The following is a 57,671-nucleotide window of genomic DNA, read 5'->3' as shown; positions in this document are numbered from 1 at the left end:
GCAGCATCGTGATCCGCAACAGCATCGTGCCGGCGATGACGTTCTCACCGGTCAGCCGAACGATGGCGTCGGCGAGGAGAAGGTGTACCGGACCGTACGGGGTAGTTGTCGTCGTCCACACGTTGGAGACGTTGTCGAGCAGGATTCCCGGATTGACGACGGGGCCGACGGCATACGGGTCGAAGCCGTTGCGTAACAAGGCGCCCTGTGCCAGGTAGGAGTAGGCGTCACGGCTGAACATGGGCACCGCGAACAGCAGCGGAAACGTCCAGACCGGGACGACGTAGCGCAGGCCGCGCAACGAGACGTCACCGCGCAGAGTCGAGCGGCCGAGTCGAACCCAGGCGGCGATCATGCACAGGACACCGATCCAGACGATGGCCGCCGACAGAATCGATCCGTGTCCGAAACGGAGCCAGGAGAGATGCATCGACTCGAGCAGCGGATCTTGGCGCCGGACGCTACCGGCACCGAATCCGCCGAACGTGATCATGACTGCGCCGAAGAAACCGAGCAGTGCACTGTGACCTTCGGGAGTCCGAAGGAAATTGGCGGCCCTTAGGTGCCACGGTCTTTCAGTGGCTGCGGCAGAGGACGTCATCGGTGCAGGTTCCTCCCCCGAGGAGATCGGTGTCGATCGGCGCATGCAGCGCCCGAGTCGGTGAATCGTGGATGAATGGTCGGTTACGAGGGGCTAGTTTAGTTGCTCGCACGAGTGCCCACCGCGCTGGCTCGCTCGCGTGTACCGGTAATACGTTCGGCGGCGAGCCGGCCGGACAGCAGAACGGTCGGTACTCCCACCCCCGGAACGGTTCCCGATCCGGCGAGAACGACGTTGTCGAAGCCGCGGGCGAGGTTCTTGCGTCGGAACGGCCCCGTCTGGGTGAAGGTGTGTGCCGCCGCGAACGGGCTACCCGCGGCCATGCCCTTCTCGAGCCAGGTCTGCGGGGTGTCGACGTGATCGATATCGAACCCCTCGACCAGTCCCGTATAGCCACGTTCTTGCAGCGTGAGGATGATTTCACGCACGTAGGCCGGGCCGAGAACTGCCCAGTCGAGCGGCGCACTGTCCAGATTCGGGCACGGCGCGAGGACTGACAGCGGTTCACGGATCCGGCCGTCTCGCGAGAAGGCCAGGCTCGGGTCGGTCTGCGCCGGTCGGGTGACGAGCAGTGACGGATCACTCATCAATTGCCCGCGGCCGCGGCGTGCCGTGATCTCGGCGAAGGTGCGCTTCCACGCCTCGCCGAAGTCGATCATGTGGTGTCGCTGCGCGGGCCATCCGTCGGCGACGGCTGAAGAAACAGTGCCGTGAATCACGACCGCGGACGGCGATGTACGCACCGGTCGCGGGCGCAATCGCGTATGCGGGCGCAAGAGGGAGTCCGTGACGGCCATGTCGGGGGTGAGGACTGCGACATCACAGTCGTAGCTCTCACCGTCGCGTGTGTGTACGGCACGCACGCGACGGTCGCTTACCTCGAGTCGTTCGACCGTGCGGCCGAGATGCAGAATTCCGCCGGCCTCGGTGAAAGCGTCGGCCATCGATTCGGCGATCGTGCGCATCCCGCCCTCGGGAAAGTAGACGCCCAGTGAGGTGTCCATGTGAGCGATCGCCCCGTACACCGCGAGGGCTCGAGACGGAGCAACTCCCGCATACAGCGCTTGGAAAGTGAAGATCCGCCGGAGGCGAGGGTCGCGGATCTTGCGATCCACCTGCCCGCCCAGTTTCCCGAATCCTCCCAGTGCGACGAGTCGGCTCAGATCCTTGACTGCTTCACGCGAATTGACCAGTCCGAGGGCAGAATCGAAGTCGGCGTCCATGAAGCGGTCGAATTCCGCGTCGAAGATGCGGTTCAGCCATCGCCGCAACGCACGGTATCGCTGCGCTTCTTCCGGCCCGCAGACACGGGAGACTTCGGCAGCCATGTCTTCGGGGTCGGCGTGAACATCGAGAGCGGTGCCGTCTGCGAATCGCGCGTGGTACGTCGGATCGAGCTTGTGCACAACGAATTTGGGGTTTGTCGAGTCGGGGTCGGCGCCGACGGCCGCAAGAGCGTCTTCGACGAGTTCGGGCATCGTGAGCACCGTTGCGCCGTTGTCGATGCTGTAGTCACTGCCCTGGTAGACACCGACTCGCCCGCCGACCGAGCCGTTGCTCTCGAGGATCGTGACGTCGCGGCCGGCGCCACGCAGATACAACCCCGCAGACAGTCCGGCAAGTCCCGCGCCGACGATCACGACTCGATCGGTCGGCAAGCTGACGGTTCGAGTGCGGTGCACGTCTGCCACGGTCAGTAGCTTCGCTTCGTGGCCGCGATCGCCATATCGGTCAGGCGAGCCTTGGACTCGGCCGTTGCCGTGCTCGAGTCGAGGGCGTTCGCAGCTGCCTCGACGAGGGTGTCGATCTGCGTTTCGACGTCGGTGACGGCGCCAAGATCGGTGATCACCTGACGCAGAGTGTCGACTTCGTTGTCGGTCAACTGGGTGCCGATTCCGTTGCGGAGCAGTTCTGCTGCCGCCGGATCTGCGGCGTCGGCGCGGGCAAGCGCCATCGCGAACAGGACAGTCCGCTTACCGGCGATGAGATCGTCGCCCGACGGTTTGCCCGTGACGGACGGATCTCCGAAGACACCGAGCAGGTCGTCGCGAAGTTGGAAGGCAATCCCGATGTCGGTGCCGAACGTCCGGTAGGCATCGATCAACTCGGCGTCTGCACCGAACAGTGCGGCGCCGAGGTGCAGGGGGCGTTCGATCGTGTACGCGGCGGTTTTGTAACGGTTGACCCGCATGGCTGCCTCGACGGTCTCGTCTCCGCGGGCTTCGTTGCTGATGTCGAGGAATTGGCCACCGAGCACCTCGGTGCGCATTGCCGACCAGACCGGGCTCACTCGTGCGGCCGCGTCGGGGCTGATCCCGGATTCTCGGATCATGTCGTCAGCCCAGGCCAAGGCCAGGTCGCCGAGGAGAATGGCGACAGCCTCGCCGAAGTGCGCGGAGTCGCCGCTCCACTCCTCGCCTCGGTGCTGGTCCTCGAATTCGACGTGAACGGTCGGGAAGCCGCGCCTGGTCGTTGATGCGTCGATGATGTCGTCGTGGACGAGCGCGCAGGCCTGCACCAGTTCGAGGGCCGCGCATGCGCGAATCACCGCCTCCGCGTCGCTCCCGTTCGGGTCGCCTCCGGCGCCGAGCCATCCCGTCCAGGCGAACGAGGGCCGGACGCGCTTTCCTCCGCGCAGGACGAAGGCTTCGAGGGTGCTGACGGCTTTCTCGTATCCACCGCCGATGTTCGAGACGAGTTCGCGGCGTGAATCGAAGAAGTCGCGGAGCGCTCCTTCGAACATGCCTGGCAGTTCGAGTGAGGTCGGATGCGGTGCGGTGTTGGTCGAACTCTGTCCAACGCGCGCGGTTCCTGCGGACAGGGTGGCCTCCAAGATCGGTATTGTTCTCGCGCCGGAGGGTTACACGGAAGCGAGCTTGGGGCCCAGCTTAGTGGGGGTTGGAATCAACGGCGGTTCGGGCCGTGAACTGCGTGATCCTGACATTCGGGATACGCAGTCCTGGGCGATGAGCTTGTTTGCAGCTGGAAAACATATGCTTGACCGGTGACATTCGATCCAGTCAGGGGCCGCTCCAGCGAGGGGTGGGCCACCCGAACACCGTCGATCGTCGATCGGATCGCTTCCTCGACAGGTAGCCGTATTCCGTTCTCGGTCGAGTTTTCGCCGCCGCGCGACGCTGACGCCGAAGCGCGCCTGTGGCGTGCGGTGCGTACCTTCGAGCGGCTCGGACCGGCGTTCGTCTCGATGACTTACGGCGCAGGTGGCTCGACGCGCGATCGTACGGTGCGCGTCACCGGCGAACTGGCCGAGGAGACGACCCTGCTGCCGGTTGCTCACCTGACTGCCGTCTCGCACAGCACCGAAGAACTTCGCGCCATGGTCGGTGCATACGCCGATCGTGGGATCAGCAACATCCTCGTGTTGCGCGGCGATCCGCCCGGTGATCCGCTCGGCGAGTGGAAGAAGCATCCCGAAGGCGTCGAGTACGCCGAGGAACTCGTGCGGATGGTCCGTGACCTGGGCGACTTCCATGTCGGCGTCGCGTCGTTCCCCGAGGGGCACTACCGCGCTCCGGACTTGGCGTACGACACGAAGTACCTGGTGTCGAAGTTGCGTGCCGGCGCCGAGTACTCGATCACGCAGATGTTTTTCGACGTGGAGGACTACCTGCGTCTCCGTGACCGCGTGAGTGCATACGACGCAGAACAGGGCGCCAAGCCGATCATCCCGGAGATCATGCCGGTGACGTCGCTGCGCTCGGTGAGGCGCATGCTCGAGCTCTCGGGCTCGTCGTTGCCTCCCGCCCTCGAACGCCGATTCGACGCCGCGGCCGGAAGCGGTCCGGAAGAGAACCGTGCAGCGGTCCGCGAACTCGGCATCGATCTGGCCACCGAGATGGGAGAGCGGTTGATCGCCGAAGGCGCTCCGTGCCTGCACTTCATCACGTTGAACTTCGCGCGCGCCACCAGTGAGGTCCTCGAGCGACTCGGTCTCACCCCCGACACCTCTGTCGGGACAGCACAAGCCGTCTGATCCCGGTTGCCCCGCTCGACACCAATCGAGGGGGCAATCGTCAGGCGCTACTTCGTGGTGTTTTTCGGATTCCTGTTGTCAGCTTGCTTGCTGCCAGGTGATTTCGTGACAGGCGTCTTCGTGGCCGGTGCTTTCGCGGCGGGCGCGCGCTTGATCGGTGCTCGATTGCGCGCCATCCAGGCCATTGCACCGACGATAATCGCGACACCGAGCGCCAGTCCGGCCATGATTCCTGCCCACCCGGCGAAGCTTCGGGTGCTGGGGTCCGCGTAGTTGACCTCGGCGCGCATTGTCGACACCTCGCCGGCGGGCAAAGTCCACGAAACCCGGGAATCGCCGTCTCGTGTTCCGTTGGTCGTGCCGACCCGTGCCGGGAAGGCGATGCTGACCTGGACGTCGGCGCCCTGAGTCGGAACCGTCTTCAGGTCTGCCTTGCCGTCGAGCGTGACGGTGTCCCCGGATCGCTTGAGGGTGATCTGGAACGACCCGGATCCCTCGGCATACATCGAGCCCAGTTGGGCGACGTCACCGAAGGACAAGTCGCTGAAGAACGCCTGGCTGCCGACGTATCCGTCCTTCTTGTATTCCTGAACCCGTATCTTGTCCTCCAGCGAGGAAGGCGGGGTCAGCTGCGGACCCTTGTCCGCCTCGTTCGCCGGAATAGCGGCAGCTACCACCTGTCCGGTCACACGATCGTTCGCGGACACTCCCATCGACACCTGCACGCGGATGCACCCGGCAAGCAAGGGAACAAGCATGAGGGCGAGCGCGGCAACCGTCAGGAAACGTTTCCGACTGGTCGGCTTGGCGGCGGGATCGGTGGACTGTTGCACAGTGGTCATCGTGCCAGCCGTGGCGTAGCCAGTCATCGAGGCGGGGGCGTGTCGGCGGGTGAAGTTCGGTGGGTGACCTTCACGACCTGCTCGAACGACGCATCCACTGACTCGCTTTACCCCGGCGGCTGTCGGACAGTGCGATTCGAGCGGCACTGCGACCACTGGCTCCGGACACACCACCACCGGGATGCGTCGAGGCTCCGGTCAGATACAACCCGTCTGCTCCCGGAACGCGATGGCCGGACAGTTCCGGAAGCGGTCGCCACAACATCATCTGATCGAGTGACATCTCGACGTGCATGACATTTCCGCCGATCATCCCCAATTCCGACTCGATGTCGCGGGGAGTCTGAATGAAGCGGTCGAGGACGGAATCGGCGAATCCGGGTGCAAAAGCCTCCATCTCGCCGACGATCCGGTCGGCCTCGGCCTCGGCGACCGACGCCCAATCGCGATGTCCGCTGAGACGATACGGCTGCCACTGCGACCACAGTGTCACCTGATGCCGCCCGGCCGGGGCGATCGTGGGATCGATTCCGCTGAAACTCATGCCGAGAACCGCAGGGCGAGGAGGCAGTTCCCCTGCCAGTGCTGCGCCGTGTGCAGTGCGCAAGTGGGCGCGATCGGAAACGAGTAATTGCAATCCCGAGGTACTTTCCCGTGTCGTGGCGTCGCCGCGGTAGGACGGGAGCGCAGATGTTGCCAGTCGCAATACAGCGCCGATGCCGGGGCCGACCCTGATCTTCCGCCGCCAGTGATCGAGCGTGGTTCGGTCGAATCCTCCGGTGCCCAGGAGATCGAGTGTCGTGAGGATGTGGCAACCCGCGATTACCTTGCGAGCGTGAACTTCTCGACCGCTCTCGGTTGTGACGGTCCAGTGGTTCGAGTTCCGGCGGATCGACGTCACGCCGTCACCGAGCGCGACGGTGGCGCCGTCGACAGCCATCCGGGAGGCCAACGCAGCACTCAGTGCGCCGCTCCCTCCGACTGCTCGCCCGGGCGGTAGGACGTGCATGAGGGCCGCGAAGCCGACCATCGGAGCGGTTCCCGGTTCCGACATCGGAGGCCCGGACTGGGCGCCGAACCACGCCAACGCTGCCTTGAGCGCCTCACTGTCGAAATACTCGTCCAGCAGTGCGTCGCCAGGCGCGAGGAACTGCCGCGACAGTTCGCTGTTGCCGCGCGCTGTGGCCAGTCCTCCGAACGCACCGATCAGGTTCGATCCGGTGGGCGGTGTGGAAAATGCCTTCATCACGTGTCGGCTGCGCTCCGACCAGACCGCGAAGAACTGCCGGTACGCGTCGGCGTCCTTTGTCCCGCAAGCTCGTTCGATGGACCGGCAGGTTGCATCGAGGTCGCGATGAAACACGATGCCCGGCCCGTCGGTGCCAGGGGCGGGCGGAGCGAACGCCCACGGGTCACAGTCGATGTAGCGAAGGCCGTGCGCGCCGAGTCCGAGTTCCTCGATGATGCCACTGTGTCGGATCATGAGGTGCGCAGACGACCCCCGGTCCACCTTGTATCCGGGAAATCGCTCGACGGTCGAGACGGCACCGCCGAGAACCGTGTCCTTCTCGAGAACCTCGACCGACCAACCCTCACGTGCGAGATACGCGGCCGAAACGAGCGCGTTGTGTCCGGAACCGACGACGACGGCGTCGAAAAATGCGCTCACAGCGGCAGTCCACGGCCGAGGACCGCAAATGGCCGGTTGTCGCCGGCAAAACGAAATCTGCGGAGCACGTCGCAAAAGCCGAGACGGCGGTACAGCCGCCAGGCTCGGTTGTCCTCGTCGAACACCTCAGGTGTCGACAACAGAACGCTGCGTTCGGTTCGATCGACGAGGAGGTGGCGCAAGAGCGATTCGCCCAATCGGTGACCTTGACCGTTCGGATGCACGTGGAGTTCGGTGAGTTCGAAGTAGTCGCTCAGAATCGCGTCGATCTCGCTCTGAGGGCGACCCGAGCGCCGAAGCCCGTGCAGTACCTGTTGATGCCACCACTGGTCCGGGCTCCCGCGATACCCGTAAGCGATCCCCACCAGCGGCAGATTTTCGTGTGACGGTTGCTGGGGAACCGCCAATGCGCCGACGGCTTTCCAGCCAGGCCGGTTCGCGTGCTCCTGCCACATCGGTGCGCGATGGAACTCGGTTCCTCGCGGATAGTCCATCGCAGTGACGTACACGGCCAGTGCCTCGTGGAGTCGACTCGCGAATTCTTCACGATCGAGGTCGACCGTATGTGGTGTCCAGGCGATCTGCGGGTCGACCGGTCTCACCTCTTCTCTTGACGGCGTGTCGGTGGGTGCAGTTATATTGAATAGGTCGAACAGATGTTCGATGTGGGTGATCCGGAGATGCCCGAAGGGAAGCGGGCATCTCCGGCCCACCTGGCCTTGGATCCTTACGGTGCAGGAGGTGCCCCGATGTCCGAGCATGTAAAGCCTGATCGTGTGAAGTGCCAACGAACTCTTCCGGCCGAGTTGTCGAGCCCGTCGGATGCCGCAATCTCGCGATTGCCGATATCGGCGAGGCGGTCCTTCGGTGCGACGGACGCCAGCCACCGCACTGCGCAAGTGGGAAAGTCCGGTGTGGCGTGGGGGCTCCTCCGGAAGGCGGATGCGCTTCTCGAGGAAGCGATTGGGGCGGGAGATCCTGCCGACCGGTTCCGGTGTGCCTATCTGGCAGCACTACGTGGTGCCGGGGCAGTGTTGGCCGCCGCTCCTGCCGGTGCCGGATCGAAGCGCAAGCGAAGCGGAAACGCGTGGGTTCTGATGGACGCCGCAGCGCCCGCGTTCGGAGCGTGGTCGAAGTTCTTCGCGGGGTGGTCCGCTGCGCGTGCGGCCGTGGAAACCGGTGTGTCGATCGTGATCACGGACTCCGATTCCGATGCATTCTTCGCCGAGGTCGGTCGTTTTCTCACGGCGGTCGAAGATTTCATCGGTCAGGACGCGTCCGAGCATTTGCGAGCGTCGTGAACAAATGGTCCGTGTTGGCAGTTGTTTCCGGGGAATTTCCTGGTCCGCACAGGCAAATGGAGCCGAATCGGGGCCCTTCGGCACGAATACGTACGCTTGTGGCGGAACTCGTACCCGGAGTTGGTGGTCCGAGACCTAAACTGCTCGTATTATGAAAACAGGTAATCGTCCAACTTGATTACCCGCCGCCCCACACCGTGGGGTGGTTGCCAAACTTCCAGTGCCGGGGGAGGTACCGTGCCACTCTCCGAGCACGAGCAGCGCATGCTCGATCAGATCGAGAGCGCTCTCTATGCCGAAGACCCCAAGTTCGCCTCCAATGTGAGGGGCGGCCGTATGCGGGCGCCGTCGAGTAGACGGCGGTTCCAAGCAGCGGCTCTATTCGTGCTGGGTCTGGTCCTGCTGATCGCGGGGGTTGCCCTCCCGCTCAAGCCGGGCGGTTTTCCGATCATCAGCCTGTTCGGTTTCTTGTTCATGTTCGGCGCAGGGGTCTTGTTCCTCTGGGGTGGTGGACGCAAGTCCGCAGCAGCAGCCGAACCCGCTTCCGAAGGTGGCAATCATCCCTCCGGTCCGCCGGGTAGGGGTAGTGCCGGTGGATCCGGGCGGGGACGCGGCCGCAAGTCCGGCGGCGGATTCTCGTCGCGGATGGAAGATCGATTCAAACGCAGGTTCGAGCAGGACTAGCTCTCCCGCCCTTCTTCGGGCGTACTTCGAGAGTGGTGCAGTTCGGACATGACGCCCTCTGTAGGGCACGGACGACCACACGTGTGGCGGTCGGCAACCAAGGTTGCCGACCGCCACACGTCGTTGGTGTGGGTGTTGTACATGTGTGCCGGCAATCCATCGAAGTGAATCAGTGACGCGCGAGCGAATCACTCGCCACCCACGGTCGCCCCTAGGCAAGCCCGCGGGCTTCCTCCACTTCGCTCCACTCGCCCCTCCACTTTCCTCCACCCTGGTCGAACTGCAACGCACGACCAGACCTCGTCCCGCTCACGTCTATTCGAAAACCGCGCTTGTACTGCGATTATGCTTGGGGGAGCGACAAATCGTGGCGTGAAGGGTCGATATGACGGCGGTGTGGGCCGGGACACGGTTGCAAATTTCCCCCACGTATCCCCACCTGCGCTGACCTGCTATTTATCAGCAAATGATGCTGAATAGGGACCATGTGCTCCTTGTTTGTGGGGGAAAGTGGGGTACTGTGGGTTCGGGCGGAGAGCTGAAGCACGATCCGCTCGATAGGGAGGGTTTCAGCGCAAGCTCGCAGGAGGTGTCGAGTGTTCCTCGGTACCTTCACGCCGAAGCTCGACGACAAAGGTCGGCTCACGTTGCCGGCAAAGTTCCGAGACGAACTGGCAGGAGGATTGATGATCACCAAGAGTCAAGATCACAGCCTCGCCATCTACCCCCGGGACGAGTTCGTCAAGCTTGCTCGAAAGGCAGCGGCAGCTCCACGCAATGATCCGGCAGCTCGGGCGTATGTACGTGCCCTGGCCGCCGGTACAGATGAACAGCACGCCGATGCCCAGGGGCGAATCACCCTCTCGGCTGATCATCGGCGTTACGCAAACCTGTCCAAGGAATGCGTAGTGACCGGCTCCGTCGATTACCTCGAGATCTGGGATCTAGCAGCCTGGGAGAGGTATCTCGGAGACAACGAAGAGGACTATTCGCAGGCAACAGGCGAATCTCTCAGCGAGATCGTCTAGGCGAAGAGCCCCCGGCGAATGCCGCGAGGCCTCTGCCCGGAAAGACCCTGACGCACTTCCCCAGCGCCAGGTTCTCCTTCGGGCAGGGACCTCGAAGCATTCGCCTTCTCGAACAGTCATCGCCTTCTCGGAGAGTCAGCACCTTTTCGAAAAGTCATCGGAAATCATGAAAGTAGGAGCCGGAGCAATCATGGTGGATCACGAGGTGAACGAACCCTCGGATGCCGATGGCTTCGCGCACGTCCCCGTACTTCTGCATCGTGCCGACGATCTTCTCGGCCCTGCCATCACCGCCGTCGGTGACGGTGGCGAAGGCGCATACATGATCGATGCGACGTTGGGGCTCGGAGGCCACTCCGAATTCTTCCTCGGCAAGTACCCGGGCCTTCACCTCATCGGTCTCGATCGCGACACCAACGCACTCCGCATCGCTTCCGAGCGTCTGGCGCCATTCGCGGACCGAACCACGTTCGTGCACACCACGTATGACGGGATCGAAGACGCGCTCGAACAGGCAGGTCTGCCGTCGACGGAGTCGGTTCACGCGATCCTCTTCGATCTGGGTGTGTCGTCGATGCAGTTGGACGAAGCCGACCGAGGTTTTGCGTACTCGATCGACGCCCCTCTCGACATGCGGATGGATCAGACGGTCGGGCTGACCGCGGCAGAGGTCCTGAACACCTACAGTCACGGCGACCTTGCTCGCATTCTGAGCACGTACGGCGAAGAGCGGTTCGCCGGAAAGATTGCGTCCGAGATCCTTCGGCAGCGTGAGCGTGAACCATTCACCACCAGTGCAGCTCTGGTCGAGTTGCTGTACCGAACAATCCCGGCGGCCACGCGGCGTACGGGTGGACACCCGGCCAAGCGCACCTTCCAAGCGCTGCGGATCGAAGTCAATGCCGAGTTGGATTCGCTTCGTGCGGCCGTTCCTGCCGGGCTCGATGCACTGGCAGTCGGTGGGCGAGTGGTGTTCATGTCCTACCAGTCGCTCGAGGATCGAGTTGTGAAGGCGGAGTTGGTTCCCCGCTCGAAGTCCACCAGTCCTGAAGGTCTACCGGTCGAGTTGCCGGGTATGGGGCCGGAGTTCCGCATTCTCACCCGTGGCGCAGAACGTGCGTCTGAGCAGGAAATCGAAGAGAACCCACGATCAGCTCCGGTGCGTTTGCGTGCCGCAGAACGCATTTCCAGGAGGCGGGCATGAGTCGTCAGGGCAAATCCGGTGCAGCGCAACGCGCATACGACAAGCGCACCGCACGGGCGGCAGGCCGGACCGGAACTGCCGCTGCTGTCGGCCCGTCGATCTCTCCTCGGGCGATGCTCAAGGGGCGGGTACCGTTCGTGGCCTCCGTTATCGGACTTCTGTCCATCGGTCTCGCGGTGACTCTGCTGCTGACCACTCGCGCTGCCGAGGATTCGTACCAACTCAGTGATGCACGTGCATACAACCAGTCTTTGGTCGAGCAGAAAGCAGCGCTCGAACGTGACTTCCAGTCGCGTAACTCGGCTCCGGAGTTGGCAAATCAGGCAAGCGCTCTCGGCATGGTCCCCGCCAAGGACCCTGCACGTCTGGTAGTTCATCCGGATGGTTCGGTCGAGGTCGTCGGAACGCCGACTCCCGCGACTGCCGGCGCGATGCCGCCGCTCGATGCGCCCACATCGGTGCCCGCACCGACCGCGACACCGCCGCGCACCACAACGCCGGTTGTTCCTGGAGCCACGCCGAGCGTTCCGAATAACACGCGAAACCTCGCGCAGAGTGAACAATTGGTTCCTGTGATCCCCACGACGACAGCACCCGCCACCACGACGGCGGTGCCTGCTCCGCCTGAGGAACGTCGGTGAGTCAGAACTCCCGTAACAACCCCGGTCGGCGTCCGCGCCGCTCGGCCACTGCCTCATTTCCGTTTCGTCAGCGAGTCGGTCGTATCACCATGTGTGGTGCGCTCGCCGTTGCGGCATTGCAGCTCTTGTGGATTCAGGGAATCGATGCGCCGAGCCTGGCTGCGGAATCTGCGAATCAACGAACCACGACGCAGGTCGATCCGGCCGTACGCGGCTCGATAACCGATCGCAACGGAAACCCCCTCGCGTTCACCATGGAAGCCAAGGCGCTGACTTTTCAGCCGGTGCGAGTACGCAAGGAACTCGAGGAAGCGCGCGCCAAGAGCATCGAGCAGGGCGCCGAGGGTGACAAGCAGGCGCCGGAAGTCAGCGATCGCCTCGCCGAGATCGCCGCCGGAATCCACGCCAAGCTCGGCGATACCGTTCCGGAAAAAGATCTGCTTCAGAAGATGAACAGCAACGAGACTTTCACGTACCTCGCCCGCAGCGTGGATCCGGCGGTTGCTGCCGAGATCTCGGACAAGTTCCGGGAGGTCGGCCTCGAGCGACAGGACATCCGCGAGTACCCCGGTGGCTCTCTGGCGGCGAATCTCGTCGGCGCGACCGGCTGGGACGGGCACGGTTTGCTCGGCCTCGAAGATTCGATGGACTCCACGCTCGCCGGAACCGATGGATCCGAAACGTACGACCGCGGTTCCGACGGCGCTGTGATCCCTGGTAGCTGGCGTGACAAGCAACCGGCCGTCAACGGTTCGGGCGTCGAGCTGACCATCGATTCGGACCTCCAGTTCTACGTTCAGCAGCAGGTCCAGATCGCCAAGGACAAGTCGGGCGCAAAGAACGCTTCGGTTGTGGTCATGGACTCCAAGACGGGACAGGTGTTGGCCATGTCCAACGACAGCACCTTCAACCCCGCGATCGGCATCGACAAGAACGCGCCGACAGCCGAAATGGGCAATCCGTCGGTCAGTACGCCGTTCGAGCCCGGATCGGTGAACAAGATCGTCACCGCAGCAGCGGCCATCGAGGACGGTAAGACAACTCCGGACGAAGTTCTGCAAGTCCCGGGCAGCATCACGATGTCCGGTGCCACAGTCAAGGATGCGTGGGATCACGGTGTGGCCCCGTATACCTCTACCGGTGTGTTCGGAAAGTCCTCGAACGTCGGCACCTTGATGCTCGCTCAGCGAGTGGGCGAGGATCGCTACGCAGACATGCTGAACAGGTTCGGCCTCGGACAACGCACCGACGTCGGACTTCCCGGCGAGAGCGCCGGCAGCGTCCCGAGTCGCGATCAGTGGTCCGGCGGAACCTTCGCGAACTTGCCGATCGGGCAGGGTCTTTCGATGACAACCTTGCAGATGACCGGGATGTACCAGGCCATTGCCAACGACGGTGTGCGAATTCCTCCGCGAATCGTGAAGTCGACTGTCGATTCTTCCGGCACTCGGACCGAGACGCCGCAGCCCGAGGGTGTCGAGGTGGTCAGCGCCCAGACAGCGTCGACGGTTCGGGACATGTTCCGATCGGTCACTCAGGAAGACACCGGCAACCAACGAGGAACCGGTGTTGCCGCGGGCGTCGAGGGATACCAGGTCAGCGGAAAGACCGGCACCGCGCAGCAGGTGGATCCCGCGTGCAAGTGCTACTCCAACTCCAACTACTGGATCACCTTCGCGGGGATCGCGCCCGCGGACAACCCCCGATTCGTGATCGGAATCATGCTCGACGCACCGGTTCGCGGTGTGGACGGCGGCGGCGGTCAATCGGCAGCACCGTTGTTCCACAACATCGCGTCGTGGATGCTGCAGCGTGACAGCGTTCCGATGTCGCCGGACCCCGGTCGCAAGTTGGTGTTGCAGGCGGACTGATTGCGGTGTGTCGGTTTCGACAGGGTCTTCGGGTGAATCCCGGACACGGTAATCTCAAACGTCGCAGTAACCTCATTCATCGCAGTACGCCGAACTTTGCTTGCGCTGCGACCGCCAAAGAACAACGACAATTGCCAGGAGTCGAGTGACAGTGCCGAATCGTTTGCAATCGTCGAACTCGGACGGCGCTCCCGGGACGCGTCCGACACAACCGGTTGCTACCGCGATCACGGCGCTCTCCGAACTGTCCGGAGCTCGCCTCGAATGGGTCGGGCAACCGGGATCACAGTCGTCGGAGGTCGTCGTCAAGGGCGTCGACCTGCGTGCGCAGGGAATCGTGGCCGATGACCTCTTCGCCGCTCTGCCCGGTGCCAGGACGCACGGCGCTCAGTTCGCCGTCGACGCTCTGGGGCGCGGTGCGACCGCGATCTTGACGGACGAGGCCGGCCTCGAATTGATCGAGGCCGCCGGCAAGGCGCCCGACCGGTCCGTCCCGGTTCTCGTTCATCCGAACCCGCGGGATGTGCTCGGTGAGATCTCGGCCGAGATCTACGGCCGGCCCTCGGAGAAGATGCAGGTCGTCGGCATTACCGGCACATCCGGCAAGACGACGACGTCGTACTTGCTCGAAGCAGCGATTGCCGGAGCCGGCCGCAAGCCCGGCCTGGTTGGCACCATCGAGACTCGGATCGACGGCCGACGGGTGCCCAGCGCTCTGACCACGCCGGAAGCTCCGCAACTCCATGCGCTGTTCGCCGTGATGGCAGAGCAGGGGATCGATACCGTCGTCATGGAGGTGTCCAGTCACGCGCTCGCTCTCGGACGCGTCGACGGCATCCGCTTCGACATCGGCGCGTTCACCAATCTTTCGCAGGACCACCTGGATTTCCATCGGGACTTCGAGGAGTACTTCCAGGCCAAGGCTCGGCTGTTCGATCCCGAGTCGACGGTGCGAGCCGAGCATGCCGTCGTCTGCGTCGACGACGTATGGGGTCGACGGATGGCTGAGCTGGCCGCGACCGACGAGAGCGATGCGGTGACCACGGTCTCGACCTCGACGGCCGAGGCCGAGTGGAAGGTCGGCGCCGTCCAGGTTGCCGAGGACGGCTCGCAGACCTTCGAGTTGGTCGGACCGGACGGACAATCGTGGCCCGTCTCGCTTCGCCTCCCCGGTCGATACAACGTGGCCAACGCAGCCTTGGCACTGACTGTCAGCTTCGCGGCCGGACTCGATCCGGACGCTGCTGTTCGAGCACTCGGAACGGTGGATGTCCCCGGACGGGTCCAGCGGATCGACCGTGGGCAGAGCTTCCTGGCAGTCGTCGACTACGCCCACAAACCGGCGGCACTCGAAGCCGTGATCGCCACCCTGCGCAATCAGGTTCCCGGCCGAGTGGCTGTGGTCGTCGGTGCGGGCGGGGACCGCGACGCCGGCAAACGCACCCTCATGGGCGAAGCTGGTGCGAGGGGCGCAGACCTGCTGATCGTCACCGACGACAACCCGCGCACCGAGGATCCCGCGAAAATTCGCGCTTCGGTTATGCAAGGCGCCATCGACGTTCCCGAATCCGAACGCGGCGAGATTCGCGAAGTGGGGGACAGGGCGCTCGCGATCGAGCAAGCAGTCCGGTGGGCGCAGCCAGGCGACGTAGTACTGGTGGCAGGCAAAGGCCACGAAGTGGGTCAAGAAATCGACGGGGTCAAACACCCATTCGACGACCGCGAGGTGTTGGGCGAAATGATCGGCCGATTCGCGATCAACACAGCACATGGAGGCAAGCAATGATCCCGATGACGCTCTCTCGGATCGCCGAGATCGTCGGAGGAACCCTGCATGACGTCGACGATCCGTCGACTCAGGTGACAGGAACCGTCGAATTCGATTCGCGCAAGGCTGGTCCAGGTGGACTGTTTCTCGCACTCCCCGGCGCACGCGTCGACGGTCACGACCATGCGGAAGCGGCGGTGGCCGCCGGTGCGGTGGCGGTGCTAGCAGCGCGGCCGGTCGGGGTTCCGGCGATAGTTGTCCCGTCGGTACCGAACGACGGTCCGAGCGCTGTGATGTTGCTCGAACATGACACAGACGGATCCGGGGCTGCCGTCTTGCATGCCCTCGGCCTCCTGGCCAGGGCCGTGGTCGACGAACTGGCAGCAGAGGGGTCGGCTTCGGGGGGCGGGCTGACGCTGGTCGGTGTCACTGGTTCGGCAGGCAAGACCTCGACCAAGGACCTGATTGCGGCGCTGCTTCGCGAGCGCGGTGAGGTGGTCGCCCCACCAGGCTCGTTCAACAACGAACTGGGGTTGCCGTGGACTGTGCTCCGCGCCGACGAGAAGACCCGCTTCCTGGTCCTCGAGATGTCGGCCCGCGGGGTCGGTCACGTCGGCGAACTGACCAAGATCGCGCCGCCGAAGATCGGCGTCGTTCTCAATGTCGGCACCGCCCATCTCGGTGAATTCGGTTCGCGTGAAGCGATCGCGGTCGCCAAAGGTGAACTGGTGGAAGCACTCCCGTCGGCAGCCGACGGTGGAGTTGCGGTCCTCAACGCCGACGACCGCATGGTCGCCGCAATGGCGAGTCGAACCAAGGCCCGGATCGTATTCGTCGGTCAGTCCGAAGACTGCGACGTTCGGGCGACCGACGTGGTTGTCGACGACCAGGCCCGGGCTTCCTTCACGCTGAACTGTTCACAGGGTTCTGCGCGTATTCGCCTGGCCGTTCACGGCGAACATCACGTGAGCAACGCTCTTGCCGCTGCGGCCGTCGCACTCGAGAACGGCCTCGCGGTTGCAGACATCGCTCGTGTCCTCGAGGGCACGAAGGCAGCGTCAGCGAGGCGGATGGAAGTCACCGAGCGCGCCGACGGCGTCACCGTCGTCAACGACAGTTACAACGCAAATCCCGATTCCATGCGCGCTGCGCTCAAAGCGTTGGTGTCCATGGCGCGATCGGATCGGCACTTCGGGCGCCGTAGCTGGGCTGTGCTCGGTGAGATGGGTGAACTCGGGCCGGAATCGGTCGTCGAGCATGACGCGATCGGTCGCCTGGCCGTCAGACTCGATGTCAGCAAGTTGATCGTCGTCGGAACGGGCCGCACCTCGCGTGCGATGCATCAAGGTGCGGTGATGGAGGGGTCGTGGGGTGACGAGTCCGTCGTCGTGCCAGACGCAGCTGCGGCAATCGCCATTCTCGAAGCGGAACTTGAACCGGGCGATCTCGTCCTGGTGAAGGCGTCCAAGTCTGTTGAACTGTGGACGGTCGCCGAAGCGATTCTGGCCGCAACGCCCAGCGACAACACCGGTGACGCGAACACCGATGGCGAGAACGGCGGGGATTCGCAGTGATCCAGATTCTTCTCGCCGCAGGCATCGCGCTGGCGGTCTCCATCATGCTCACGCCGATCCTGATCAAGGCGTTCTCGAAACAAGGTTTCGGGCAGGAGATCCGAACCGAAGGTCCAGCCAGTCACCAGGCCAAGCGCGGCACTCCCACGATGGGCGGCGTCGCGATCCTGACCGGAATCTGGGCCGGCTATCTCGGCTCACACCTCATCGGTCTCGGCATGGACAACGCGGAGGGACCGTCGGCGTCCGGCCTACTCGTTCTCGGTCTGACCACCGCGCTCGGTGGAGTCGGTTTCCTCGACGACTTCATCAAGATCCGCAAGCAGCGCAATCTGGGACTGAACAAGACAGCGAAGCTGGTCGGCCAGTTCGTCGCTGCCATTGCCTTCGGAATCTTGGCCCTGCAGTTCCGCGGTGACGACGGGCTGACTCCGGGCAGTGTTCATTTGTCGTACGTTCGCGACATCGCCACCGTCTCACTCGGTTCCGTGGTCTTCATCGCCTTCTGTTACCTACTGGTCAGCGCCTGGTCCAATGCCGTCAACCTGACCGACGGCCTCGACGGATTGGCCGCCGGAGCGATGAGTTTCGTTCTCGGCGCCTACGTCATCATCACGTTCTGGCAGTTCCGCTACTCGTGCGAGACGAATCCCGGTAAGGGTTGCTACGACGTCCGAGACCCGCTCGATCTCGCGGTGCTCTGCGCGGCAGGCGCCGGCGCGTGCATCGGTTTCCTCTGGTGGAATGCCGCACCCGCCAAGATCTTCATGGGCGACACCGGTTCTCTTGCCCTCGGCGGCATGCTCGCCGGATTGTCGATCACCACAAGCACGGAACTGTTGATGGTCGTCATCGGTGCACTGTTCGTCGCGGAGGCCGCGTCGGTGGTGATCCAGGTAGCGGTGTTCCGGTCCAGCCGACGGCGGGTCTTCCGAATGGCACCGTTCCATCACCACTTCGAACTTGCCGGGTGGGCTGAAACCACGGTCATCATCAGATTCTGGTTGCTGGCGGCTATTGCGTCGGCTATCGGATTGGCCCTCTTCTACAGCGAATACCTCGCAGCGCTCGGAGGCTGAAAACCATGACCAGCTCAGCGGATTCCGAGAACGACCTGTCCTGGCTCCGCGGTACGCGAGTGCTGGTCGCCGGTGGGCGGGTGTCCGGTCAAGCGACCATCGAACCTCTCGTCGCGCTCGGCGCTGTCGTGACGGTCGCCGATTCGACCCTCGACTTTGCGCAGCGCTGCGCCGAACTCGGCGCGGACATGGTGACCACCACCTCGATCGAGGATGCCCCGGATTCGATCACCGAGTACGGGCTCGTCGTCACCAGTCCGGGCTTTCGGCCGGACGCACCGATCCTTGCAGCGGCCGCCGGTCACGGGATTCCCATCTGGGGAGACGTCGAGTTCTCGTGGCGCGTCGACCACAGCGGGCACTTCGGCGGACCCCGTAAATGGCTCGTCGTGACGGGGACGAACGGAAAGACCACGACGACGTCGATGCTGGCCTCGATTCTCGACGCCGCCGGAGTTGTCGGCCGAGCCTGCGGGAACATCGGGCTTCCGATACTCGAGGCACTCGCCGAGACGTCGCCGCGCGTGGAGTACCTCGCTGTCGAACTGTCGTCTTTCCAATTGCACTGGGCACCTTCGGTGCGTCCGGATGCCGGCGTGGTCCTCAATGTCGCCGAGGATCACCTCGACTGGCACGGCGGAATGAGCGCGTACGCCGAGGCCAAGTCGCGGGCGCTGAGTGGAAAGGTCGCGGTGGTCGGCCTCGATGACGCAATCGCTTCCGAACTGGGAACTCGCGCAACTGCAGACATTGTCACCGGGTTCAGATTGGGTGAACCGGGCGAAGGAGAACTGGGTGTCGAAGCGGGACACCTCGTGGACAACGCTTTCGGCGATCACGTCCGCTTGGCCGAAGCAGCTTCCATAGATCCGGCCGGCCCGGCAGGCGTCATGGACGCGCTTGCCGCTGCCGCTTTGGCGCGGGCACTCGGATTCGAGGCCGACGTCGTCGAACGCGGTCTGGCCGCGCACAAGGTCGGCCCACACCGAGGGGCCCTGGTCGGTCGTGTCGGGTCCGTTGTGTACATCGACGATTCCAAGGCCACCAATCCGCACGCAGCCAGGCCGTCGATACTCGCGCACGACCGCGTCGTCTGGGTTGCAGGCGGTCTACTCAAGGGCGCAAGCGTCGAGCAGTTGGTGAGCGAAGTGGGACCGAGACTGTCCGGCGCTGTTCTTCTCGGCCGTGACGCCGGTGTGATCGAGGACGCGCTGGCGCGACACGCGCCCGATGTTCCCGTGGTGCACGTGCTGTCGGGGGACGATGAAGTGGTGAGCGAAAACAGCAGCAACTCGACTCTCACCATCCGGCTGCCGTCGGGTGCCGACGCGGATGCCGTCATGGCCGCAGTGGTCGTCGAAGCTGCCGAGTTGGCGTCCCCCGGTGATGCAGTTGTACTTGCCCCGGCCGCCGCGTCCTTGGACATGTTCGCCAGCTACGGACATCGTGGTGACAGTTTCGCCGCCGCCGTAGCCGCATTACCCGATCCGTTCACGGATTCGCCTGGCCAAGCCGGGAACTTGCTATGACCAAGGGTCCCAAGACCCGAATCGGTGCCTGGTTGGCGCGGCCGTTGGCGTCGTTCCACCTGGTGGTGACGATTGCCACGATGTTGACTGTCTTGGGGCTCGTGATGGTTCTGTCGGCGTCGAGCGTCGAGCAGTACGTGTCCGGTGGCTCGGCATATTCGTTGTTCACCCAGCAGTTGATCTTCGCGATCCTCGGGGCGGTGCTCTTCTACGTCGCGCTGCGGATCCCGGCGAGAGTGCTCCGGCAGTATTCGTTTCCGCTGTTCGTCGTCGTGCTGATCATGCTGGTACTCGTCCTGATTCCGGGAATCGGCACCGAAGCGCAGGGTGCGCGTCGCTGGTTCAACGTCGGTGGATTCTCGGTGCAACCATCGGAAATCATGAAGGTCGCCTTGGCGATCTGGGGCGCGCATCTGTTGGCCTCGAGGCGTCCGGACGACCGATCTGTGAAGTCGATCCTGATTCCGCTCGTGCCCGCTGCAATGCTGGTCTTCGCCTTGGTCGTCGCGCAGCCGAACCTCAGTACGACTATCGCACTGGGAATCATCGTCGGGGCCCTGCTGTGGTTCGGTGGGCTTCCACTGAAACTCTTCGGCTCGATAGCGCTGACAGGCGTTGTCGGCGCCGCTGTCCTGGCCATGACGGCCGGGTATCGATCCGACCGAGTCCAGGCCTTCTTCAACAAGAGCGATGACCTGCAGGGCAACAACTATCAGGCCAAGCAGGCCTTGTATTCGCTCGCAGACGGCGGCTTTTTCGGTCGCGGACTCGGGCAGAGCGTCGCCAAATGGAACTACCTGCCGAACGCGCACAACGACTTCATCTTCGCGATCATCGGCGAAGAGCTGGGATTTGTCGGCTGCGCTGTGGTGATCGGTTTGTTCGCTGTATTCGTGTACACGGGATTGCGGATCGCAGCCCGCAGCATCGATCCGTTCTGGCGGCTCCTGTCGGCCACCGCAACTACCTGGATCGTCGGCCAGGCGATGATCAACATCGGTTACGTCATCGGACTGCTGCCGGTGACCGGACTCCAGTTGCCCTTGGTCTCCGCCGGTGGTTCGTCCTTGGCGATCACGCTGTTCATGTTCGGTGTCATCGCCAATGCAGCGCGCCACGAGCCAGAAGCAGTTGCCGCTCTGAACTCCGGGCAGGACGGCAAGATCTCGAAGTTGCTCAGACTGCCCAAGCCGGTGCTGTACCACCCGCCGTCAGGGGGCCGGCCGATCCGTCGACCGAAGCCCGCACGACAGATCGAACCGGCACGCGGACGCGACGGCCGGCGCGCGATCGAGACGGGCGATCGACGCAAGCGGGCAGATCAAGGCGCTCGCCCTTCCGCGGATTCCAACCGAGGTGCGGCCGCTGGGTCACGGAAGCGCACCGCGGGAGGGCAGAATGGTCAGCGTCGGCAGGCGCCGACACGTAGGGCACAAGATCCACGAGAAGTTCGAGAGCGAGGAATTCGTAGGTGAGCGGCAACAAATCGGCTCTGTCGGTAGTGGTGGCAGGGGGAGGCACGGCTGGTCACATCGAACCCGCACTTGCGGTCGCGGACGCGGTCAAGGCCGCTCAGCCCGACACCAGGATCACCGCACTCGGGACAGCACGTGGTCTCGAAACCACCTTGGTGCCTGCCCGCGGTTACACGCTCGAGCTCATTCCGCCGGTACCGCTTCCGCGTAAGCCCACGATGGATCTGGTGAAATTGCCGACGCGCATCCTCGCGTCGGTGCGCAAGACCCGCGAGGTACTCGATTCCGTCGACGCCGACGTGATCGTCGGTTTCGGTGGTTACGTCGCGCTTCCGGCGTATCTTGCCGCACGTGGTGGTGTTCTTCGGCGCCGGCGCAAGATTCCGATCGTCATCCACGAGGCGAACGCCAGTGCCGGTATCGCGAACAAGATCGGTGCTCGTCTGGCGACGCGGGTGCTTGCCGCTGTTCCGGGTTCCGGAGTGAAGAACCGCGGCGATCAGGACGCCGAGATCGTCGGCATCCCGGTTCGCGCGTCGATCGCCAATTTCGATCGAGCGGGACTCCGCTCGCAAGCTCGCGAGTACTTCGGACTGCCTCAGGACGGTCCCGTTCTGCTCGTCTTCGGCGGATCGCAAGGCGCGAAGTCGCTCAACGACGCGGTGTCCGGAGCAGCGGAAGAACTGGCGAAGGCCGGGATCTCGGTCCTTCACGCACACGGACCCAAGAACTCCCTCGAGGTCACGCAGTACTCGGAGACGGCACCGTATGTGGCTGTTCCTTATCTTTCGCGGATGGATCTCGCGTATGCCGCAGCCGACGCGACGATCTGTCGTTCGGGCGCGATGACGGTCGCCGAGGTCTCGGCGGTCGGACTACCGGCCGTCTACGTTCCGTTGCCGCACGGCAACGGTGAACAGGAACTCAACGCGAAACCCGTTGTCGCAGCGGGCGGCGCGATCATCGTCTCCGACAACGAGCTCACGCCGACGTTCGTCGCCGGCACCGTCGTCCCGATGCTGAGCGACAGCGCGCGTCTCGACAAGATGAGCAGTGGCGCTGCCAATGTCGGGCACCGCACGGCGGCAACCGAGATCGCACGGATCGTGCTCGACATCGCGGCAAAGGAAAACGCCGTCCAGGAAAACGCAAGGGGAAACCGATGACCGCGCTGCCCGCCCACCTCGAGCGAGTACACATGGTCGGAATCGGCGGTGCCGGTATGTCCGGCATCGCTCGAATTCTGCTTTCCCGCGGGGGCCTTGTCTCGGGTTCGGACGCCAAGGAGAGCCGAGGAGTCCTGGCGCTTCGTGCACGCGGGGCACAGGTCCGGATCGGCCACGACGCCGATGCTCTCGACCTGCTGCCAGGTGGACCGACCGTCGTCGTCACGACGCACGCAGCTATCCCGAAGGACAACCCGGAACTCGTCGAGGCCGCTCGCCGCGGAATCCCGGTGATTCTTCGGCCGGCTGTCCTTGCATCACTCATGCAGGGCAATCGCACGTTCCTGGTTTCGGGAACACACGGCAAGACGTCGACGACCTCGATGCTCGTGGTCGCCCTGCAGCACTGCGGTTTCGACCCCTCGTTTGCCGTTGGCGGCGAACTCAACGAGGCGGGCACGAATGCCCATCACGGCAGCGGTGACGTTTTTGTCGCCGAGGCGGACGAGAGCGACGGGTCGCTGCTTCAGTACGACCCCAACGTGATCGTCGTGACCAACATCGAGGCCGATCACCTCGACTACTTCGGCAGCGTCGAAGCGTATGTGAAGGTGTTCGACGATTTTGTCGACAAGCTACGTCCGGGTGGACTCTTGATTGCTTGCCTCGACGATCCGGGATCTGCGGATCTCGCGAAGCGAATCGTGGCCTCGGGTCGTTCGGACATCCGTGTGCTCGGTTACGGATCAGCGGATGCGCAGGAAGTAGAAGCGGGCACTGCCTTCGAGCCTGTCGACGGCGTCGAGGTCGGAGTCCGACTACTGGGCTTCCATGCACACGACGTCGGGGGAGTCCTGCAGTTCCAACTGGCCGGTGAGAGCGCCGCGCGAACCGTGCGGATGGCAGTGCCGGGTCGGCACATGGCGCTCAACGCACTTGCCGCCCTGCTGGCCGCCCGTGATGCGGGCGCCGAGACCGAGGAGATCGTCGAGGGGCTCGCCGGATTCGGTGGCGTCCACCGCCGCTTCCAGTTCACCGGCCGCGAGCGTGGTGTCCGGGTGTTCGACGACTACGCCCACCATCCGACCGAAGTTCGCGCGGTTCTCGGCGCGGCCGCGGATCTGGTTCGACCGGAAGATGATTCGTCGTCGACCAATTCGGCAGCTGGACGTGTGATCGTGGTCTTCCAACCTCACCTCTATTCGCGCACAGCGGCATTTGCCGTGGAGTTCGCGCAGGCACTGGACTTGGCCGACGAGGTAGTGGTTCTCGATGTCTACGGTGCTCGCGAAGAGCCGATGCCGGGAGTCAGCGGTGCGCTTGTCGCTCAATCGGTCACCAAACCTGTTCACTATCAACCCGATCTGTCGCAGGCACCGAAGCAGGTGGCGGCGTTGGCTCACCCCGGCGACATCGTCATCACGATGGGCGCCGGTGACGTGACCATGCTCGGCAAACAGATCCTCGATGCTTTGCGTTCGGCGCCGCATCCCGCGCCGCGATGACACCCGACGCACGAAGTCGTCGCGGGCGTCGAGATCCTCAGGCCAGGCGAGCCACCAGTACGCGTCGGCGCAGTACTCGCACCGAATCGCGATATTCGACGCGGTCGACGGAGCCGGCTCCCGAACCCACGCCGACTCGTAAGTGGTTCAAGCGACCGCTGATCGTGGCACCGCTGGCAATCGTGCTGGTGGTGGGAATTGCGCTGACGGCCTGGTTGTCTCCCGTGCTCTCGGTCCGGGGCACCGAAGTTCTCGGTGCGACGACGGTCAGTGAGGAACAGATCCTTTCGCTCCTGGCAGTACCGACCGGTCAGCCGTTGATGCGGGTCGACACCGGCGCCGCCGCCGCACGTGTAGCGACGATTCCGAAGGTGGCCTCCGCCCGAGTGCAGCGGATGTATCCGTCGACCATTCGCGTCACCGTCACCGAACGGGTACCGGTTGTCTTCGTCGACTCACCCGAGGGGGCACACCTGCTGGACGAGAAGGGTGTCGACTTCGAGATGGGAGTCCCGCCGCCGGGGGTTCCGCGTCTGGTGACACCGACGCCTGGATGGAACGACGAGCCGACGCTTGCCGCGCTCGAGGTGTTGTCGGTGTTGCCGCCGGATCTGAGATTTCAGGTGGGAGAGGTTGCCGCTCGGTCGATTTCGAGTGTCACGCTGACTCTGCTCGACGGTCGCGTCGTAAACTGGGGCGGTGTCGAGCACTCGGATCGTAAGGCTGCCGTGACGCTTCCTCTGTTGACTCAACCGGGGCAGACGTACGACGTGTCCAGTCCTGATCTTCCGACGGTCCGATAGCGCACGGTGCACCCGTGCGCCGGTGCGTGGCAAATACTTCGGTGTGTCTCGGCGCGCCTAATGGCGGAACGCGACGACGGTGCATAGCGTTTCGTTTCAGATCGAATACTTGACATAACTCTAACCCTATGGTTGAGGTTTAGAGTTTATCTCGAACACCAGCAGTAACAAATACACCAGCAGTTACAAATACAGCAGCAGTAAAAAGACAGCAGCACTGACAAACAGCGTGAAACACGACACGGAAGGCGAGAGCCGATGACGCCCCCGCACAACTACCTCGCCGTAATCAAGGTCGTCGGCATCGGCGGCGGCGGCGTGAACGCAGTCAACCGCATGATCGAACAGGGACTCAAGGGAGTCGAGTTCATCGCGGTCAACACGGACGCGCAAGCCCTTCTGATGAGTGACGCCGACGTCAAGCTCGACGTCGGTCGTGAATTGACCCGTGGCCTCGGCGCCGGTGCTGACCCTGAAGTGGGTCGCAAGGCAGCCGAAGATCACAAGGACGAGATCGAAGAGGTCATCAAGGGCGCCGACATGGTGTTCGTGACCGCAGGCGAGGGTGGTGGCACCGGAACCGGTGGTGCCCCTGTCGTGGCAAGCATCGCCCGGAAGCTGGGCGCACTCACCGTCGGCGTCGTGACTCGGCCGTTCTCCTTCGAGGGCAAGCGTCGTGGGGGACAGGCGGATACCGGAATCCAGGCGCTCCGCGAGTCCTGCGACACGCTGATCGTCATTCCCAACGATCGCCTGCTCCAGCTGGGTGACGCGGCCGTCAGCCTCATGGACGCCTTCCGCAGCGCCGACGAGGTTCTCCTCAACGGTGTCCAGGGCATCACCGACCTCATCACCACCCCGGGTCTGATCAACGTCGACTTCGCGGACGTCAAGGGTGTCATGTCCGGTGCAGGCAGTGCGTTGATGGGCATCGGATCCTCACGTGGTGAGGGACGCGCGATCAAGGCGGCGGAATCTGCGATCAATTCGCCTCTCCTCGAAGCATCGATGGAAGGCGCCCGCGGCGTTCTCCTGTCGATTGCCGGCGGTAGCGATCTGGGCCTGTTCGAGATCAACGAGGCGGCTTCGCTGGTGCAGGAAGCCGCGCACATCGACGCCAACATCATCTTCGGAACGGTCATCGACGATTCACTCGGTGACGAGGTTCGTGTGACGGTCATCGCTGCGGGATTCGACGGAGGAGCTCCGGCTCGTCGTCCCGTGGAGTCGACCGCACAGGGACGTGGAGCTATCGGCGCCGGGCGCGCGGGTGAGGTCGGCCGGTCACCGGTGGCCGCCGAACCTGCTGGCGAGCAGCCGATTTCCGCAGCGCGCGAGACGACGGGCTCGGGTAGCTTGCCTCCGATCGGTGGCCCACGCCATGCGCCGGTCCAGGAAGACGAGGGCGACGACGACGTCGATGTGCCTGTCTTCATGCGTCGCTGACGCAGGGCTACAAACAGTTTCGAGAACAGGGTGCCCGGAATTTCTGGGTACCCTGTTCTTGACTGGATGTCCGGTCACGTCTGAGCCGGACGACAACTTTCGACGTTTGTGAGCACACATATCTTGAGTACCGAGAAGTCGACCACCCGCACCCGCATTCGCCGCGTCGTGACCAGCCGAGCCGGTGGTGTTTCCGCGTCGCCGTACGAGTCGTTCAATCTCGGCGATCACGTCGGAGACGATCCGGCAGCCGTCGAGGCGAATCGCCGTCGTCTGGCACGCGAAATAGGCGTCGAGCCTGACCATCTCGTGTGGATGGAACAGATCCACTCGCGCAACGTCACTGTCGTGACGGAACCGACCGACGAAGTGATTCCCGTGACGGACGCTCTGGTCACCACCGTTCCCGGCCTGGCGCTAGCCACCCTCAGCGCAGACTGTGTTCCCGTTCTGCTCTCCGACGAGGAGGCCGGTGTGATCGCGGCAGTTCATGCCGGACGGATCGGTGCCCGCATCGGTATCGTCCCGCGTGTCCTCGCGGAGATGGTGCGACAGGGCGCGGACGTCTCACGTATCGGTGCCTTCCTCGGCCCGGCAGCGAGCGGACGCCAGTACGAGGTTCCCGCCGCGATGCGTGCGGACGTGGAAAAACACTTGCCGGGCAGCGCAACTCGCACCGAGAAGGGCACGCCGGGACTCGATCTGCGTGCGGGACTGCGTAAGCAGTTGCTCGCCGCGGGTGTGTCCGGTGTTGCCGAGGACCCGCGGTGCACGATCGAGGATCGCGCGTTGTTCAGTCATCGCCGAGAATCTCTGACCGGGCGTCAAGCTGCAGTGATCTGGATGGAAGCGCCCGCAGCGCAGGAAACCGTCTAGGCAGAAATGCGCCAGACGGATATGCGGCTGACAGAAATATCGACGGCACTCGACTCGGTGCGTGCGCGGCTGGCGGCCGCCTGCCTTGCCGCCGGTCGTGAAGTTTCCGACGTAGCACTGCTGCCAGTTACCAAATTCTTTCCGGCGTCCGACGCCCGAATCCTGTACGAACTGGGTTGCCGTGAATTCGGTGAGTCTCGTGAGCAGGAAGCAGTGGAGAAGGTCGCGGACTTCGACGGCGCTGCTCAGAGCGGCGCGATCGACGATCCGGTTCGTTGGCACATGATCGGGCAGTTGCAGCGCAACAAAGCGCGTTCGGTAGCGAAGTGGGCCTACGCAATTCACTCGGTGGACAGTGCACGACTGGCCGATGCACTCGATCGGGCGGCGCTCGGAGCTTTGTCCGACGGGGAGCGTAAAGCGCCGCTGCGGGTGCTCATCCAGGTAAGTCTCGACGGAGACCCTGCGCGTGGCGGAGTTTCCACGGGAGAGCTAACTCCTCTCGCCGAGCGGATCGAATCAGCCGAAGGTCTCGAATTTGCGGGACTGATGGCCGTCCCGCCACTTGGATCAGATCCGGACGAGCAGTTCGAAATCCTCCGCAGGGCACATCTTTTGATTCTCGAATCGCATCCTCGGGCAACCGAACTCTCGGCTGGCATGACCGGTGATCTGGAGGCCGCAGTGCGCCACGGATCAACGTGCGTGCGTGTCGGAACCGCACTGCTCGGCTCACGACCAGTAATCTCGAGGTGATCGCTCAGGTGATCGCCCAACCCGTCCACACCGCTGCGACCGGTCGCAGTCGGATTGATTCCGCCGCGCCAAGGAAGGTCGATCAATGAGCAACCTGCATAAGTTCAAGGCTTACTTCGGCATGGTTCCCCTCGATGACTACGAGGACGAATACGTGGAGGAGCCCGATCAGGCTCGCCGCGCACCCCGTCGTAGTCACGACGGCTATGCCGAGCGCGACGACCGCGAGTTCGTCGAACCTGCCTTCTCGAAGGCGAGCTACGCGCCCAGTCGTCGTGACGAAGAGGACGCGGAGTTCGATCGCTACGATTCCCGGCCCCGCGTCGACACCGTTCCCAGCCGCAGTAGCCGCCCGGCGATGGCGCCGCGTCCGGCAAGCCGTGGAAACCTCGCGGTCGACGCCCGTGCAGAGCGCCCCGAAGCGCGACGTGCGCCTGTTGTCGATGACGGCGGCCCGCTCGCCAAGATCACGACATTGCGTCCGCAGAGCTACGCAGAGGCCCGCACCATCGGTGAGCGGTTCCGCGACGGCACTCCCGTCATCATGGATCTGGTCGACATGAGCAACGCCGACGCGAAGCGTCTGGTCGATTTCGCGGCCGGCCTGGCGTTCGCATTGCGTGGTTCTTTCGACAAGGTAGCCACCAAAGTGTTTCTTCTCTCACCGGCTGACATCGACGTTTCCGCTGAGGAACGCCGTCGTATCGCGGAGACGGGTTTCTACAGCCAGAAATGATGGTCTCGACCGCAGTCCGGCCCCTGAGCAGGGGTGACGTGAGCACATTCGAACGGCGGCCCGTCTCGGCGGACGCCGCATTCGGACCCATCGCCGGCCGTTACAAGACGGACTCGATGCGGGCCGGTTCCGGAATTGCTGCGGTGTGTCTGTTTTGGACACACCGCAGAAGTCAGGCAGAGTGAGGGTGTGGACGCGCTTCTCTCTGTGATCTATCTGGTGCTGGTTGTCTTCTGGCTGTTGCTGATCGGCAGAGTGATCGTCGAGTTCGTTCGTTCGTTTGCCAGAGATTGGCGACCGACCGGATTGGTCGCAGTCATTCTCGAAACCATTTTTACGATCACCGATCCTCCGGTGAAACTGCTCCGCAGGTTGATCCCCCCGATCAACCTCGGTGGAGTTCGCTTGGATCTATCCATCATGGTCTTGCTTTTCATCGTCATCATCCTGATGTCGGTTGTTCGCTGAGCGCAGTCCGAGTGAGTGGTATGCCAGAATGGAAGCCATAACTCATCCGGTGGTTCGCCACTACGTAGACTGTGTTGCAACTGAATGCTTGCTAGACCGCCAAATGACGCGTGAAGGGATCCTTCCATGCCGCAACTGACTCCAGCTGACGTGCACAACGTTGCGTTCAGCAAGCCGCCTATCGGCAAGCGTGGCTACAACGAGGACGAGGTCGACGCATTCCTCGACCTCGTCGAGCAGGCGCTGTCGCAGCTCATCGAAGAGAATGCGGACCTGCGCCAGCGCGTAGGTGAGCTGGATCAGGAGCTCGCGGCTGCCAAGAAGTCGCCGGCACCTGCTCAGCAGGCAGCACCCGTCGTAGCGCAGCCCAAGCCGGAGCCCGCTCGGGTTGTCGAACCGCCCAAGCCTGCACCCGTTGCAGCTCCGGTTCCCGCCGCCGCTGCCGTTGCAGCGCCGCAGAGTGGCGACACCCACATGCAGGCCGCGAAGGTCCTCGGACTGGCTCAGGAGATGGCGGATCGCCTCACCAACGATGCCAAGACCGAATCCGAGCAGCTGCTCGGCAGTGCTCGCACCAACTCCGAGCAGCTCATGAGCGAGGCTCGCAGCAAGGCCGACGGCATGATCGCGGATGCGCGCAACAAGTCGGAGGCAATGCTGACCGACGCTCAGACTCGCTCCGAGACCCAGCTTCGCCAGGCTCAGGAGAAGGCAGACGCTCTCAAGGCAGACGCCGAGAAGAAGCACACCGAAATCATGGCGACCATCAACCAGCAGCGTTCGGTCCTCGAGGGCCGTATCGAGCAGCTCAAGACGTTCGAACGTGAGTACCGGGTGCGCCTGAAGTCCTACCTGGAATCGCAGCTCGAAGAGCTCGAACAGCGTGGCTCGGCCGTTCCGGTCGACGGTGGACAGGATTCCTACAGCCCGTCCTTCGCCAAGGGAAACAGCTGACCGAGAGCGCCTCGTCGGCTCAGCTATCGGACCGGACAAAGGTTGATACGTGCTGGTCGTGACGTTGGTTCTCGCGGGAGTTGGCTTCGCTCTCCTGATCGTTGCCCTGACCACAGGGTCGCTGATCTGGGCGTGGGCATGTATCGCGATTTGTGTAGCAGGTGCCGTCCTCCTGCTGGTCAGTGCGCTGACCAGCAGGAAGGCGGTTCCTTCGTTGGATGACCCGATATCGGGCAGCGGCGTGTCGTCGCCTTACGGTCGAGTCGAGAGTTCCTCGGATTCCTCGACCGATGATGCAGCTACTGCCAACGACGACAATCAGGGAAACCACGGCGGGTCGCCGGGTGCCCCCGACAAGACCTAGGGCGAGTTCCGACAAGGTCCAGGACGAGTATTAGACTGTCCAACACGAATACCAGGCTGTGATCCGGCAATCACCGGGGAGCTTTCGGAAGAACGGTTGTCGACGCTTTCGTACGTGTCGAGGACCCAGTAGAACCGAACGGGTGAGCCCGTCACAGCTCGATCGAGTGGCAGCTCGAGATCCGGTGTGAAAGCACGGATCTGCGGGGTGCAAACGGGGTGGTACCGCGGTGTCGGCGCACAAGCGTCACGTCGTCCCCGTGCCGAGTCCGACTGGCACGAGGAGATCGCTATGGCGAGTAACGGGTATCCCAAAGTCGACTACGGTGTCCCCGCCGACACCGGAGTCAAGTTCCCCGAACTGGAACAGAAAGTCCTGAAACAGTGGGACGACGACGACACCTTCCGTGCGTCGGTTTCCAATCGGGACGGTAACGAAGAGTTCGTTTTCTACGACGGACCGCCATTCGCAAACGGTTTGCCGCACTACGGCCACCTGCTGACGGGGTACGTCAAGGACCTGGTGCCGCGCTTCCAGACAATGCGTGGACGCAAGGTCGAACGACGCTTCGGCTGGGATTGCCACGGCCTTCCGGCAGAGCTCGAAGCGGAGAAGCAGCTCGGCATCAAGGACAAGGCCGAGATCGAAGTCATGGGTCTGGCCAAGTTCAACGAGTACTGCAAGGCCTCGGTGCTCAAGTACACTGACGAGTGGCGTGACTACGTCACCCGCCAGGCGCGCTGGGTCGATTTCGACAACGACTACAAGACCCTGGACGTCGACTTCATGGAGTCCGTCATGTGGGCCTTCAAGGAGCTGCACGACAAGGGCCTGATCTATCAGGGCTTCCGTGTGCTGCCCTACAGCTGGTACGAGCAGACTCCGCTGTCCAATCAGGAGACTCGTCTCGACGACGCGTACAAGATGCGTCAGGATCCTGCAGTCACGGTCGACATGCCGCTGGTCGCTCCGGGTTCACCCCTCGACGGCGCGAACGCGATCATCTGGACCACGACTCCGTGGACACTGCCGTCCAACTTGGCCACTGCGGTTCATCCCGAGGTCGACTACGTCCAGGTGCTCGGCGAGGACGGAAAGCGGTACGTGCTCGCAGAAGCACGGGTAGCTCATTACGCACGTGAGCTGGGGGAGGACCCCGAGGTCGTTTCCCGTCACAAGGGCGCCGAACTGGTCGGAATGTCGTACACACCGCCGTTCGACTTCTTCCTCGGACATCCGAATGCGCACGTCGTGCTCTCGGCGGACTACGTGACAACCGACTCCGGAACCGGAATCGTCCACCTCGCACCGGCTTTCGGTGAAGAGGATATGGACGTGGCCACGGCCAACGGTATCGAGGTCGTACAGCCGCTCGATCCGGGTGGAAAGTTCACCTCGATGGTTCCGCCGTACGAGGGCCTGATGGTGTTCGACGCCAACCCGGTCATCATCAAGGACCTCAAGGCTGCCGGAAAGCTGCTGCGGCACGAGACGATCGAGCACTCGTACCCACACAGTTGGCGCAGTGGGCAGCCGCTCATCTACATGGCGGTTCCCTCGTGGTTCGTCGCGGTCACCAAGTTCCGAGATCGCATGGTCGAGCTGAACAAGGACATCACGTGGGTGCCCGAGCACATCCGTGACGGCCAGTTCGGCAAGTGGCTCGAAGGTGCACGAGACTGGAACATCAGCCGAAACCGTTACTGGGGCAGCCCGATCCCGGTGTGGGTGTCGGACGATCCGCAGTACCCGCGTACGGACGTGTACGGATCGCTCGATCAGTTGGAGGCAGACTTCGGCGTGCGTCCGACCGATCTGCATCGCCCGATGATCGACGACCTGGTCCGCCCGAACCCCGACGACCCGACCGGGAAGTCGATGATGCGCCGCGTTCCCGAGGTGCTCGACTGCTGGTTCGAATCCGGTTCGATGCCGTACGCGCAGGTGCACTACCCATTCGAGAACCGTGAATGGTTCGAGGGCCATTTCCCGGGCGATTTCATCGTCGAGTACAACGGGCAGACTCGCGGCTGGTTCTACACGCTGCACGTGCTGGCAACCGCACTCTTCGATCGTCCGGCGTTCAAAACCGTTGCTGCGCACGGCATCGTGCTGGGCGACGACGGACTGAAGATGAGCAAGTCCAAGGGCAACTACCCGGACGTGAAGGAGGTGTTCAACCGCGACGGCAGCGATGCCATGCGATGGTTCCTGATGTCCTCGCCGATCTTGCGCGGCGGAAACCTCATCGTGACCGAGCAGGGCATCCGCGAAGGCGTACGTCAGGCGTTGCTCCCGCTGTGGAACGCCTGGAGCTTTTTGCAGTTGTACGCGCCGGAATCCGGTGTGTGGCGTACCGATTCGGAGAACATCCTCGATCAGTACATCCTGGCCAAGCTCGCTACCACCCGCGACGTGATCACCGAGGCCCTCGAGGTCAACGACATCGCCGGCGCGTGCGACGAGCTTCGGTTGTTCTGTGATGCGCTCACCAACTGGTATGTGCGACGGTCTCGTTCGCGGTTCTGGGATGAGGATCGCGACGCGATCGACACCCTGCACACCGTGCTCGAGGTCGTGACGCGTCTCGCTGCGCCGCTGTTGCCGCTGGTATCCGAGGTGATCTGGCGCGGGTTGACCGGGGAGCGCTCGGTTCACCTGGCTGATTGGCCGGAGGCGTCGGAGCTCCCCGCGAACCCCGAGCTGGTAGCGGCGATGGACGACGTCCGGACCGTGTGCTCCACGGTGCTGAGCCTGCGCAAGGCGCAGAATCTGCGAGTTCGTCTTCCGCTGCCCGAGGTCACGGTTGCGGCGCCGGATGCCGAGCGTCTGCGTCCGTTCCTCGGACTGATTGCCGACGAGGTCAACGTCAAGAAGGTCGATCTGACCGATGACGTCGACGTGCACGGGCGCTTCGAGATCGCGGTCAACGCGCGTGCTGCAGGACCGCGTCTGGGCAAGTCCGTTCAGACTGTCATCAAGGCGGTCAAGGCGGGCGACTGGACCGAGAACGCGGACGGCGTCGTAGTTGCGGCGGGCATCGAACTGCTGCCCGAGGAGTACACGCAGAAACTGGTTGCAGCCGAGCCTGATTCGACGGCTGCATTGCCCGACGGTGCGGGACTCGTCGTACTCGATTCCGTCGTGACGGAGGAACTCGAAGCCGAGGGCTGGGCGAAGGACCGTATCCGTCAGTTGCAGGATGCGCGTCGTGCCGCCGGTTTGGACGTCTCGGACCGGATCAACGTCGTACTCGAGGTTCCGCAGGACTGCAAGGAGTGGGCGGAGCGTCATCGCGAATTGATCGCCGGTGAGGTTCTGGCCACCTCGTTCTCGGTGGGTGAAGCGGGAGACGACGCCGTCGATCTCGGTGACGGTATCCGCGCCGCGATCACGAAGGTCTAAATACCGCCATAACTACTCCGGCTCCCCGATGAATGTCTGTATGTCGGGGTGCCGGAGTAGTTTGCTCTCATGAGTACGAGCAAGGAAACCGTGGCGCGCATTCTCGAGCAGTTGGAACCGCTCGACGTGCGGGCAAGGGCGATGTTCGGCGAGTACGGATTGTATTGCGACGAGAAGATCGTGGGCTTGATCTGCGGAGACGTTCTGTTCGTCAAACCCACCGAGGTCAGTACGGAGTTCGGATCAGAGGCCGATCTGGCTCCGCCGTACCCGGGAGCGAAGGATTACTACCGGGTTCCGGAGGAACGGCTGCAGGACCTCGATCACCTGCACGCCTTCATTCAACGGACTGCCGACGTACTACCCCTGCCGAAGAAGAAGTCGCCCAAGAAGAAGGCGCGGACGTAGATTCTGCACCTACTTTTGAGAGAACCGTAACGCCCGATGAATCAAGGTGATCCCACACGAAGTCGCAGGTGGGTGCTGCATCTCGACATGGATGCATTTTTCGCTTCCGCCGAGCAGTTGACGCGTCCCACGCTGCGAGGTCGCCCGGTGCTGGTCGGCGGCTTGGGCGGGCGCGGAGTGGTGGCCGGGGCAAGTTACGAAGCGAGAGTTTTCGGTGCGCGTTCTGCGATGCCGATGCACCAAGCACGCCGGATGGTCGGTGGCGGAGCGGTGGTATTGCCACCGCGGATGTCGTTGTATTCGGTTCTGAGTAAACGCACCTTCGACGCGTTGCGCCTTCGTATGCCGATCCTCGAGCAATTGTCGGTGGACGAGGCCTTCGGCGAACCAGTGGAATTGGCCGGAGTCGGCGCCGACGAGGTCCGCGCGTTTTGTGAGGACCTGCGGGCGTTGATCAAAGCCGAGACCGGGTTGGTTGCCTCGATCGGTGCCGGCGCAGGTAAGCAGGTCGCCAAGATCGCGTCGGGACTGGCAAAGCCCGACGGCGTCGCAGTGATTCCTCCCGGGATGCAGCACGAGTTGCTCGATCCACTTCCGGTGCGAAAGCTGTGGGGGATCGGCCCTGTTGCCGAGGAAAAGCTCAAGCGTCTCGGCATCGAAACCATCGGAGGGTTTGCCCGCACTCCCATAGCGGAGGTGGCGTCGATACTCGGAACCACTGTCGGACCGGGGTTGCACCGCCTCGCGCAGGGGATCGACGATCGGCCGGTCGCCGAGCGTGCCGAATCCAAGCAGATCAGCGCGGAATCCACGTTCGCCGCAGACATCGTCACGATGGCGCAACTGCGCGCAGCCGTCGAAAGTAGTGGTCGTGCAGCATTTTCCAGGCTGGAGAAGGACGGAAGAGCTGCTCGCACCGTCGTACTGAAGCTCAAGAAGTCCGACATGAGTATCTTGACTCGATCCGTGACGCTGCCGTTTGCCACCATCGACCGCCAAATCCTTGTCGCGACCGCGCAGAAACAGGTCATCGATCCACAGGAATTGGGGCCGATTCGCCTGGTCGGTGTGGGATTCGCCGGTTTGTCCACCGTTCGGCAAGGATCACTTTTTCCCGAGTTGGATCAGGATGTTCCCGGCTATCCGGTCGAGACTCTCACGGGCGCCCTCGATGAGGCCGAACTCGACGTTCCGGTGGCCGCACGCGTCCCGCAGCGCTACTGGCACCCTGGTTTGGACGTGAAGCATCCAGAATACGGACACGGTTGGGTGCAGGGCGCCGGGCACGGAGTGGTGACAGTTCGCTTCGAAACCCGTTCCAGCGGAACGGGAATAGCCAAAACCTTCGCCGAATCGGATGAGGTGCTCGAGGTAGCAGATGCGGTCGACAGCCTTCTCTGAGGATGTCCTTAGACTTTTTCCGCTTACCGTTGGGTAATGTTGTCGACGATCCTCGAGCAAGCACGATGTTCGACTGACGCTCGAATGTGAACACCCGAATGGATAGGACTGAGAAGTTGAAGCTTCAGAAGATGACCGTTGCAGCCGTGGCGATCGCAGCAGCCCTGACGATGACCGCTTGTGGTTCGGACGGAGGAGACTCCGACAAGACGACTTCGGCGAAGCCCACGACCACCACCGCTGCGGCACCCACGTCCGAGGTTGTCCTGCCGACGTCCGCTGAGCTCAACGCCAAGGTCGCTCAGGCACTCGACGAGACCGTTCCGGCCGCAGACAAGGTCAACCTCGTCCAGGGTGCCGAGCAGGATCCCGAGCTGATCAACCAGGTCGCCGCTGCCGCCAAGGCTGCCGGCGCGCAGGTCGAGATCCTCGACCCGGTCACCGACACGGGTAGCGAGACGGCCGCAGCTTCGCTGAACATCGTCGTCAACGGCCAGCCGCTGCAGCAGGGTCTGCAGGCTTCGTTCGTCTACGAGGACGGCGTCTGGAAGCTCTCGAAGACCACCGCTTGCCAGATCGTCGGCGTTGCAGGTCTGACCTCGCCTGCTTGCGCTGCTTGATCTCTGCGCAACACCTGAAACACCAGAGCGGCCGTCGACTCCCGAAAGGGAGTCGGCGGCCGCTCTTCATGCAGTGAGCGTCGTCAGTGATGGAATCCCTCGGTGACGCGTGGCCGCGGCATCGGGCTGTCGAGTTCGTCGAGGAACGCGGTTTCCTCTTCGATGATGCGCAGCAGATTGGCTGCCAGGTCCATGCTCAGTCCGTTACGAACCACGATGCGCTGCACTGTCAGATCCGAGAGATCGTCCGGCATGGGATAGGCCGGCACCAACCAGCCCTTGCCCCGCAGTCGGTCCGACAGGTCGTACAGCGTCCAGTTGGACGTGTGGCCCTCGGCGAGGCGCCACGCGAAGACCGGGATGTCGGAACCGTCGTTCCACAGTTCGAAGGCGTCGAGCTTCCCGATTCCTTCGGCGAGGAATTTCGCCACGTCCTGTGAGGACTGCTGGATCGCGCGATAGCCGTCGTGGCCGAGACGCAGGAACAAGTAGAACTGCAGGATCACCTGAGCGCCGGGCCGCGAGAAGTTCAGCGCGAAGGTCGGCATACTGCCGCCGAGGTAGCTCACCTTGAAGACGAGGTCGTCGGGAAGTAGATCCTGCGATCGCCAGACCACCCAGCCGAGGCCGGGGTAGACGAGTCCGTACTTGTGCGCCGAGGTGTTGATTGAGTGCACGCGTGGGAGCCGGAAATCCCATTCGAGTTCGGGCTGTAGGAACGGGGCGATCATTGCGCCGGAAGCGCCGTCGACGTGGATGGGAACGTCGAGTCCCGTCTTTTCCTGGATCGCGTCGAGTGCCTTCGAGATTTCCAGGACCGGCTCGTACATCCCGGTGTACGTGACACCCATGATCGCGATTACGCCGATCGTGTTCTCGTCGACGTACTTGTCCAGATCGTGACCGTCCAGGGTCCGGTGTTCCTCGCTGATCGGCACGTAGCGCGCCTCGACGTCCCAGTAGTTGCAGAATTTCTCCCAGCACACCTGGACGGCGGAACTCATGATGAGATTTGGTTTTTCGGTGGACTTCCCCGCGGCTTTTCGTGCGTGCTGCCAGCGTCGTTTCATCGCCAGGCCGCCGAGCATGCACGCCTCGGACGAACCGATCGTCGAGGTACCGATTGCGTCCTTGGGGGAGGGCGAGTGCCAGAGGTCGGCAAGGATGCGCCAGCAATAGGTTTCGATCGCGGCGGTCTGTGGATACTCGTCCTTGTCGATCATGTTCTTGTCGAACGACTCGGCATACAGTTTGGTGGCGTGATCGTCCATCCACGTGCTGACGAACGTCGCGAGATTGAGCCGCGCATTGCCGTCGAGCATCGTTTCGTCGTGGACGATCTGATAGGCGGTCTCGGGAAGCATGCCGTCGGGTTCGAGTGTGTACTTCGATGCAACCGAATCCTCGCCAGGCCTCGAGAAGATCGGATTGACGGCTACGTAATCGGTGTGATCTGACCTTCTGGGTTCCGGCATGAACTCTGGCTCCTCACATCAGTGTGTCGCGTTGGTCTGTTTCGTACCTACTCTCACCGTTCAGTGTGGACGGGCAGTTGTCAAAGGGTCTGTGGTCCCGAATCATTCGCGTAAGGCCGAGACGGGACTAATCCGCTCGTTGTCAGGGCGTTAGTGCGCGCAGGCGATCGGCGGCGGCCGATGCCATCGAGTGCAGAACATCGGGGGCGATCGGACTCGGCGCAGTTGCGGACACCTGGGTCAACGTGGTCCCGACTGCGGCCACGATCGCATCGGCGACCAAGGTGAAACCGCCACTCTCCGTGATGATTCGGAAAGCGAAAGACGCGTCGCCGACGTTCGGGTCCGACGCTCCGCCGACGCGATAGGTGATTGTCGTTCCGTCGGCATCGGTTCCTGAATATTCCGCGCACCCGGCCAGCGTGGTCTGAAGTTTCTCGAAAGCTGCTGCTGCCGCTGCGCCGTCGGCGTACGAAGCAGAGTCCTGATCGATGCTCGTGAAATCGGGGCCGGTGAACATGTCGGAGAGGTCGGCGACGGATCCGGCGGCCTGGGTGGCTATCGGTGCCAGAACCTGAGCGCAGACGGCAGGGTCGGTGCTCGACTTGTCCGCCTCCGAACTCTCCGGCGCCGGTGCGAGGCCGAGGTCGTCGACCGGGTCGGGAACTATGTCGAAGTCCGCAGGTAGTTCGGAGAGGGTGAGCGCGGCTCGTTGCAGCGCATCACGGTCGAGAGGTGCCCCGCTCAGCGGTGCGGCCGGAGCAGCTGTGAACGGCGCCAAGCCGACCTGTGGGGCGGAAACCTGCGTAGTTGTGTCAGCACTAGGAGAGTCGTCCGAGCCGCAACCGGTGACGACGAACAGTGCCGCCGTTGCTGTCAGGCCCAGTGCGAGCGATCGGCGTGTCACGATTCCCACCGAATGCTGTTGGAGATGGTCTGCCGGATCACCGAGGAACTGTCCGGATCGCCGTACGCCTGGTCGCCGCCGACGGTCATCTGTCCGTCGATCGGCAAGGGGAGCGAGAGGTCGACGGTGAGGTTTCCGGAGCCGGCCATGACGTACTGATCGATGTTCAGCGTTCCGGCGTCACCGGCCAGGTTCCAGACCGGGCTCTGCGGGGTCTGCGATACGTCCACCGCGAGCGAAAGCCGATTGCCCTCCCGCGCGGTGAGCGTGACGGTGGTTGTCTGATCGAGCAGGATTTCGCTGCTGACTTGTTGTCGAACCACCCAACGTGCGCCGACACCGACCGGAGCGTCGGGGAGTGCAACGGTCCGGTAGACCGCTTGGCCGAGCGCCTGTTCGATTGCAGCGCGGGCAGCATTGGCCGAGTTGGCGGACGGCTTCAACCGTAGGGCGGTGATGGCGCCCGAATCCGTGACCGACAATCCGGCCGCAGATCCGTCGGCCCCGCTCAGCGCTGCCTGCAGCGTTGCATCCGGCGAGGTCATCGACGACAGCGTCAGGTCCACGACAGCGGTGGGATCGTCAGCGGTCACGTTTGCCGAGAGCGGGATCGTGATCTCCGGCGAAGAGAAATCTTGTGCCGGCTGTTGATCGATCTGCTGACTCACGACCGCCTGGGTGACGAGCGTCGCCGTCTGCGTGGTGCCGACAGGCAAGTTCATGCGCAACACCTCGCGCGGTTCGCTTCCCGCATCGAGTACCTCGACGGTGGCGGCGGTCACCGGAACAGTGACTTCGCTCGGCGACGAGGTAGGTGTGGTGGGAGGTTGATCCGAGTCGCCGCAAGCGGTGAGAACGGTGGTGAGAGCGAGGGCAGCGAGGGCGAACGGAACTCGTCGGCCGGTCGTGGACAGCAGTGGCACGCGCTCCAGGCTAGCCGCAGTTGCAGAGTGCGTGACCCGGTGCGGTGAACATGAGGGATGATGGTTGCGTGAGTACAGACCACCCAGACCGAGATGTCAACGCGGAGGATCAGCCGATTACCGAAATCTCGAAGGCCGACGAGCCCGAAACCGTGAAACCGGAAGCCGTGAAATCGGAAGACGGTGACCTGGCGGTTGCGCCGGTCGCAAAGCCCCGCCGGCTGACCATGCTCATTGCCATCGCCGCTGTCATCCTGCTCTCGGACATTCTCACGAAGGTGTGGGCAGTCGCCGCGGTCAAGCCGGGGCAGCCGATCGAAATCATCGGTGACGTGGTCACATTCACGATGGTGCGCAATCCCGGTGCAGCGTTCTCGATGGCGACGTCGATGACGTGGATCCTCACCCTCGTCGCCATCGGTGTCGTCATCGGTGTGATCAAGATCGGTCGCACGCTCCGATCACCGTGGTGGGCGCTCGGTCTCGGCCTCGTTCTCGGCGGCGCGCTGGGTAACCTCGTCGACCGATTCTTCCGCTCTCCCGGAATCATGCGCGGACATGTGGTGGACTTCGTCTCCGTCGGTTGGTGGCCCGTGTTCAACATCGCGGATTCCGCGATCGTCTGTGGCGCGATCCTGCTTGTCGTACTGACTCTTTTCGGCTTCGAACCCAACGGCGAACGCCTGCGTGATCACAAGGCGGACGACAAGAAGCTCACCGAATCGAAGGCCGCAGCCGAGGGAGAAACCAAGTGAGGGAATCCCGTTCGATGCCCGTGCCCGACGGCCTCGACGCCATGCGGGTCGATGCCGGCCTCGCGCGCCTGCTCGGACTCTCGCGCACCGTGGTCGCGACACTCGCGGAAGAAGGCTCGGTACTCGTCGACGGTGTGGCCGTCGGCAAGTCCGATCGTCTGACCGCAGGATCGTGGCTCGAGGTAGTCCTGCCCGAACCGCCGCGGCCTCTGACCATCGAGGCGACACCGGTCGAGGGAATGGAGATCCTCTACGCCGACGACGACGTCGTGGCAGTCGACAAGCCCGTCGGAGTTGCCGCGCACGCCAGCGTCGGGTGGACGGGACCGACGGTCATCGGCGGACTTGCCGCGGCCGGTTTCCGTATCTCGACGTCCGGTGCCCACGAGCGTCAGGGCATCGTTCACCGTCTGGACGTCGGAACGTCGGGTGTCATGGTGGTTGCCACCTCCGAGCGCGCATACACGTTGCTCAAGCGCGCTTTCAAGCAGCGGACCATCGACAAGCGCTACCACGCTCTCGTGCAGGGACACCCCGACCCGAGCAGCGGAACCATCGACGCCCCCATCGGACGCCACCACGGGAACGACTGGCGGTTCACGGTCACGGCCGATGGCAAGCCCAGCGTCACGCACTACGACACCATCGAGGCGTTCCAGGCAGCGAGTCTGCTGGACGTGCACCTCGAAACCGGTCGCACACACCAGATCCGTGTCCACTTCTCGGCGTTGCGCCATCCGTGCTGCGGCGACCTGACCTACGGCGCGGACCCCCGACTTGCCGAGAGGCTCGGTCTCGAACGCCAGTGGCTGCACGCAGTCTCGCTCGGCTTCGCCCACCCGGCGGACGGTCGCTGGGTCGAGATCAAGAGCAAGTACCCGAAGGATCTCGAACACGCACTCGAAGTTCTCCGGTCCTCATGACACCGCGCGGGCTTACCCCCGCGCTGGCCGTCGTCGCGGTGGTGGTCGGTGTGGCGGCGGTGGTGGGCGTGGGGTTCGCGAATCCCGTGCCGACCCCGCCGATCACGACGGACACTCTCGGTCCGGACAGTGGGGAAGCTGTGCCGGACTACCTCGACCGAGCGCGAGATTCTGTCGCGTCGGTCGACGGGCCGGTGTGGGCGTTGGTCTCGTTCACGAAGACACTCACCGTCGACGAGGTCATCACGTCGACCAGCAGTGTGCAGGTGCCGGGCGCTGAGGTCTCGGGCGTTCGCGTGTCCAGGGTCATGTTCCGAGTTCCGATCGAGCGCGTCCAGACGCCGCTCATGTCCGTGCCCGTTCCCGACAACGACGAAGCAGTGCGCAGATCGCCCGGTGTTGCAGCCACGCGACTGGTCGCGCTCGGCGGCGACACCGATCGTCAGCAACAGGTGGCGCTCGCGTCGGCGAAGCAATTGTCCGCCGGGTGCGCCTGCGCGGTGGGCGTGCTGGTGCGAGCTACTCCCGAAGGACTCGAAGCGATCGAACATGACTCGAACGTTCGTGCAGTGGAAGCGTTGCCGTCCGACGCCGCGCCATGGTTGGCGGCCGTTCGTCTCTTGCTTCCGGAGTACGCGGACGTCGTTGCTCCCGGCCCCGACGACGGCCCGGTCCCGTGAACTCCGGTTCCGTGAACTCCGGTTCTGTGAACAAGGACGGACGCGCTAGGTCCGGTTCGTCCTCGGGGATCTTCTACGGTGTGGCGGCGTTCCTGTTGTGGGGAACATTCCCGGCATTCTTCGGACTACTCGACTTCGCCGATCCGGTCGAGATCCTTGCGCACCGAGTGGTGTGGACCCTTCTGTTGATGCTGATCGTGTTGGCCTTTGCCGGTCGCCTCGGATCGCTTCGCGGCATCAGCGCACGCACCTGGCTGCTGGTGACCGCGGCATCAGCGGCGATCGCGGTGAACTGGGGGACGTACATCTATGCCGTGGTGTCAGGCCGCGTCGTGGAGGCGGCCCTCGGGTACTTCATCAACCCACTGGTCACCGTGCTGCTCGGCGTCGTGATCTTCCGCGAACGATTGCGCCGCGCTCAGATCGCCGCCCTCGTCCTCGCCGCAACGGCAGTTGTCGTGATCACGGTCGACTTCGGTAAACCGCCGATCGTCGCATTGGTGCTCGCCGGTTCGTTTGCCACCTACGGGCTGGTCAAGAAGGTGGTTCCGCTCGATCCCCGAACCAGTTTGACTGCCGAGGGAGTCGTCGCCGCACCCTTCGCGGTCGGCTACCTCGTGTTTCTCGGCCTGACCGGGGCCGGTGCATTCATCAGCAGCGGCGCCGGACACAGCTTGTTGCTGCTTGCCGCCGGCCCGGTCACCGCACTGCCACTGCTCCTGTTCGGCGTCGCCGCTCAGCGAGTTCCGTTGGCGACGATGGGCATGCTGCAGTACCTCACCCCGGCGCTGCAGATGGCGTGGGGTGTGGCCGTCATGCACGAGGACATGCCGGCCTCACGCTGGATCGGCTTCGTTCTGATCTGGGCTGCGCTGGTGATCTTCACGACAGATACCTTCGTCGCCAGTCGACGTTCGCGGCGTTCGATGAGGTCGAGCGCCGAACCTGAGGTTCCGGTCACGTGATCGGAGGCGGCACACTGCGACTCCACGATGGCGGTCGCCGAACGTGTCGGCAACGCGGCATACACTCGATCTCGCTCCCAGACCTTCAGAGAGGCGCACGTGGCTGACTCGTTCGTACATCTTCACAATCACACCGAGTACTCGATGCTCGACGGTGCGGCCAAGGTCGGCGCCATGTTCGAGGAGGCCGCTCGTCTCGAAATGACCGCTGTCGGCATGACCGACCACGGAAACATGTACGGCGCCAGCCAGTTCTACAACGAGGCCAAGAGTGCCGGCATCAAGCCGATCATCGGCATCGAGGCGTACATCGCACCCGAATCCCGCTTCAACACCAAACGAGTTCTCTGGGGTGATCGCAGCCAGAAGTCCGACGACGTCTCCGGTAGCGGTGCGTACACGCACATGACGATGGTGGCCGAGAACGCCACGGGGCTCCGAAACCTCTTCAAGCTGTCTTCTCTCGCGTCAATCGAGGGACAGCTCGGCAAGTGGCCTCGCATGGACGAGGAACTCATCGCGGCGCACGCCGAGGGCATTATCGCCACCACCGGTTGCCCTTCGGGTGAGATTCAGACGCGTCTTCGTCTCGGTCACGATCGCGAGGCTCTCGAAGCTGCCGCGAAGTGGCAGGAGATCTGGGGACCGGACAACTTCTTCCTCGAACTGATGGATCACGGTCTCTCGATCGAGCGCCGGGTGCGCGAGGGTCTGCTCGACATCGGCAAGCAACTCGGTATCCCGCCGCTTGCCACCAACGACTGCCACTACGTCACCAAGGACGCCGCCGAGAACCACGAGGCGCTGCTCTGCATCCAGACCGGCAAGACGCTGTCCGACCCCACGCGCTTCAAGTTCGACGGCGACGGCTACTACCTCAAGTCCGCTGCCGAGATGCGCGCCATCTGGGACAACGAAGTACCGGGGGCGTGCGACAACACCGTGGCCATCGGCGAGCGTGTGCAGTCGTACGAGGACGTGTGGGCGTTCCACGACCGCATGCCGATCTTCCCGGTCCCGGAGGGTCACACGCAGCAGACCTTCCTGCGCGCCGAGGTGATGCGCGGACTCGATCGCCGCTTCCCGAGCGGACCTCCGCAGGAGTACCTCGCCCGCGCCGACTACGAGATCGGCGTCATCAACGAAATGGGCTTCCCGGCCTACTTCCTGGTGGTCGGCGACCTGATCAACCACGCCAAGGACGTCGGAATTCGCGTCGGGCCCGGCCGTGGATCGGCTGCCGGTTCGTTGGTGGCCTACGCGATGGGTATCACCAACATCGACCCCATCCCGTACGGGTTGCTGTTCGAGCGATTCCTCAACCCCGAGCGTGTGTCCATGCCCGATATCGATATCGACTTCGATGATCGCCGTCGCGGCGAGATGGTTCGCTACGCGACGGACAAGTGGGGCAACGACAAGGTCGCGCAGGTCATCACCTTCGGCACCATCAAGACCAAGGCTGCCATCAAGGACTCGGCTCGCGTCCAGTTCGGCAAGCCGGGCTTTGCCATCGCCGATCAGATCACCAAGGCGCTCCCGCCGCCCATCATGGCCAAGGACATCTCGGTTTCCGGTATCACCGATCCGAAGCACGAGCGGTACAAGGAGGCAGTCGAGGTTCGAGCGCTCATCGACTCCAGCCCGGACGTCGCGAAGATCTACAAGACCGCGGTGGGTCTGGAAGGGCTGATCCGTAACGCCGGTGTGCACGCTTGCGCGGTCATCATGTCGTCCGAACCGCTCACCGACGCTATCCCGGTGTGGAAGCGCGCCCAGGACGGCGCCATCATCACCGGTTGGGACTACCCATCGTGTGAAGCTATCGGCCTGCTCAAGATGGACTTCCTCGGTCTGCGAAACCTCACGGTTATCGGCGACACGCTCGAGAACATCAAAGCCAACCGCGGCATCGACCTCGACCTCGACACTTTGCCGATGGACGATGCGGCAACATACGAACTGCTCGCCCGCGGCGACACTCTCGGTGTGTTCCAGCTCGACGGCGGCGGTATGCGCGAGTTGCTGAAACTGATGCAGCCCACCGGATTCGGCGACATCGTCGCCGCATTGGCGCTGTATCGACCGGGGCCGATGGGTGTGGACGCCCACATCTCGTACGCCAAGCGCAAGAACGCCTTGGAAGACGTCAAGCCGATTCACCCCGAGTTGGAGGAGCCGCTCGCGGAGATCCTCTCGGAGACGTACGGCCTGATCATCTACCAGGAGCAGATCATGCAACTGGCGCAGAAGGTGGCCGGTTACACCCTGGGTCAGGCCGACTTGCTACGTCGCGCCATGGGTAAGAAGAAGCTGTCCGAGCTGGAAAAGGCCTACGCCGGCTTCCGGCAGGGCATGTTGGACAACAACTTCAGCGAAGCCGCCATCAAGGCGCTGTGGGACACGGTCCTTCCCTTCGCCGGGTACGCGTTCAACAAGTCGCACTCCGCCGGCTACGGACTCGTGTCGTACTGGACTGCGTACCTCAAGGCGAACTACCCGGCCGAGTACATGGCAGGTCTGCTGACCTCCGTCGGTGACGACAAGGACAAGTCCGCGATCTACCTCGCAGACTGCCGCAAGTTGGGCATCACAGTTCTCCCACCGGACGTCAACGAGTCACGCGTCGACTTCGCGACGGTCGGCGACGACATCCGTTTCGGTATGGGGTCGGTGCGCAACGTCGGCGCCAACGTCGTTGCCTCGATCATCAAGGCGCGCACGGAGAAATCGAAGTTCACCGATTTCTCCGACTATCTCGGCAAGATCGACGCGATGGCTTGCAACAAGAAGGTCACCGAATCTCTCATCAAGGCCGGTGCTTTCGACTCGTTGGGTCACCCGCGCAAGGGCCTGATGTTGGTTCATGCCGACGCCATCGATTCCGTGATGAGCACCAAGAAGGCAGAGGCGATCGGACAGTTCGACCTCTTCGGCGGTGCCGAGGCGGACGAGTCGATCACCTCGGTGTTCGACGTCAAGATTCCTGACGAAGAGTGGGACTCCAAGCATCGCCTGGCGCTCGAACGAGAGATGCTGGGGCTGTACGTTTCCGGTCACCCGCTCAACGGCGTCGAGCACATTCTTCGCCAGCAGTCCGACACGTCCATCGCTGCGATACTCGAAGGCGGCGTTCAGGACGGTGCCCAGGTAACTCTCGGCGGAATCATTGCCTCGGTGGACCGCCGGGTCAACAAGAACGGTCTGACCTGGTGCATCGTGCAGCTCGAAGATCTCGTGGGTGGAATCGAGGTGCTGTTCTTCCCGCAGGCGTACGCCGTTTACGGGATGGACATCGCCGAGGATGCCATCGTGTTGGTCAAGGCTCGCGTTTCGATCCGAGACGATCGGATGTCGCTGATCGGCAACGACCTTGCGGTGCCTGATATTTCGGCGATCGGGGTCGCGCGCCCCCTGTCGGTCTCGCTGCCGCTTCGGCAATGCACCAAGGACAAGCTCAGTGCTCTCAAGCAGGTGCTGACGAGGCACCCCGGAACATCCGACGTTCACGTTCGGCTGATCGGTGGAACCGAGATCAGCTTGTGGAAGGTCGACGACGTCCTTCGGGTCGAACCATCCTCGGCTTTGATGGGCGACCTGAAGGCATTACTCGGGCCGAGCTGTCTGACGGTCTGACCGCCGATCGAGCGGATCTGAACCGAACGAAGGGACCTTGCTGCATCAGCAGCAAGGTCCCTTCGTGGTTCGCGGGAGATCGGGGAGTGGGGTGATCAGGTGGTGCGTGAGTAGTACACGCGACGCGCCCACCAGGTGACCACGGCTGCTGTTGCGGCAGTCAGTACGGCTACCTGCATCGACTGGGTGACAGCTCCGGCGACCACGAACAGCACAAAACCGACCGCGAGAGCTTCGATCTTGTACAGCGGCCACCGAGTCCCGGCCAGATCGACGAAATGGTCGGACGAGGGGCGTGATTCGCGAGTGGAGATATCTGCGGTAGTCATCTCGTCCCTTTCTCGGTGCTGTCTGTTCTCGCTGCGACCTGGTTAGCGATACGGCTGTTCGAAGCTGTGGTTTCAGAGTAACCAGAGATGAGAGTTCGGGCAAGCGAACTTTATTGATCGGCAGCTCACTTAATCGATCAACCAGGGGAGTGTGCCGACGACGGACCTGGTCGGTGTGGTTCGGTGGCCAAGGTGCTCGAGTGGGTGTTCACTGGTACACATGCCAATCACAGGTGAGTACGAACCCAGTCCAGCGTCGTGGGCCGCCGATCAGGTCGCACGCATCGAGAACTCCGGTGGCACCGAGGGAAACGACATGAACGGCATGCCCGTCGTCGTTCTCACGACCGTCGGGGCAAAGTCCGGCAAGGTCAGGAAGACGCCGCTGATGCGCGTCGAGCACGACGGCTCGTATGCCGTTGTGGCTTCGCTTGGTGGCGCTCCGAAGAATCCGGTTTGGTACTACAACGTCAAAGCCGATCCGCACGTCACGCTGCGTGACGCGACACAGGTCTTCGACCTGGTTGCTCGTGAAGTCACCGGAGACGAGAAGGCGATCTGGTGGGAGCGCGCTGTCGCTGCGTACCCCGACTACGCCGATTATCAGACGAAGACCGATCGTGAGATCCCGGTGTTCGTGCTCGAACCCAAGTAACGCACTGCAGTCCTCACGAAACGGCAGTCCACAAGAAGCACTGCATAAACCACAAGCAAATCGTCACTCGCGGGGGTCGGCGATCCCGACTCCCGTGAGTGTGTCATGGAGGTCTGATGAGTCCGAAAACCGTTGCAGATCAATTGGTTCAGCAGCTCGTTGACGCGGGTGTCAGTCGGATCTACGGAATTGTCGGTGACAGTCTCAATCCCATCGTCGATGCGGTACGTCGCACCGGTGGTTCCGAAAAGGGCGGAATCGACTGGATACACGTCCGTCATGAGGAAGCAGCTGCGTTTGCGGCCGCAGCGGATGCCCAGATCACCGGAAAACTCGCGGTGTGTGCCGGATCCTGCGGTCCCGGAAACCTTCACCTGATCAACGGCCTGTACGACGCTCATCGTTCGGGCGCCCCGGTCCTCGCGATCGCCTCACACATCCCCAGTGCCCAGATCGGAATGGGCTACTTTCAGGAAACGCATCCCGAGCGGATCTTCATCGGATGTTCGAGTTACACCGAACTCGTCAGCACGGCAGTCCAATCACCTCGCGTGGTGCAGTCGGCGATTCAGCATTCGGTGGCTCGAAACGGCGTCTCGGTGATCGTGCTTCCCGGGGACATCGCCGATTGTCCGGCAGAAGGCACCCCGCCGACGCTCGTCGAAACCCGAAGGCCGACAGTCGTTCCGGATGCCGGTGACGTCAAGGCGTTGGCAGATGTGATCAACGGCTCGCGTAAGGTTGCGATCTTCGCCGGCGCAGGCGTGCGAGACGCACGCGCCGAGGTGTTGGCGCTGGCCGAAACCGTTGGGGCTCCCATCGGGCATTCGCTGCGCGGCAAGGAATGGATCCAGTACGACAACCCGTACGACGTCGGGATGACGGGATTGCTCGGTTACGGTGCGGCGCACGACGGTATCCACGGCGCCGATCTTCTGCTCCTGATCGGAACGGACTTTCCTTACGACCAGTTCTTGCCCGATGACGTTCGTACCGCTCAGATCGACATCGCGGCCGAGCGGTTGGGGCGTCGAACCAGCCTGGACCTGGCGGTGCACGGTGACGTCGCGAGCACCTTGAGCGCACTGATTCCGCAACTCGATCGAAAGACCGACCGCGGGTTCCTGGAGGATACGCTCGCAAAGCACAACACTCTGATGACCAAAGTGGTTGGTGCGTACACGGATCCAGTCAAGCAGCGCACACCCATTCATCCCGAGTATGCGGCCTCGATCCTCGACGATCTGGCGGCCGACGACGCAATCTTCACCGCCGACACCGGGATGTGCAACGTGTGGACGGCGCGCTATCTCAATCCGAACGGATCGAGACGCTTCATCTCCTCGGCGCTGCACGGATCCATGTCCAATGCGCTCCCACATGCGATGGGTGCAGCATGGTCGAGTCCGGGGCGTCAGGTCATCTCGGTGTCGGGCGACGGTGGATTGTCGATGCTGCTCGGTGAGTTGGTCACCGTCGCGATGTACAAGTTGCCGGTCAAGATCGTGGTGTTCAACAACTCGACGCTCGGAATGGTCAAGCTCGAGATGCTGGTCGACGGCCTTCCGGATTTCGGGGTCGACGTGCCCGCGGTCGACTACGCGGCGATTGCTGCTGCGCTCGGTATCTTCTCTCGCCGAATCGAGAATCCCGCGGACATCGAAGCGGGCCTACGCGCCGCGCTCGATCACGCCGGTCCGGCCTTGGTGGATCTGGTGACCGATCCGCTGGCATTGTCGTTGCCGCCCACCATCACCGGTGGCCAGATGAAGGGCTTCGCTTTGGCGATGTCGAAGATGGTGATGAACGGCGGCGTCGGCGAGGCGGTGCAGATGGCCAAGTCGAATCTGCGGAACGTGCCACGTCCCTCACAGTTGGATCCGCGCGGCTGACCTACCCGCCACCCTGCCTCGCAGGCCATGCGGGGCGGGGTGGTGGGAAGGTTGATCTCCGACGTGCGAAAATGGCGTGGTGTCTAACTCGCCCGATGTCGTAGTAACGAAGTCCACCGTCCCCGCGCTCGACGCGCAGGAGATCGACGCGGCCATCGAGCGAATTCAGCACGTCATTGCGGCGACACCCCTGCAGTACAGCGATCGTCTTTCGGCGTTGACCGGGGCACACGTGTACCTCAAGCGCGAGGACCTCCAGGGCGTCCGTTCGTACAAGATTCGTGGCGCGTACAACCTGATCGCTCAGCTCAACGAGGCCGAGCGCGCGGCCGGCGTGGTGACCGCCAGTGCCGGTAACCATGCGCAGGGTGTTGCCTTCGCGTGCCGAACGATGCAGATCAAGGGTCGGATCTACGTTCCGGCAAATACCCCCAAGCAGAAGCGTGATCGCATCCGCGCCCACGGTGGAGCGTTTGTCGAACTGTTCATGATCGGTGAGACCTATGACGCCGCCGCTGCTGCGGCCGCCGAGGACGTAGCCGAAACCGGCGCAACCATGGTTCCCCCGTTCGACGACGTGCGCACCGCTGCGGGGCAAGGAACCATCGCAGCGGAGATTCTCACGCAACTGGACGCACCTCTCGACACGATCGTCGTGCCGGTCGGCGGCGGCGGTTGCATCGCGGGCATAGCCACCTACCTGCACGAGCGATCGCCCAAGACGTCGATCGTCGGGATCGAGCCGTCCGGCGCGGCGTCCATGACGGCCGCTCTCGTTGCCGGGGGCCCGGTGACTCTTCCCGACGTCGATCCATTTGTCGACGGGGCAGCGGTCAAGAGGATCGGCGACGTTCCCTACGAGGTCGTCTCACGTCTGGGTGCCGCAGTCGTGTCGCACGCGTCGTTGCCGCTCGTGGCTCGTCAACTTCAGACACGGTCCGGTTCGGGATCGTTTGTCGTCAATCAGATCGACGAGGGCGCTATCTGCACGGCGATGCTCGAGCTGTATCAGAGCGAGGGCATCATCGCCGAACCTGCGGGAGCGCTTTCCGTTGCGGCACTTCAGAATTTGACGTTCGAGCCGGGTTCGACCGTCGTGTGCCTGATTTCCGGTGGCAACAACGACGTCTCCCGTTACGGCGAAATCCTCGAGCGTTCGCTCGTTCACCTCGGGCTCAAGCACTACTTCCTGGTGGACTTTCCGCAGGAACCGGGAGCGCTCCGTCGCTTCCTCTCGGACGTGCTCGGGCCGGACGACGACATCGCGCTGTTCGAGTACGTCAAGCGAAACAATCGCGAGACGGGTGCCGCGTTGGTGGGTATCGAACTCGGTTCCGCCGACGGGTTGGCGGCGTTGCTCGAGCGGATGGAGCGCGCGCCGATGCAGTCCGAGAGGCTCGAGCCGGGAAGCCCGGCGTACCGCTATCTGACGTAAGGGACGCCCCCGGTCAGGGCCGCAGTCGCTCGACCACCTGTCGATGCAATTCGGGATCTGGCTGGGGGAGCCCGAGCATGGCCGCCAAGTACAGACCGTCGCCGACGAGTCGGATGATCTCGGCTTGTATGGGATCGGCGATCTCGGTCTGAAGGCCCTTGTCCCAGCTGCGCATCACGTGGGTGACGGCTTTCTGGATCTCGTCGTGTTGTCCGTCGACTGTTCTCAGTGCCGCGATGATCGACCGGAAGAGTGAGAGTTCTTCGCTTTCGTTCGCATCGGGGATCTGCAGATAGAACTCGGTGACCGTCGTACCGCCTGCTACGGCGTCTTCGAGTTGTTGATCCGAGCGTTCTCCGAGTCTGCGGACCATCGCCGCGAGGAGTGCTTCCTTGCTGGGGAAGTGATAGAGAAGTCCGCCCTTGGAAACCCCGGCTTCGGCAGCAACGCCTTCGAGCGTGACTTGGGCAACGCCGCTGACCAGCAGCAGCTTCTCCAGTGCGTCGAGAATTCGATCGCGAGTGTCGGCAGCCATGTGATGTGACCCTACCCGGAAATAACTTTACCGCTTGGACGGTTCACTGTTACCGTAGACCTACTGTACCGGCTGGACGGTTCAGTGAAATCTTTTCGAAAGAACTCAGAGAAAGTCGCAGGGGAGCAATGTCAGTGTCGGCAGATCAGACGTCTGCAATCAATCCCGACGAGGTTCGGGCGACAAAGCGTGACTGGGCGGGCTTGATAGTCCTTGCCTTTGCTGTGTTGCTCATCGCAGTCGACGGCACGGTGCTCGATCTTGCGCTTCCGTTCATCAGCGCCGATCTCGAGCCGAGCAGCACGCAGTTGCTGTGGATCATCGACGTCTATTCGTTCGTGCTCGCCGGTCTGCTCATTACCATGGGTACGCTCGGTGACCGGATAGGTAGGCGAAAACTGCTCCTGATCGGCGCAGTCGGCTTCGGTCTCGCCTCGATCATCGCCGCTCTCGCTGTCAGTCCCGAGATGCTCATTGCCGCCCGCGTGCTGCAGGGTATTTCCGGTGCAACGCTGATGCCGGCCACCCTCGGTCTGATCCGCACGATCTTCGTCAACCCGCGTCAGCGCACCGAGGCAATCGGTGTCTGGGGCGCGATGGCCGGTGGCGGTACAGCGGCAGGCCCTTTGGTCGGTGGTTGGTTGCTCGAGCACTTCTGGTGGGGTTCGGTCTTCTTGATCAACATTCCGGTCATGATCGCGCTGGTTGTACTCGGCCCGATCCTGATCCCGGAGTCGAAAGACCCCAACCCGGGTCGATTCGACCTCATCAGCGCTGGTCTGTCGATGGCGACCATGTTGCCGTTGGTGTATGCGGTCAAGGAATCTGTGGTGCACGGCGTCAGCATCACGTTGCTGGTGATCGGCCTTGTGGGTCTCGCCGCCGGCTACGTGTTCGTGCGTCGTCAGCGGATGCTGAAGGATCCGATGTTGGATCTGAAACTGTTTGCCAACGCGTCGTTTTCCACCGCCGTCATCACCAACCTGCTCTCGATCTTCGCACTCGCCGGTGTCCTGTTCTTCGGGTCGCAGTACCTGCAGTTGGTGCTGGGTAACTCGGCGCTCGACGCCGGCCTGCTGATGCTCCCGGGTATGTTGCTCAGCGCATTCACCGCGGTTGCGGCGGCCTGGTTGATTCGCCGGTGGTCGGTGTCTCACGTGCTCAGCGCAGGCCTCGCGGTTGCCGGTATCGGTGCTGCGATGCTGCTCGCCCTCGGGGTGGACAGCGGCCCGTTGATGTTCGTGATCGGCTTCGGTCTGGCCGGTGCAGGTGTCGGTGTCGCACTGACCCTGACGTCGGATCTTGTGGTCAGTTCGGTGGAACCCGAGCGTGCCGGCGCTGCGTCCGCGGTGTCGGAGACTGCGTACGAACTCGGTATCGCGCTCGGTGTGGCGATCCTGGGCAGTGTGGTGATGGCGATCTTCCGCAAGGGAATCGACACGTCCATGCTCGAAGCAGATCAGGCGCACGCTGCGCAGGGCACCCTCGGCGGTGCGCTGCAGGAGGCGACGTACCTACCTGGTGAACTCGGTTCGGTGCTTGCCGATTCCGCGAAGGCGGCGTTTGTCGACGGTATGCACGTTGCCGCCGGCGCAACCGCTTTGGTTCTGTTCGTCAGTGCCGCATTGGTATTGCGGATGCTGCGGAGTACACCAGAGAACGCGAAGCGTTGATGCGTGGAACGGTAGAACGCGAAGCGTTGACCCCTGCAGAATCCGGGTAGTCAGCTTTCGAGTACGACGAACGAGTGCCCAGGCACGACTGTTGCGGACGCGGTTTCGTCCTGTGTCGGCGGATCCCACCAGAGGATGGGGGTTCCGCCGGCTGGGACCGAGGCCGCGTCCGTTCCCAGATTGCACACGATCTGTAATGCGCCGCGGCGCAGGGTGATCCACTGGTCGTCCTCGTCGTAGTCGACGTGCAGGTGCCCCAGCCAGGGGTCGGTGATCTCGATTCGCTTCTTGCGCAGGGCAAGGAGATCGCGATAGCACGCCAGGACGCGAGCATGTGTCTGATCGGTTCGCTCGTCCCAGTCCAGTTTCGATCGCAGAAATGTCTGTGGATCTTGCGGATCCGGAATGTCGTCGCTGTTCCAGCCGTGTGCCGCGAACTCCGCCTTACGGCCCTTGGCGGTGGCCTCGCCGAGTTCCCGTTCCGGATGCGAGGTGAAGAACTGGAACGGAGTGGTGGCTCCCCATTCTTCGCCCATGAACAGCATCGGCGTGTACGGCGAGAGCAGGACCAGTGCTGCCTTGATTGCCAATTGTCCTGGCGTCAGATAGGCGCTCGGGCGGTCGCCGATCGCTCGGTTGCCGATCTGATCGTGGGTGCACGTGTATGCGAGCAGAGCACTGGCGGGCTGATGCGTGATGTCGATCGGCCGGCCGTGAACCCGCCCACGGAATGAGGAATACGTTCCGGCGTGGAAGAACCCGCGCCGCAATGTACTTGCAAGGGATTCCAAGGATCCGAAGTCGGCGTAATAACCCTGACGTTCGCCGGAGACGGCTGTGTGAATGGTGTGGTGGATGTCGTCGTCCCACTGCGCGTCCAAGCCGAACCCGCCGGCCGCTCGTGGCGTGATCAGAGTGGCGTCGTTGAGATCACTTTCGGCAATCAACGTGAGCGGTCGGCCCAGATGGGCCGACAGTGTTTCCGTTCGGACGGCGAGTTCCTCGAGGATGTGCGTTCCGGTGTGATCGACCAACGCGTGGACGGCGTCGAGGCGTAGGCCGTCGATGTGGAAATCACGCATCCATCGCAGGGCATTCCCGATGATGTATTCGCGAACCTCGCCCGACTGCGGGCCTCCGATGTTGATCGTTCGGCCCCAGGTGTTCGCGCCATCGGCAATGTAGGGGCCGAACTTTTCGAGGTAGTTGCCCGACGGGCCCAGGTGGTTGTAGACCACGTCCAGGATCACGCCGAGTCCACGTTCGTGGGCTGCATTCACCAAGCGCTGTAACCCGTCCGGGCCACCGTAGATCTCGTGGACCGTGTACCAGAGCACACCGTCGTAGCCCCAGTTGTGAGTTCCGTTGAAACCGTTGACCGGCATGATCTCGACGAACCCGACACCGAGGTCGACGAGCTGATCGAGACGCTCGATCGCGGCGTCGAAAGTTCCTTCGGGGGTGAACGTTCCGATGTGCAGTTCGTAGACCGACGATCCCGGGAGTTGCCGTCCGGTCCACTGAGAGTCGGTCCAGGACGCCTCGTCGAGCTGGTGCAGTTGGGAGAGAAGGTGCACGCCTTCGGGCTGGCGTGGTGACCGCGGATCCGGGAGTATTTGACCGTCGACGACAAAGCCGTAGCGAGCTTCGTTGTCGCAGTCGACCTCGCCTCGCCACCACCCGTCGTCGGTCCGCTCCATGTCGTGCGTGATGCCATCGACTTCGACCCGGACCGATTCCGGCGTTGGCGCCCAGACCTCGAAAGTATGCACACGATCAGCATGCCTTGTTCGGTCGGATGTGGCAGCCCGGCGGGGTGGATCCGTCGTCATGGACTGTTTCTATCCGCAGGTGTTGCCAGACGGCGCCGATAGCGTGATCAGTTCCGGAGTGGGTGCGCCGCAGCATCCGGCTTCGGTTTCCCCGGTGTCAGCTGCGTCTGCGTCAGCTTCGTCGAAAACACCTGCACCGCCGCAGACTCCGGTCTCCGGAAGGATCAGCTCGACGCGGGCTGCGGCGTCGTGATCGCCGGCGAGTTCGGCGGCGATGCTGCGAACCTGCTCGTAGCCGGTCATCGCCAGGAAGGTGGGTGCCCGGCCGTAGCTTTTCATTCCTGCCAAGTACACGCCTGGCTCCGGATGGCGAAGCTCCTTCGCGCCATGCGGGTACACCGTGCCGCACGAGTGGACGTTCGGGTCGATCAGTGGAGCCAACTCGACCGGTGCTTGTAAGACCGGGTCGAGGCCGAGTCGAATTTCCGAAAGCCAGGAAAGATCGGGGCGGAATCCGGTCAGCGTTATGACGTTGTCCACGTTCTCGATGCGATCACCGGCATCGGAGGCAAGTACGAGTTGTCCCGAAGGGGTTGTTGTCACCTCTGCGGTGCGGAAGCCGGTGACCACTCTCAGTAGTCCGTCCTCGACGGCCTTCTTTGCGCGCAATCCCAGGGCGCCGCGAGCGGGCAGTTCGTCAGCTTCGCCGCCACCGAACGCTGAGCCGACGTTTCCTCGGCGGACCGCCCAGATGATGCGGGTGCTCGGAGCCTGCTCCGCCAACCCCGACAGCGCAACGATCGCCGTCAGCGCAGAGTGGCCGCTCCCCGCGATGACCGTGTGTTTTCCGGCAAACTGTGCACGCACCGCCGGATCGTCGAGATCAGGAACCCGGTACCTGATCGCAGTGCCCACAGCGCCCTCGCCGAGGGCGGGAAGACCTTCACCGCCGAGCGGGTTGGGAGTACCCCAGGTGCCGGATGCGTCGACAACCGCCTGGGCGAACACGCGGTCCTCGGTTCCGTCACGGCGGCGCAGATGAATCGAGAGGGGTTCGGTATCGCGGCCGGCGTCGACGACCAGGTCACGTCCGCGTCGGGCTACGCCGATCACTTCGGTGTCGAACTGGATGGCGTCGCCGAGTGTTGAGGCGAGTGGCCCGAGGTAGAGGTCGCGCCATTGCCGGCCGGTCGGGTACGTCTCAGCGTCGGGAGAGCGCCATCCATTCTGCTCGAGGAGTCGCTGCGCGGCGGGGGAGACGAGTTCGGACCACCGGGAGAACAGTCGAACGTGATTCCACTCGGAGATCGCAGCACCGGCTGTGCTTCCGCGCTCGAAGACAAGGGGTGTGAGTCCGCGTTCGCGCAGTTCTGCTGCGGCTGCCAGGCCGATCGGGCCGGCCCCGATCACGACAACGGGTAGGGGGTTCATCTCGTACCTTTCATCGACGATTATCGATCTTAGTGGAACTGTATCGACAATCATCAATGTAGGCAACCATCGACAGCTGTCGATATAGTGGAGAGATGACATCGCTGCAGACTCCGACGGTGCGCGTCGGTGATTCGGACCCGGATCAGATTGGTTCTTCCGTCCTCGCGCAGGGCGATGCCGATACCTACGCGCAGTGGTTCGCCTGCCTTGCCGAGCCGATGCGCGTCCGATTGCTTCACCGGGTGGCGAGCGCGGTCGGTGGTATTACCGTCGGAGCGCTCGCCGAAGCGTTGGGGATCGGACAACCGACGGTGTCGCACCACCTGCGCAAGCTCGCCGATGTGGGTTTTGTGACCATGCGTAAGGAGGGGACGAGCACGGTCGTCGCGGTGAATCCGACGTGTTGCGTTGCCTTGCCGCAGGCGGCGGACGTGGTGATGGGAGTCCTTGCTCCGCGTCCTTGCTGCCCGAGTGATCTGCCCGACGATGTCTCTGTCCGGGCCATGATCGACGACGACTGGGATGCGGTTCGCCGTATTTACGGCGAGGGTATCGACACCCGAAATGCCACCTTTGCTACTGAGGTCCCCTCGCGTGAGCATCTCCACGAACGGTGGCTGTCGAACCATCGGTGGGTCGCGACTATCGAGGGTGTTGTTGTCGGTTGGGCTGCGTTGAGTCCAGTTTCCGAGCGTGACTGCTACCGCGGGGTGGCGGAAAACTCCGTGTACGTCGCGGGCGGAATGCGTGGTCGGGGTGTCGGAAAGGCGTTGTTGCGCAAGCAAGTCATGGCCGCTGATGTCGACGACCTCTGGACACTGCAGACGTCGATATTTCCCGAGAATCGCGCCTCCATCTCGCTGCATCATTCGGCCGGGTTCAGAACTATCGGTCTCCGCGAGAAGATTGCCCAGCTCGACGGTGTGTGGCGTGACACCGTTCTGCTCGAACGACGTGCGGTGACCGCCGAGGGGTGAGTCCGGGATCGGGCCGACCGGGCACTCGATTGCGCGTTGATTCGATATCTGTCAATATCGAAGAATGTCGAATCAAGAGTCACCGGAGTCCGAGGCTTGCTGCACCCCGCTCGTCCGTGAACCTCTGACCGAGGATTGGGCCGGCGACCTGTCGCGGATGTTCAAAGCCCTCGGCGATCCGGTTCGCCTCCGCTTGCTCAGCTTGGTGGCAAGTCACGAGGGTGGTGAAGCCTGCGTCTGCGACATCTCCGACTCGTTCGATCTGTCTCAGCCGACTATCTCGCATCACCTAAAGGTGTTGCGTCAGGCCGGGTTGCTCGACTGTGAACGTCGCGGGACGTGGGTGTACTACTGGGTTATTCCGGCTGCGCTGCAACAGCTTTCCGCCGTTCTACTGGTTGAAGGTACGAGCGTGAGTGTCGCGGACGCGTGCGCAGAGGTCACCGCATGAGCAACACCGCTGCCACCACCGGACACCCCGCAGTCGTCGGAAAACTCTCCACCCTCGACCGCTATCTGGCGGTCTGGATCGGCGTG

49 protein-coding genes and 1 pseudogene (1 of these 50 running past the window's edge) are annotated in these 57,671 nt (G+C 63.2%); 37 read left to right on the top strand and 13 right to left on the bottom strand.

Features of this window, described 5'->3' with window-relative positions; all coding sequences use genetic code 11:
* The 3 genes from H7C86_RS09195 to H7C86_RS09185 all read right to left on the bottom strand — a co-directional run.
* A protein-coding gene (locus tag H7C86_RS09195; protein ID WP_139120594.1) for an alpha-(1->6)-mannopyranosyltransferase A crosses the window boundary here: on the bottom strand, positions 1–601 show its beginning. 977 nt of this gene lie to the left of the window's left edge; 601 of the gene's 1,578 nt are visible here — the first part of the coding sequence; the start codon lies at positions 599–601; its stop codon lies off the left edge, out of view.
* A gap of 98 nt (positions 602–699) precedes the next feature.
* The gene (gene crtI, locus H7C86_RS09190) at positions 700–2,292 is read right to left on the bottom strand and encodes a phytoene desaturase family protein (protein WP_182261439.1); all 1,593 of its coding nucleotides are present in this window, start codon (positions 2,290–2,292) and stop codon (positions 700–702) included.
* A gap of 2 nt (positions 2,293–2,294) precedes the next feature.
* Positions 2,295–3,434, bottom strand: a complete 1,140-nt coding sequence (locus tag H7C86_RS09185; RefSeq protein WP_021344573.1) for a polyprenyl synthetase family protein — start codon at positions 3,432–3,434, stop codon at positions 2,295–2,297.
* Positions 3,435–3,605: 171 nt separating this feature from the next.
* On the opposite strand from H7C86_RS09185, the gene H7C86_RS09180 reads away from it, so the two are divergent.
* Positions 3,606–4,595 carry a methylenetetrahydrofolate reductase gene (locus tag H7C86_RS09180; RefSeq protein WP_020908084.1) on the top strand — a complete coding sequence of 330 codons (990 nt, stop codon included), beginning with the start codon at positions 3,606–3,608 and terminating at the stop codon, positions 4,593–4,595.
* A 47-nt stretch (positions 4,596–4,642) separates the two neighbouring features.
* Here the strand turns inward: H7C86_RS09180 and H7C86_RS09175 are convergent, their stop codons facing one another.
* The 3 genes from H7C86_RS09175 to H7C86_RS09165 form a co-directional block, all read right to left on the bottom strand.
* Positions 4,643–5,437 carry an LppM family (lipo)protein gene (locus H7C86_RS09175; protein WP_259349074.1) on the bottom strand — a complete coding sequence of 265 codons (795 nt, stop codon included), beginning with the start codon at positions 5,435–5,437 and terminating at the stop codon, positions 4,643–4,645.
* 70 nt (positions 5,438–5,507) lie between these two features.
* Positions 5,508–7,106 carry an NAD(P)/FAD-dependent oxidoreductase gene (locus H7C86_RS09170; RefSeq protein ID WP_069146860.1) on the bottom strand — a complete coding sequence of 533 codons (1,599 nt, stop codon included), beginning with the start codon at positions 7,104–7,106 and terminating at the stop codon, positions 5,508–5,510.
* Positions 7,103–7,708, bottom strand: a complete 606-nt coding sequence (locus H7C86_RS09165; protein WP_019748882.1) for an N-acetyltransferase — start codon at positions 7,706–7,708, stop codon at positions 7,103–7,105. The genes H7C86_RS09170 and H7C86_RS09165 overlap by 4 nt, the downstream gene beginning before the upstream one ends.
* Positions 7,709–7,855: 147 nt before the next feature.
* Between H7C86_RS09165 and H7C86_RS09160 the strand changes: the two genes are divergently transcribed.
* The 25 genes and pseudogenes from H7C86_RS09160 to H7C86_RS09040 all read left to right on the top strand — a co-directional run bounded on the left by H7C86_RS09160 (position 7,856) and on the right by H7C86_RS09040 (position 36,168).
* Positions 7,856–8,407 (top strand): SAV_6107 family HEPN domain-containing protein, encoded by a 552-nt coding sequence (locus H7C86_RS09160; protein ID WP_020908080.1) that lies wholly within the window; start codon positions 7,856–7,858, stop codon positions 8,405–8,407.
* A gap of 237 nt (positions 8,408–8,644) precedes the next feature.
* Positions 8,645–9,091, top strand: a complete 447-nt coding sequence (locus tag H7C86_RS09155) for a DUF3040 domain-containing protein (protein ID WP_019748880.1) — start codon at positions 8,645–8,647, stop codon at positions 9,089–9,091.
* Positions 9,092–9,687: 596 nt separating this feature from the next.
* A complete protein-coding gene (gene mraZ / locus H7C86_RS09150) occupies positions 9,688–10,119 on the top strand; it encodes a division/cell wall cluster transcriptional repressor MraZ (protein WP_003941779.1) in 432 nt (143 codons plus the stop codon).
* 190 nt (positions 10,120–10,309) lie between these two features.
* A complete protein-coding gene (gene rsmH, locus H7C86_RS09145; RefSeq protein WP_020969860.1) occupies positions 10,310–11,323 on the top strand; it encodes a 16S rRNA (cytosine(1402)-N(4))-methyltransferase RsmH in 1,014 nt (337 codons plus the stop codon).
* Positions 11,320–11,964: a hypothetical protein gene (locus H7C86_RS09140; RefSeq protein WP_020969859.1), complete on the top strand. Its 645-nt coding sequence runs from the start codon at positions 11,320–11,322 to the stop codon at positions 11,962–11,964. Before rsmH ends, H7C86_RS09140 begins: the two co-directional genes overlap by 4 nt.
* Positions 11,961–13,835 carry a penicillin-binding protein 2 gene (locus tag H7C86_RS09135; RefSeq protein ID WP_020908076.1) on the top strand — a complete coding sequence of 625 codons (1,875 nt, stop codon included), beginning with the start codon at positions 11,961–11,963 and terminating at the stop codon, positions 13,833–13,835. Before H7C86_RS09140 ends, H7C86_RS09135 begins: the two co-directional genes overlap by 4 nt.
* 151 nt (positions 13,836–13,986) lie before the next feature.
* A complete protein-coding gene (locus tag H7C86_RS09130; protein ID WP_021344563.1) occupies positions 13,987–15,621 on the top strand; it encodes a UDP-N-acetylmuramoyl-L-alanyl-D-glutamate--2,6-diaminopimelate ligase in 1,635 nt (544 codons plus the stop codon).
* Positions 15,618–17,177, top strand: coding sequence for a UDP-N-acetylmuramoyl-tripeptide--D-alanyl-D-alanine ligase (gene murF, locus H7C86_RS09125; protein WP_020908074.1), 1,560 nt, complete (start codon positions 15,618–15,620; stop codon positions 17,175–17,177). Before H7C86_RS09130 ends, murF begins: the two co-directional genes overlap by 4 nt.
* A complete protein-coding gene (mraY, locus tag H7C86_RS09120; RefSeq protein ID WP_003941699.1) occupies positions 17,174–18,256 on the top strand; it encodes a phospho-N-acetylmuramoyl-pentapeptide-transferase in 1,083 nt (360 codons plus the stop codon). The genes murF and mraY overlap by 4 nt, the downstream gene beginning before the upstream one ends.
* Before the next feature lie 5 nt (positions 18,257–18,261).
* Positions 18,262–19,785, top strand: coding sequence for a UDP-N-acetylmuramoyl-L-alanine--D-glutamate ligase (gene murD, locus H7C86_RS09115; RefSeq protein WP_047890080.1), 1,524 nt, complete (start codon positions 18,262–18,264; stop codon positions 19,783–19,785).
* Complete coding sequence (gene ftsW, locus H7C86_RS09110) at positions 19,782–21,260, top strand: putative lipid II flippase FtsW (RefSeq protein WP_182261438.1); 1,479 nt, start codon at positions 19,782–19,784, stop codon at positions 21,258–21,260. The genes murD and ftsW overlap by 4 nt, the downstream gene beginning before the upstream one ends.
* Entirely contained in the window at positions 21,257–22,426 is a 1,170-nt protein-coding gene (gene murG, locus H7C86_RS09105) for an undecaprenyldiphospho-muramoylpentapeptide beta-N-acetylglucosaminyltransferase (RefSeq protein ID WP_019748872.1), read from the top strand. Before ftsW ends, murG begins: the two co-directional genes overlap by 4 nt.
* Entirely contained in the window at positions 22,423–23,931 is a 1,509-nt protein-coding gene (gene murC / locus H7C86_RS09100; RefSeq protein ID WP_019748871.1) for a UDP-N-acetylmuramate--L-alanine ligase, read from the top strand. The genes murG and murC overlap by 4 nt, the downstream gene beginning before the upstream one ends.
* The gene (locus H7C86_RS09095; RefSeq protein ID WP_019748870.1) at positions 23,928–24,734 is read left to right on the top strand and encodes a cell division protein FtsQ/DivIB; all 807 of its coding nucleotides are present in this window, start codon (positions 23,928–23,930) and stop codon (positions 24,732–24,734) included. The genes murC and H7C86_RS09095 overlap by 4 nt, the downstream gene beginning before the upstream one ends.
* Before the next feature lie 258 nt (positions 24,735–24,992).
* Positions 24,993–26,180: a cell division protein FtsZ gene (ftsZ, locus tag H7C86_RS09090; RefSeq protein WP_003941788.1), complete on the top strand. Its 1,188-nt coding sequence runs from the start codon at positions 24,993–24,995 to the stop codon at positions 26,178–26,180.
* A 108-nt stretch (positions 26,181–26,288) separates the two neighbouring features.
* Positions 26,289–27,056: a peptidoglycan editing factor PgeF gene (gene pgeF, locus H7C86_RS09085; protein WP_019748869.1), complete on the top strand. Its 768-nt coding sequence runs from the start codon at positions 26,289–26,291 to the stop codon at positions 27,054–27,056.
* A gap of 6 nt (positions 27,057–27,062) precedes the next feature.
* The gene (locus H7C86_RS09080; RefSeq protein WP_182261437.1) at positions 27,063–27,812 is read left to right on the top strand and encodes a YggS family pyridoxal phosphate-dependent enzyme; all 750 of its coding nucleotides are present in this window, start codon (positions 27,063–27,065) and stop codon (positions 27,810–27,812) included.
* An 85-nt stretch (positions 27,813–27,897) separates the two neighbouring features.
* Positions 27,898–28,548, top strand: coding sequence for a cell division protein SepF (locus H7C86_RS09075; protein ID WP_003941752.1), 651 nt, complete (start codon positions 27,898–27,900; stop codon positions 28,546–28,548).
* 189 nt (positions 28,549–28,737) lie between these two features.
* Positions 28,738–29,016 carry a YggT family protein gene (locus H7C86_RS09070; RefSeq protein ID WP_003941780.1) on the top strand — a complete coding sequence of 93 codons (279 nt, stop codon included), beginning with the start codon at positions 28,738–28,740 and terminating at the stop codon, positions 29,014–29,016.
* A gap of 126 nt (positions 29,017–29,142) precedes the next feature.
* On the top strand, positions 29,143–29,970 hold the full coding sequence (locus tag H7C86_RS09065; protein ID WP_182261436.1) for a DivIVA domain-containing protein: 828 nt from the start codon (positions 29,143–29,145) through the stop codon (positions 29,968–29,970).
* Between the two features lie 49 nt (positions 29,971–30,019).
* Positions 30,020–30,205: pseudogene (locus H7C86_RS37925) on the top strand (hypothetical protein); the annotation flags it as partial.
* A gap of 420 nt (positions 30,206–30,625) precedes the next feature.
* Entirely contained in the window at positions 30,626–33,739 is a 3,114-nt protein-coding gene (gene ileS, locus H7C86_RS09055; protein ID WP_182261435.1) for an isoleucine--tRNA ligase, read from the top strand.
* Positions 33,740–33,808: 69 nt separating this feature from the next.
* Positions 33,809–34,147 (top strand): TfoX/Sxy family protein, encoded by a 339-nt coding sequence (locus H7C86_RS09050; RefSeq protein ID WP_042952111.1) that lies wholly within the window; start codon positions 33,809–33,811, stop codon positions 34,145–34,147.
* A 36-nt stretch (positions 34,148–34,183) separates the two neighbouring features.
* Positions 34,184–35,548, top strand: coding sequence for a DNA polymerase IV (locus H7C86_RS09045; protein ID WP_019748863.1), 1,365 nt, complete (start codon positions 34,184–34,186; stop codon positions 35,546–35,548).
* A gap of 131 nt (positions 35,549–35,679) precedes the next feature.
* On the top strand, positions 35,680–36,168 hold the full coding sequence (locus H7C86_RS09040) for a hypothetical protein (RefSeq protein WP_372448908.1): 489 nt from the start codon (positions 35,680–35,682) through the stop codon (positions 36,166–36,168).
* A gap of 83 nt (positions 36,169–36,251) precedes the next feature.
* On the opposite strand, the gene H7C86_RS09035 is transcribed toward H7C86_RS09040, so the two are convergent.
* The 3 genes from H7C86_RS09035 to H7C86_RS09025 all read right to left on the bottom strand — a co-directional run bounded on the left by H7C86_RS09035 (position 36,252) and on the right by H7C86_RS09025 (position 39,473).
* Complete coding sequence (locus tag H7C86_RS09035; RefSeq protein ID WP_046378698.1) at positions 36,252–37,643, bottom strand: glutamate decarboxylase; 1,392 nt, start codon at positions 37,641–37,643, stop codon at positions 36,252–36,254.
* 142 nt (positions 37,644–37,785) lie between these two features.
* A complete protein-coding gene (locus H7C86_RS09030) occupies positions 37,786–38,550 on the bottom strand; it encodes a sensor domain-containing protein (RefSeq protein WP_259349073.1) in 765 nt (254 codons plus the stop codon).
* Complete coding sequence (locus H7C86_RS09025; RefSeq protein WP_019748859.1) at positions 38,547–39,473, bottom strand: hypothetical protein; 927 nt, start codon at positions 39,471–39,473, stop codon at positions 38,547–38,549. The genes H7C86_RS09030 and H7C86_RS09025 overlap by 4 nt, the downstream gene beginning before the upstream one ends.
* 68 nt (positions 39,474–39,541) lie before the next feature.
* On the opposite strand from H7C86_RS09025, the gene lspA reads away from it, so the two are divergent.
* From lspA to dnaE, 5 genes are all read left to right on the top strand, one after another.
* Positions 39,542–40,228, top strand: coding sequence for a signal peptidase II (lspA, locus tag H7C86_RS09020; protein ID WP_021344550.1), 687 nt, complete (start codon positions 39,542–39,544; stop codon positions 40,226–40,228).
* Positions 40,225–41,151, top strand: a complete 927-nt coding sequence (locus tag H7C86_RS09015; protein WP_007733161.1) for an RluA family pseudouridine synthase — start codon at positions 40,225–40,227, stop codon at positions 41,149–41,151. The genes lspA and H7C86_RS09015 overlap by 4 nt, the downstream gene beginning before the upstream one ends.
* On the top strand, positions 41,148–41,831 hold the full coding sequence (locus H7C86_RS09010) for a hypothetical protein (RefSeq protein WP_182261433.1): 684 nt from the start codon (positions 41,148–41,150) through the stop codon (positions 41,829–41,831). Before H7C86_RS09015 ends, H7C86_RS09010 begins: the two co-directional genes overlap by 4 nt.
* A gap of 11 nt (positions 41,832–41,842) precedes the next feature.
* Positions 41,843–42,796 carry an EamA family transporter RarD gene (rarD, locus tag H7C86_RS09005; RefSeq protein WP_372461231.1) on the top strand — a complete coding sequence of 318 codons (954 nt, stop codon included), beginning with the start codon at positions 41,843–41,845 and terminating at the stop codon, positions 42,794–42,796.
* Between the two features lie 99 nt (positions 42,797–42,895).
* Positions 42,896–46,432 (top strand): DNA polymerase III subunit alpha, encoded by a 3,537-nt coding sequence (dnaE, locus tag H7C86_RS09000; protein ID WP_003941755.1) that lies wholly within the window; start codon positions 42,896–42,898, stop codon positions 46,430–46,432.
* A 95-nt stretch (positions 46,433–46,527) separates the two neighbouring features.
* On the opposite strand, the gene H7C86_RS08995 is transcribed toward dnaE, so the two are convergent.
* Positions 46,528–46,761, bottom strand: coding sequence for a hypothetical protein (locus H7C86_RS08995; RefSeq protein ID WP_019748854.1), 234 nt, complete (start codon positions 46,759–46,761; stop codon positions 46,528–46,530).
* Between the two features lie 220 nt (positions 46,762–46,981).
* On the opposite strand from H7C86_RS08995, the gene H7C86_RS08990 reads away from it, so the two are divergent.
* The 3 genes from H7C86_RS08990 (at position 46,982) to ilvA (ending at position 50,743) form a co-directional block, all read left to right on the top strand.
* The gene (locus H7C86_RS08990) at positions 46,982–47,416 is read left to right on the top strand and encodes a nitroreductase family deazaflavin-dependent oxidoreductase (protein ID WP_019748853.1); all 435 of its coding nucleotides are present in this window, start codon (positions 46,982–46,984) and stop codon (positions 47,414–47,416) included.
* 116 nt (positions 47,417–47,532) lie between these two features.
* Complete coding sequence (locus H7C86_RS08985) at positions 47,533–49,308, top strand: pyruvate dehydrogenase (protein ID WP_182261432.1); 1,776 nt, start codon at positions 47,533–47,535, stop codon at positions 49,306–49,308.
* A gap of 79 nt (positions 49,309–49,387) precedes the next feature.
* Positions 49,388–50,743 (top strand): threonine ammonia-lyase IlvA, encoded by a 1,356-nt coding sequence (ilvA, locus tag H7C86_RS08980; protein WP_019748851.1) that lies wholly within the window; start codon positions 49,388–49,390, stop codon positions 50,741–50,743.
* A 13-nt stretch (positions 50,744–50,756) separates the two neighbouring features.
* On the opposite strand, the gene H7C86_RS08975 is transcribed toward ilvA, so the two are convergent.
* Positions 50,757–51,278, bottom strand: coding sequence for a TetR/AcrR family transcriptional regulator (locus H7C86_RS08975; RefSeq protein WP_019748850.1), 522 nt, complete (start codon positions 51,276–51,278; stop codon positions 50,757–50,759).
* 128 nt (positions 51,279–51,406) lie between these two features.
* Here H7C86_RS08975 and H7C86_RS08970 point away from each other — a divergent pair, with 128 nt between their 5' ends.
* On the top strand, positions 51,407–52,951 hold the full coding sequence (locus tag H7C86_RS08970) for an MFS transporter (RefSeq protein ID WP_019748849.1): 1,545 nt from the start codon (positions 51,407–51,409) through the stop codon (positions 52,949–52,951).
* A gap of 50 nt (positions 52,952–53,001) precedes the next feature.
* Here H7C86_RS08970 and treZ read toward each other — a convergent pair whose 3' ends face one another.
* Together treZ and H7C86_RS08960 are read right to left on the bottom strand one after the other, a co-directional pair.
* Entirely contained in the window at positions 53,002–54,723 is a 1,722-nt protein-coding gene (gene treZ / locus H7C86_RS08965) for a malto-oligosyltrehalose trehalohydrolase (protein ID WP_182261431.1), read from the bottom strand.
* A 69-nt stretch (positions 54,724–54,792) separates the two neighbouring features.
* Positions 54,793–56,154 carry an NAD(P)-binding domain-containing protein gene (locus tag H7C86_RS08960; protein WP_182261430.1) on the bottom strand — a complete coding sequence of 454 codons (1,362 nt, stop codon included), beginning with the start codon at positions 56,152–56,154 and terminating at the stop codon, positions 54,793–54,795.
* Positions 56,155–56,249: 95 nt separating this feature from the next.
* On the opposite strand from H7C86_RS08960, the gene H7C86_RS08955 reads away from it, so the two are divergent.
* Both H7C86_RS08955 and H7C86_RS08950 read left to right on the top strand, forming a co-directional pair.
* Positions 56,250–57,134: a metalloregulator ArsR/SmtB family transcription factor gene (locus tag H7C86_RS08955; protein ID WP_182261429.1), complete on the top strand. Its 885-nt coding sequence runs from the start codon at positions 56,250–56,252 to the stop codon at positions 57,132–57,134.
* Positions 57,135–57,198: 64 nt separating this feature from the next.
* The gene (locus H7C86_RS08950) at positions 57,199–57,585 is read left to right on the top strand and encodes a helix-turn-helix transcriptional regulator (RefSeq protein WP_020908055.1); all 387 of its coding nucleotides are present in this window, start codon (positions 57,199–57,201) and stop codon (positions 57,583–57,585) included.
* Positions 57,586–57,671: the final 86 nt, after the last annotated feature.

This window comes from Rhodococcus sp. UFZ-B548, from assembly GCF_903819475.1.
Classification (GTDB): domain Bacteria; phylum Actinomycetota; class Actinomycetes; order Mycobacteriales; family Mycobacteriaceae; genus Rhodococcus_F; species Rhodococcus_F erythropolis.
The sequence above is the reverse complement of the archived record's forward strand: the minus strand, read 5'-3'. Positions and strand labels throughout refer to the sequence as shown.

Excerpts from the sequence above, each read along its gene's own strand:
- H7C86_RS09175 (WP_259349074.1), bottom strand. The coding sequence starts at position 5,437 with ATGACCACTGTGCAACAGTCCACCGATCCCGCCGCCAAGCCGACCAGT.
- H7C86_RS09160 (WP_020908080.1), top strand. The coding sequence starts at position 7,856 with ATGTCCGAGCATGTAAAGCCTGATCGTGTGAAGTGCCAACGAACTCTT.
- rsmH (WP_020969860.1), top strand. The coding sequence starts at position 10,310 with ATGGTGGATCACGAGGTGAACGAACCCTCGGATGCCGATGGCTTCGCG.
- H7C86_RS09140 (WP_020969859.1), top strand. The coding sequence starts at position 11,320 with ATGAGTCGTCAGGGCAAATCCGGTGCAGCGCAACGCGCATACGACAAG.
- murF (WP_020908074.1), top strand. The coding sequence starts at position 15,618 with ATGATCCCGATGACGCTCTCTCGGATCGCCGAGATCGTCGGAGGAACC.
- murD (WP_047890080.1), top strand. The coding sequence starts at position 18,262 with ATGACCAGCTCAGCGGATTCCGAGAACGACCTGTCCTGGCTCCGCGGT.
- ftsW (WP_182261438.1), top strand. The coding sequence starts at position 19,782 with ATGACCAAGGGTCCCAAGACCCGAATCGGTGCCTGGTTGGCGCGGCCG.
- murC (WP_019748871.1), top strand. The coding sequence starts at position 22,423 with ATGACCGCGCTGCCCGCCCACCTCGAGCGAGTACACATGGTCGGAATC.
- H7C86_RS09095 (WP_019748870.1), top strand. The coding sequence starts at position 23,928 with ATGACACCCGACGCACGAAGTCGTCGCGGGCGTCGAGATCCTCAGGCC.
- ftsZ (WP_003941788.1), top strand. The coding sequence starts at position 24,993 with ATGACGCCCCCGCACAACTACCTCGCCGTAATCAAGGTCGTCGGCATC.
- H7C86_RS09080 (WP_182261437.1), top strand. The coding sequence starts at position 27,063 with ATGCGCCAGACGGATATGCGGCTGACAGAAATATCGACGGCACTCGAC.
- H7C86_RS09075 (WP_003941752.1), top strand. The coding sequence starts at position 27,898 with ATGAGCAACCTGCATAAGTTCAAGGCTTACTTCGGCATGGTTCCCCTC.
- H7C86_RS09065 (WP_182261436.1), top strand. The coding sequence starts at position 29,143 with ATGCCGCAACTGACTCCAGCTGACGTGCACAACGTTGCGTTCAGCAAG.
- ileS (WP_182261435.1), top strand. The coding sequence starts at position 30,626 with ATGGCGAGTAACGGGTATCCCAAAGTCGACTACGGTGTCCCCGCCGAC.
- H7C86_RS09050 (WP_042952111.1), top strand. The coding sequence starts at position 33,809 with ATGAGTACGAGCAAGGAAACCGTGGCGCGCATTCTCGAGCAGTTGGAA.
- H7C86_RS09045 (WP_019748863.1), top strand. The coding sequence starts at position 34,184 with ATGAATCAAGGTGATCCCACACGAAGTCGCAGGTGGGTGCTGCATCTC.
- H7C86_RS09040 (WP_372448908.1), top strand. The coding sequence starts at position 35,680 with ATGACCGTTGCAGCCGTGGCGATCGCAGCAGCCCTGACGATGACCGCT.
- H7C86_RS09035 (WP_046378698.1), bottom strand. The coding sequence starts at position 37,643 with ATGCCGGAACCCAGAAGGTCAGATCACACCGATTACGTAGCCGTCAAT.
- H7C86_RS09010 (WP_182261433.1), top strand. The coding sequence starts at position 41,148 with ATGACACCGCGCGGGCTTACCCCCGCGCTGGCCGTCGTCGCGGTGGTG.
- H7C86_RS08995 (WP_019748854.1), bottom strand. The coding sequence starts at position 46,761 with ATGACTACCGCAGATATCTCCACTCGCGAATCACGCCCCTCGTCCGAC.
- H7C86_RS08990 (WP_019748853.1), top strand. The coding sequence starts at position 46,982 with ATGCCAATCACAGGTGAGTACGAACCCAGTCCAGCGTCGTGGGCCGCC.
- H7C86_RS08985 (WP_182261432.1), top strand. The coding sequence starts at position 47,533 with ATGAGTCCGAAAACCGTTGCAGATCAATTGGTTCAGCAGCTCGTTGAC.
- H7C86_RS08975 (WP_019748850.1), bottom strand. The coding sequence starts at position 51,278 with ATGGCTGCCGACACTCGCGATCGAATTCTCGACGCACTGGAGAAGCTG.
- H7C86_RS08970 (WP_019748849.1), top strand. The coding sequence starts at position 51,407 with ATGTCAGTGTCGGCAGATCAGACGTCTGCAATCAATCCCGACGAGGTT.
- H7C86_RS08960 (WP_182261430.1), bottom strand. The coding sequence starts at position 56,154 with ATGAACCCCCTACCCGTTGTCGTGATCGGGGCCGGCCCGATCGGCCTG.
- H7C86_RS08955 (WP_182261429.1), top strand. The coding sequence starts at position 56,250 with ATGACATCGCTGCAGACTCCGACGGTGCGCGTCGGTGATTCGGACCCG.
- H7C86_RS08950 (WP_020908055.1), top strand. The coding sequence starts at position 57,199 with ATGTCGAATCAAGAGTCACCGGAGTCCGAGGCTTGCTGCACCCCGCTC.